Annotated in this window: 50 protein-coding genes (2 of these 50 cut by a window edge); 23 read left to right on the forward strand and 27 right to left on the reverse strand. The window is 28.3% G+C overall.

Annotated elements, in window-relative coordinates; all coding sequences use genetic code 11:
• The 13 genes from AWN65_RS06160 to AWN65_RS06220 form a co-directional block, all read right to left on the reverse strand.
• Positions 1-675 carry the 5' portion of a peptidase domain-containing ABC transporter gene (locus AWN65_RS06160; protein ID WP_060382363.1) on the reverse strand. 1,542 nt of this gene lie to the left of the window's left edge, so the window shows 675 of its 2,217 coding nt (coding positions 1-675); its start codon is at positions 673-675; its stop codon lies beyond the left edge, outside the window.
• The gene (locus AWN65_RS06165) at positions 662-1,981 is read right to left on the reverse strand and encodes a radical SAM/SPASM domain-containing protein (protein WP_060382364.1); all 1,320 of its coding nucleotides are present in this window, start codon (positions 1,979-1,981) and stop codon (positions 662-664) included. Before AWN65_RS06165 ends, AWN65_RS06160 begins: the two co-directional genes overlap by 14 nt.
• Positions 1,982-2,084: 103 nt before the next feature.
• The gene (locus tag AWN65_RS06170) at positions 2,085-2,324 is read right to left on the reverse strand and encodes a hypothetical protein (RefSeq protein WP_060382365.1); all 240 of its coding nucleotides are present in this window, start codon (positions 2,322-2,324) and stop codon (positions 2,085-2,087) included.
• A 201-nt stretch (positions 2,325-2,525) separates the two neighbouring features.
• Positions 2,526-2,750: a hypothetical protein gene (locus tag AWN65_RS06175; RefSeq protein WP_060382366.1), complete on the reverse strand. Its 225-nt coding sequence runs from the start codon at positions 2,748-2,750 to the stop codon at positions 2,526-2,528.
• 134 nt (positions 2,751-2,884) lie between these two features.
• A complete protein-coding gene (locus AWN65_RS06180; RefSeq protein ID WP_081078400.1) occupies positions 2,885-5,296 on the reverse strand; it encodes an outer membrane beta-barrel family protein in 2,412 nt (803 codons plus the stop codon).
• 569 nt (positions 5,297-5,865) lie between these two features.
• Entirely contained in the window at positions 5,866-8,055 is a 2,190-nt protein-coding gene (locus AWN65_RS06185; RefSeq protein ID WP_060382368.1) for a glutamine synthetase III family protein, read from the reverse strand.
• 391 nt (positions 8,056-8,446) lie between these two features.
• Positions 8,447-9,166: a hypothetical protein gene (locus AWN65_RS06190; RefSeq protein ID WP_060382369.1), complete on the reverse strand. Its 720-nt coding sequence runs from the start codon at positions 9,164-9,166 to the stop codon at positions 8,447-8,449.
• 7 nt (positions 9,167-9,173) lie between these two features.
• Positions 9,174-10,493 carry an aldehyde dehydrogenase gene (locus AWN65_RS06195; RefSeq protein WP_060382370.1) on the reverse strand — a complete coding sequence of 440 codons (1,320 nt, stop codon included), beginning with the start codon at positions 10,491-10,493 and terminating at the stop codon, positions 9,174-9,176.
• Positions 10,494-10,502: 9 nt separating this feature from the next.
• On the reverse strand, positions 10,503-11,195 hold the full coding sequence (locus tag AWN65_RS06200; protein WP_060382371.1) for an RluA family pseudouridine synthase: 693 nt from the start codon (positions 11,193-11,195) through the stop codon (positions 10,503-10,505).
• Between the two features lie 95 nt (positions 11,196-11,290).
• On the reverse strand, positions 11,291-12,109 hold the full coding sequence (gene panB, locus AWN65_RS06205; protein ID WP_060382372.1) for a 3-methyl-2-oxobutanoate hydroxymethyltransferase: 819 nt from the start codon (positions 12,107-12,109) through the stop codon (positions 11,291-11,293).
• A 134-nt stretch (positions 12,110-12,243) separates the two neighbouring features.
• On the reverse strand, positions 12,244-12,654 hold the full coding sequence (mscL, locus tag AWN65_RS06210) for a large-conductance mechanosensitive channel protein MscL (RefSeq protein WP_060382373.1): 411 nt from the start codon (positions 12,652-12,654) through the stop codon (positions 12,244-12,246).
• A 65-nt stretch (positions 12,655-12,719) separates the two neighbouring features.
• A complete protein-coding gene (locus AWN65_RS06215) occupies positions 12,720-15,164 on the reverse strand; it encodes a bifunctional UDP-N-acetylmuramoyl-tripeptide:D-alanyl-D-alanine ligase/alanine racemase (protein WP_060382374.1) in 2,445 nt (814 codons plus the stop codon).
• A 5-nt stretch (positions 15,165-15,169) separates the two neighbouring features.
• Positions 15,170-15,790, reverse strand: coding sequence for a thymidine kinase (locus tag AWN65_RS06220; protein ID WP_060382375.1), 621 nt, complete (start codon positions 15,788-15,790; stop codon positions 15,170-15,172).
• Between the two features lie 144 nt (positions 15,791-15,934).
• On the opposite strand from AWN65_RS06220, the gene AWN65_RS06225 reads away from it, so the two are divergent.
• The 3 genes from AWN65_RS06225 (at position 15,935) to AWN65_RS06235 (ending at position 18,504) form a co-directional block, all read left to right on the forward strand.
• Positions 15,935-16,786 (forward strand): hypothetical protein, encoded by an 852-nt coding sequence (locus AWN65_RS06225; protein WP_060382376.1) that lies wholly within the window; start codon positions 15,935-15,937, stop codon positions 16,784-16,786.
• A gap of 257 nt (positions 16,787-17,043) precedes the next feature.
• A complete protein-coding gene (gene rsmI / locus AWN65_RS06230) occupies positions 17,044-17,718 on the forward strand; it encodes a 16S rRNA (cytidine(1402)-2'-O)-methyltransferase (protein ID WP_060382377.1) in 675 nt (224 codons plus the stop codon).
• Positions 17,719-18,051: 333 nt separating this feature from the next.
• Positions 18,052-18,504 (forward strand): DUF2750 domain-containing protein, encoded by a 453-nt coding sequence (locus AWN65_RS06235; RefSeq protein WP_060382378.1) that lies wholly within the window; start codon positions 18,052-18,054, stop codon positions 18,502-18,504.
• 326 nt (positions 18,505-18,830) lie between these two features.
• Here AWN65_RS06235 and AWN65_RS06240 read toward each other — a convergent pair whose 3' ends face one another.
• From AWN65_RS06240 to rpsF, 8 genes are all read right to left on the reverse strand, one after another.
• Positions 18,831-19,292: a hypothetical protein gene (locus AWN65_RS06240; RefSeq protein ID WP_060382379.1), complete on the reverse strand. Its 462-nt coding sequence runs from the start codon at positions 19,290-19,292 to the stop codon at positions 18,831-18,833.
• Between the two features lie 203 nt (positions 19,293-19,495).
• A complete protein-coding gene (locus AWN65_RS06245) occupies positions 19,496-20,509 on the reverse strand; it encodes an IS256 family transposase, variant Zn-binding type (RefSeq protein ID WP_456236273.1) in 1,014 nt (337 codons plus the stop codon).
• A 43-nt stretch (positions 20,510-20,552) separates the two neighbouring features.
• Positions 20,553-20,819, reverse strand: a complete 267-nt coding sequence (locus AWN65_RS06250; RefSeq protein WP_060382380.1) for a hypothetical protein — start codon at positions 20,817-20,819, stop codon at positions 20,553-20,555.
• Positions 20,813-22,810: an NAD-dependent DNA ligase LigA gene (gene ligA / locus AWN65_RS06255; protein ID WP_060382381.1), complete on the reverse strand. Its 1,998-nt coding sequence runs from the start codon at positions 22,808-22,810 to the stop codon at positions 20,813-20,815. The genes AWN65_RS06250 and ligA overlap by 7 nt, the downstream gene beginning before the upstream one ends.
• A 63-nt stretch (positions 22,811-22,873) precedes the next feature.
• Positions 22,874-23,344, reverse strand: a complete 471-nt coding sequence (locus AWN65_RS06260; protein ID WP_060383845.1) for a DUF6495 family protein — start codon at positions 23,342-23,344, stop codon at positions 22,874-22,876.
• An 80-nt stretch (positions 23,345-23,424) separates the two neighbouring features.
• Positions 23,425-23,868 (reverse strand): 50S ribosomal protein L9, encoded by a 444-nt coding sequence (gene rplI, locus AWN65_RS06265; RefSeq protein ID WP_060382382.1) that lies wholly within the window; start codon positions 23,866-23,868, stop codon positions 23,425-23,427.
• Positions 23,869-23,935: 67 nt separating this feature from the next.
• On the reverse strand, positions 23,936-24,232 hold the full coding sequence (rpsR, locus tag AWN65_RS06270; protein ID WP_014164395.1) for a 30S ribosomal protein S18: 297 nt from the start codon (positions 24,230-24,232) through the stop codon (positions 23,936-23,938).
• 5 nt (positions 24,233-24,237) lie between these two features.
• The gene (gene rpsF, locus AWN65_RS06275; RefSeq protein ID WP_060382383.1) at positions 24,238-24,579 is read right to left on the reverse strand and encodes a 30S ribosomal protein S6; all 342 of its coding nucleotides are present in this window, start codon (positions 24,577-24,579) and stop codon (positions 24,238-24,240) included.
• 172 nt (positions 24,580-24,751) lie between these two features.
• On the opposite strand from rpsF, the gene AWN65_RS06280 reads away from it, so the two are divergent.
• The gene (locus AWN65_RS06280) at positions 24,752-25,447 is read left to right on the forward strand and encodes a LytR/AlgR family response regulator transcription factor (protein ID WP_060382384.1); all 696 of its coding nucleotides are present in this window, start codon (positions 24,752-24,754) and stop codon (positions 25,445-25,447) included.
• On the opposite strand, the gene priA is transcribed toward AWN65_RS06280, so the two are convergent.
• From priA to nadC, 4 genes are all read right to left on the reverse strand, one after another.
• Positions 25,444-27,891, reverse strand: a complete 2,448-nt coding sequence (priA, locus tag AWN65_RS06285) for a replication restart helicase PriA (RefSeq protein WP_060382385.1) — start codon at positions 27,889-27,891, stop codon at positions 25,444-25,446. The two genes, AWN65_RS06280 and priA, sit on opposite strands and share 4 nt — an antisense overlap.
• A gap of 3 nt (positions 27,892-27,894) precedes the next feature.
• The gene (locus tag AWN65_RS06290; protein WP_060383846.1) at positions 27,895-28,314 is read right to left on the reverse strand and encodes a DUF2147 domain-containing protein; all 420 of its coding nucleotides are present in this window, start codon (positions 28,312-28,314) and stop codon (positions 27,895-27,897) included.
• A gap of 1 nt (position 28,315) precedes the next feature.
• A complete protein-coding gene (locus AWN65_RS06295) occupies positions 28,316-29,242 on the reverse strand; it encodes a YihY/virulence factor BrkB family protein (RefSeq protein WP_060382386.1) in 927 nt (308 codons plus the stop codon).
• A 66-nt stretch (positions 29,243-29,308) separates the two neighbouring features.
• Positions 29,309-30,166 carry a carboxylating nicotinate-nucleotide diphosphorylase gene (gene nadC / locus AWN65_RS06300; protein WP_060382387.1) on the reverse strand — a complete coding sequence of 286 codons (858 nt, stop codon included), beginning with the start codon at positions 30,164-30,166 and terminating at the stop codon, positions 29,309-29,311.
• 313 nt (positions 30,167-30,479) lie between these two features.
• On the opposite strand from nadC, the gene AWN65_RS06305 reads away from it, so the two are divergent.
• The 4 genes from AWN65_RS06305 to AWN65_RS06320 all read left to right on the forward strand — a co-directional run bounded on the left by AWN65_RS06305 (position 30,480) and on the right by AWN65_RS06320 (position 38,764).
• Positions 30,480-32,759 (forward strand): T9SS type B sorting domain-containing protein, encoded by a 2,280-nt coding sequence (locus AWN65_RS06305; protein ID WP_060382388.1) that lies wholly within the window; start codon positions 30,480-30,482, stop codon positions 32,757-32,759.
• A gap of 34 nt (positions 32,760-32,793) precedes the next feature.
• A complete protein-coding gene (locus tag AWN65_RS06310; RefSeq protein ID WP_060382389.1) occupies positions 32,794-37,245 on the forward strand; it encodes a T9SS type B sorting domain-containing protein in 4,452 nt (1,483 codons plus the stop codon).
• Positions 37,246-37,613: 368 nt separating this feature from the next.
• Complete coding sequence (locus tag AWN65_RS06315; protein WP_060382390.1) at positions 37,614-38,108, forward strand: RNA polymerase sigma factor; 495 nt, start codon at positions 37,614-37,616, stop codon at positions 38,106-38,108.
• Between the two features lie 14 nt (positions 38,109-38,122).
• Positions 38,123-38,764 (forward strand): hypothetical protein, encoded by a 642-nt coding sequence (locus tag AWN65_RS06320; protein ID WP_060382391.1) that lies wholly within the window; start codon positions 38,123-38,125, stop codon positions 38,762-38,764.
• Between the two features lie 131 nt (positions 38,765-38,895).
• On the opposite strand, the gene AWN65_RS06325 is transcribed toward AWN65_RS06320, so the two are convergent.
• Positions 38,896-39,885, reverse strand: coding sequence for an aspartate-semialdehyde dehydrogenase (locus AWN65_RS06325; protein WP_060382392.1), 990 nt, complete (start codon positions 39,883-39,885; stop codon positions 38,896-38,898).
• Positions 39,886-40,146: 261 nt separating this feature from the next.
• Here AWN65_RS06325 and yaaA point away from each other — a divergent pair, with 261 nt between their 5' ends.
• Complete coding sequence (gene yaaA / locus AWN65_RS06330) at positions 40,147-40,905, forward strand: peroxide stress protein YaaA (RefSeq protein WP_060382393.1); 759 nt, start codon at positions 40,147-40,149, stop codon at positions 40,903-40,905.
• Positions 40,906-41,093: 188 nt separating this feature from the next.
• Here yaaA and AWN65_RS06335 read toward each other — a convergent pair whose 3' ends face one another.
• A complete protein-coding gene (locus AWN65_RS06335) occupies positions 41,094-43,184 on the reverse strand; it encodes an LTA synthase family protein (RefSeq protein ID WP_060382394.1) in 2,091 nt (696 codons plus the stop codon).
• A gap of 59 nt (positions 43,185-43,243) precedes the next feature.
• Here AWN65_RS06335 and AWN65_RS06340 point away from each other — a divergent pair, with 59 nt between their 5' ends.
• The 14 genes from AWN65_RS06340 to AWN65_RS06405 form a co-directional block, all read left to right on the forward strand.
• A complete protein-coding gene (locus AWN65_RS06340; RefSeq protein WP_060382395.1) occupies positions 43,244-43,687 on the forward strand; it encodes a hypothetical protein in 444 nt (147 codons plus the stop codon).
• Positions 43,688-44,053: 366 nt separating this feature from the next.
• Positions 44,054-45,031 carry a catalase family protein gene (locus AWN65_RS06345; protein WP_088466838.1) on the forward strand — a complete coding sequence of 326 codons (978 nt, stop codon included), beginning with the start codon at positions 44,054-44,056 and terminating at the stop codon, positions 45,029-45,031.
• Between the two features lie 14 nt (positions 45,032-45,045).
• Positions 45,046-45,456: a DoxX family protein gene (locus AWN65_RS06350; RefSeq protein ID WP_063743843.1), complete on the forward strand. Its 411-nt coding sequence runs from the start codon at positions 45,046-45,048 to the stop codon at positions 45,454-45,456.
• An 11-nt stretch (positions 45,457-45,467) separates the two neighbouring features.
• The gene (locus tag AWN65_RS06355) at positions 45,468-45,797 is read left to right on the forward strand and encodes a DUF2834 domain-containing protein (RefSeq protein WP_060382397.1); all 330 of its coding nucleotides are present in this window, start codon (positions 45,468-45,470) and stop codon (positions 45,795-45,797) included.
• Between the two features lie 176 nt (positions 45,798-45,973).
• Complete coding sequence (locus AWN65_RS06360; RefSeq protein WP_060382398.1) at positions 45,974-46,621, forward strand: NAD-dependent epimerase/dehydratase family protein; 648 nt, start codon at positions 45,974-45,976, stop codon at positions 46,619-46,621.
• A gap of 191 nt (positions 46,622-46,812) precedes the next feature.
• The gene (locus AWN65_RS06365; protein WP_060382399.1) at positions 46,813-47,781 is read left to right on the forward strand and encodes a glycosyltransferase family 2 protein; all 969 of its coding nucleotides are present in this window, start codon (positions 46,813-46,815) and stop codon (positions 47,779-47,781) included.
• Positions 47,782-48,006: 225 nt separating this feature from the next.
• Positions 48,007-49,968 carry a glycosyltransferase gene (locus AWN65_RS06370; protein ID WP_060382400.1) on the forward strand — a complete coding sequence of 654 codons (1,962 nt, stop codon included), beginning with the start codon at positions 48,007-48,009 and terminating at the stop codon, positions 49,966-49,968.
• Positions 49,965-51,038, forward strand: coding sequence for a DegT/DnrJ/EryC1/StrS family aminotransferase (locus tag AWN65_RS06375; protein ID WP_060382401.1), 1,074 nt, complete (start codon positions 49,965-49,967; stop codon positions 51,036-51,038). The genes AWN65_RS06370 and AWN65_RS06375 overlap by 4 nt, the downstream gene beginning before the upstream one ends.
• Positions 51,032-51,679, forward strand: coding sequence for an acetyltransferase (locus tag AWN65_RS06380; RefSeq protein WP_060382402.1), 648 nt, complete (start codon positions 51,032-51,034; stop codon positions 51,677-51,679). Before AWN65_RS06375 ends, AWN65_RS06380 begins: the two co-directional genes overlap by 7 nt.
• Positions 51,680-51,682: 3 nt before the next feature.
• Positions 51,683-52,249, forward strand: a complete 567-nt coding sequence (locus AWN65_RS06385) for an L-threonylcarbamoyladenylate synthase (RefSeq protein WP_060382403.1) — start codon at positions 51,683-51,685, stop codon at positions 52,247-52,249.
• 68 nt (positions 52,250-52,317) lie between these two features.
• The gene (locus AWN65_RS06390; RefSeq protein WP_060382404.1) at positions 52,318-53,736 is read left to right on the forward strand and encodes a CCA tRNA nucleotidyltransferase; all 1,419 of its coding nucleotides are present in this window, start codon (positions 52,318-52,320) and stop codon (positions 53,734-53,736) included.
• A 77-nt stretch (positions 53,737-53,813) separates the two neighbouring features.
• The gene (locus AWN65_RS06395; RefSeq protein WP_060382405.1) at positions 53,814-54,833 is read left to right on the forward strand and encodes a COX15/CtaA family protein; all 1,020 of its coding nucleotides are present in this window, start codon (positions 53,814-53,816) and stop codon (positions 54,831-54,833) included.
• 328 nt (positions 54,834-55,161) lie between these two features.
• Complete coding sequence (locus AWN65_RS06400) at positions 55,162-55,845, forward strand: cell division ATP-binding protein FtsE (RefSeq protein ID WP_060382406.1); 684 nt, start codon at positions 55,162-55,164, stop codon at positions 55,843-55,845.
• Position 55,846: 1 nt separating this feature from the next.
• Positions 55,847-57,671, forward strand: partial view of an SPOR domain-containing protein gene (locus tag AWN65_RS06405; protein ID WP_060382407.1) — the 5' portion only. 2 nt of this gene lie beyond the right edge of the window; the window shows 1,825 of its 1,827 coding nt (coding positions 1-1,825); the start codon lies at positions 55,847-55,849; the stop codon is cut by the window's right edge — 1 of its three bases falls inside, at position 57,671.

A 57,671-nucleotide genomic window follows, 5' to 3' on the forward strand; every position in this document is an offset into this window, starting at 1 on the left:
TTGTGCTGCTAAAAAATAATAAACTATATGAATATTTTTTAATATTATCCCTGAATCAATAATCTTTTGAAAAGTAAATGGAATATAAAAAGAAGTTACCAAACTAATGATTAGTAATATAATTGAACTCAGGTATTTCCATTTATTAATTTTTAAAAATGAAAAAGCGGTGATAAATGAGGGCGATTTTAGTATTGCTTTTTTACTTTCTTCTTGCCATTTAAAGTTTTTAAACTCTTCTGTTTCTTGAAATACAATCCCTACTCCCTTTTCATTATTTCCTTGCCATTCTTTTATAAAGATGTCCTTTTCTAAAATAATTTTACCATAAGCTGGATCAAGTATATGGTATTTATTTTTTTTGTTTTTATATGTAATTTTTTCGAGTACTACAAAATGGTCTTGTTTCCAAAATAAAATTGAAGGTAAAGGAATTTCTTCTAGTTGCTCTTGCGTTAATTTTAAGGGAGTGGTTTGCAATCCTATTTTTGATGCTACTTTTGTAATATCTTGAATAGAAACTCCTATTCGAGTAAAATCAAATTGTTTCTTTACCTGTGATAATGCAATTTTTTTACCATAATAACTGATAATCATAGCTAAACATGCCGCACCACAATCTGTACTTTCAAGTTGATTGTAAAAAGTTACTTTTGATTTATTATAATGCAACATTTTCTTTTAATATTTCCTCTATTTTGGTTAAAACAACTTTATCTTTTTCAGATTCATCTCCATGAAAAACACAATATTCTTTTCCTTCATTTTCTATAGCGTGCTGTGTACATCCTCCATTGCATAAAGGCATAATTTTACAATTAAGACAGGGTTTGTTTTTAAATTTGGATGTCATTCTTCTATCTAAATAGCCATTTTCCCATACAAGTTCTCCTTCTTGTGAGATATATCCTGCTCTATTTTCAGAAAGAAAATCTCTTGCGGTACATTTGAATAAATCTCCATTATAATTTATAGTTGCACTATTTCTTTTATCTGCATAACAAGATGCTTTTACATTATCTGGAGAATAGATAACATTTGTTCTAAAACCTTTAGACTCGATAATAGAGACGTTGTTCATTAAAACTTTATTACTATCATCAAGCTGATCATTTTGCCATACACGATGAAAATCTATCAATAATTTTTTATTTCTGATTTCTTTTGGAATTTCTTCAAAATCATCAATAATTTTAAAACAATTGTGAATATTTTTATCAGTGTAATTGATTCGAAGAGTAATATTAAATCGTTCGTTTAGAAGTAATTTTTTCACATTTGCTATAATTTCATCATAGCTTCCTTTCTTTTTGTTTACAAATCTAACTTCATCATGTTCTTCTTTATAACCATCTAGAGTAATTTGTAAACTCGCGTACATATCGTATTTTTTAAAATAGTCAATAAAATAATCATTGACTAAATATCCATTCGTGGTAAAACTAACGGAATATTTTTTATTGTAATGGTTACTTTCTTCCCTTACATGATCTATCAGCGGAATCACATTCATTTTGAAATACAACAAGGGTTCTCCTCCAAAAAATGATAAGGAAAAGTATTTCATTTCGTTTTTTGAAATAGTTTTTGTTACAAATTTTTTCACTGAATCTAAAACTGAATATTCTAATTTAGAATCTTTAATATGGGTTTCATAACAATACCAACATTTGAAATTACAGTTCATTGTAGGATTAACGGTAAGCAAAAAAGTAGAATTATTTTCGTCTATTTTTTCACTAATTTTTTTTAATTTATCCGTTTCGTCTACATTGTCATCTATAACAAAATTATTTTCGGACAAATAATCAAAAAAAGTAGGATGTATTTCTTTTAAGTTATTAATACCTTCTATAATAGAGGCTTCTAAAATTTCTTTTAACTCTCTTTCTATAAAAAGAAATTTTTGTTCTAATGAATTGTACAACGCATATTTTCCTTTGTAAGGTAATATCGTATTAAAGCGACTATATTTTTTCATATTTTATGTTAGCCTATTATTTAGTTTATAAAAATTAAAAACAATACACACTTTGTCTTTATATCATGAAGGATATAAAAAGATGATTATAGATAAATTTTATCTATTTCTTTGTACTACAACCTGGTACACAGTTACCTACGCAATTCCCGTTTTTACCTTTTTCTTTCGTTATTTTTTGTTTTTTACAAGTAGCTGCTGCACAGTTTCCTCCATGACAATTATTAGTAAGGTTTGAATCTTGGTAATCAAAATTATCAACTGTACTAAAGATCGAAGAAAATCCTCCTATAAGTTTTTGTTTATCAACCTCATCTAGTTTTTCAAAATTTAAAAGTTTCATAGATTATTCCGTTTCTTATAAGGAAGTTATCCGAAAAGTATAAATCAATATGTAATTTATTATTCAATAGAATGAAAATTTCATTTTTCTATTTTTATCTTTATTTATAAACAAGATTATAGAGTCTAGTATATTTAATTACATTGGATGTTATAACTTTCCGGATACTTCTTTTTTAATTATTCTAACTCAATTTTATTACTAAACTTCTGCTGTACTAATATCTGATCCGCAGCCTGCAACACAATTACCACTTTGACAATTGTTTGTTTGACCGCATTTATAGTAGTTATCACCTTCTTTTAGTAAACCGCCTACTGCATTAATTGTTAAAGCAGTAGAAAAACCTCCTTTTAATGTTTCTCCATTAATTTCAAGAGCCTCAAATTTTGATAGATCAAATTTTTCTGTTTTGTTTGTTTTCATTTTTACTAGAATAAAAATTATTGTATTGTTTCTGCTTATTATTTCACCGAGCAGTCAGTTAATTTGCGCAAATGGTTATTTATAAATTCTATTTTCTGTATTGTACACTACAAATTATAGAAATTTAAAATATTTTAATTTGTTCTGTTTTTTTCTTCTTCGTTGCTTACTTTTCGATTTTTATTACTTATTTTATTATTACCCCATTTGTATATTAATTGTAAGTTTATATAACGAGAATCATAATATCCTTTATATTTAGTATCGATCATATTGCGAGTACTTAACGTGTTAAAATCGTTTGTTTTTAAAAGATTTTCAATTGTTATAATTGCTTGCATTTTTTTTTCAAAAAACGAAGCTCTTCCATAAAGACTTATCAATGTTCTTTCATAGTTATAAACTAGATCACCTGATCTATTAGGGAAGATATAGCTAACATCAAAACCTGCTGAAAGGGTTTTATCTTTTTTTAAAATAAAATTATTACTTGTATTTATTTGCGCGCCCAAACCTTCATTGGTTTTAGGTGTCAGAGGATAAATTCTAGAATCGGAGTGTTGAAAATAAATATATAAGGTATTTTGATTTTCCCACCATTTTTTCTTCGTATAATTTAGCATTTGATTTAATCCGATGCTATAATTGTCAAAATAGTTAAGTTGTGTTATTCTTTGATAGTATTCATTATCATTAAGCATTACTACTTGTCCGAAATTATTTGTTTCTTTTAAAAAAAACAAACTAGAACCTATATTGTCTTTATAATTAAAATTAAACTCGAGATTATTTGATATGCAGGGTTTTAAATTTGGATTTCCTTCTGAATATGAAAAATTTGAAGTGTACCATCTAAATGGATTTAGATTAGAAAAACTAGGTCTATAAATTCTTTTGGAATAGCTTAATGAAATTGTTTTATTATCATTTATTTTGTACATACAATATATCGTAGGGAAAAACTGAGTATAATTTTTAGTTGTTATTTGATTTAAAGTGAGTGAATTTCCTTCTGTTTGTGTACTTTCAAGACGCATTCCTAATTGAGTTTGCCATTTTTCATTACCAAAAGTTTTATTTCCACTTATGTAAATGGCTTGTGTATTTTCTTTAAACTGAAATTTATTACTTTGATTAGAATCTTTTAAAGGTTGGCCTGTAGTGTTATCAAATAAATCTATATCATTATTGGTTTTTGAATATGATAATCGTATGCCGTAATTCAAATGAATCCATTTTAATGGATGTTGTATATCTACCTGAGTTGAAATATTTTTAATATTTTGACTTGTTTGGTTTAGAGTATTTTGAAATTTTGAGGACAAACCTGATTGTGGTAGCGCAAAAGTTGTAGTGTTAAAATTACGATTAACAGCAGATGTATAACTCAAATAATCTAGATCAATACTTATTTTTTTACCTATTGTATCTAAATCTATATTTGAATGAAGATTAATTGTATTTAGTTCTTTTTTTCGCGTACTTTCTCCAATTGAATTAATATTAGCGGTTTGTTGTTGTCTTATATTATCTACAAGAGTTACTTCATTTGAATCATTTATATTGGGTTTACTGATATTGCCTACATATTGTATTCCTAAATTCCATTTTTTATTTACCTGATAGTCATATCCTAGACGATTACTCCAGATATTGGTATAATACTTTCCTATTCCTCTGTTTTCCCATTGTTGATTAGGATAATAAATAATCGAATTTTCAGTTCCTTTATAACTACCATTTGTATAAAGTGTGCTTATAACATAACTATTTTTGTCTTTTTTATAAGTAAATGTTCCTCCTAGTCCTCCTGTAAAATAGGTATTTTGTTTTAAATTGGTTCTAATACTTGTATTCCATGTATCATTTTTGGCTTTTTTAAGAATAATATTAAGTAAACCGCTATTTCCTTCAGCACTATATTTTGCTGGTGGTGTTGTAATAACTTCTATTGATTTTATATTATCGGCTGCTATTGTTTTAAGATAATTTGTTAAATCGTCACCAGATAATGACATCAATCTACCATCTATCATGAGTCCCATTCCGCTTTTTCCTATCATGGTTATTAGATCATTTTGAATTCTTATTCCTGGTGTTACTTTTAAAGCATCTAAGGCATCTCCACTTGAAGCTCTAGTAGAATTTTGTACGTTAAAAATTACTCTATCTACTTTACGTTCTATTATTTTCTTTTGAGATATTATGGTTATTTCTTCTATTTTATTTATCTTTTCGGGATGTAAAATTCCTAGATTTGTATTTTCTTTTATTTCAACATTTTTTTCTATAAGAATTGTTCCTAATTGCTTTATTTGTATAATATAATTTGCTCTTTTTGGAACCTTTATTTCAAAATATCCTTGCTCGTTTGTTAGTTGACTAGAAATGGCTTCATTTTCTAATGTTGACATAATTACTTCTGCCATTACTATGGGTACATTACTCTGTTTCATTAGTTTTCCTGTAATTGTAAATTGTGCTTTAATAGTCATTGGAATTCCTAAAATGAATAAATAGAAAATAATTTGTCTTAATTCTTGCATTTTACGTAGTTTGTTTAGTCTTTATTGATCTATCATTACTTTTAGGAAATTTCTTAAAAATCATATTCTTGTTATCTAACCCATCTAGTCTCTATTCTGTATCTTAAAGAAATTTGAACGAGTTAGCGGCGTTGATAATGTAATTTCTTCTATAGGTAAACAGAAATTAAATATCATTTCTTATAATTTTTATTTCCGTATTCATTAGTTTAAAAAACTCTAAAAGAAATAAAAGTTAAAAAAGATAATCTTCTATATTCTGTTTAGAGTTTTCATTTTAAGGATGTCCAATCCTACTACAATTTCAACTCAAATTTTGTTATTGTCATTAAAAAACAAATATTCTTGATTTTACCACAAGTAATCTCTCACACATAAATCACTGTGATTCAATAACTTTAAATAGAATAGTGAAATTTAATTAGTTTAAAAATATTCATAACGAGGTTTTTCCGTATATTTTGTTAAAATTTAACGATATTCATAAAAATATTTAAAAACAAAAAAAGAGAACTTAAAAAAGTCCTCTTTTTTTTAAAAAATATTTATTTTATTTTAAAAAACTACATTTATCTTGTAAATAATAATTCTCTATATTTAGTTAGCGTCCATAATTCGTCATCGACTAGCAATTCTAATTTATCACAATGTTCACGAATAACATCAAAATAAGGTTTAACGTGGTCACAATATGCGTTTGCCATATCTTCAGATGATTCTAAATTATTAGCTTTTTTACGCTCTTCTATCATTTGATCTACATTTTTATTAATTCCTTCAATGTGTGCTGAAATTTCTTTAATTAGACCTATTTGTTCTTTAGCAACATTTTCAAAATCGGAACCAAAAATTTCTTTTAATCCTTTTACATTTTCAATTAAAATATTTTGATAACGAATAGCTGTGGGAATTACGTGGTTACGAGCAATATCGCCAAGAACTCTTCCTTCTATTTGAATTTTTTTAGTGTATTCTTCTAATTCAATTTCATAACGAGCTTCTACTTCTACATGGTTCATTACCCCCATTTCTTCAAACAGGCTAACTGCTTTTTCTGAGACTTTGGCTTTTAGAGCTTTCGGAGTCGTTTTATGATTACTTAGACCTCTTTTTTCGGCTTCCTCTTCCCATGCGTCACTATAACCATCTCCTTCAAATAAGATATTTTTAGTTTGTTTGATATATTCTCTTAATATATTAAAGATGGCTTCATCTTTTTTCAATCCTTTTTCTTCAATTAAAGCATCTACTTCTATTTTGAATACTTTCAATTGTTTGGCTACGATTGTATTTAAGGTGGCCATAGAAGTAGCACAATTGGCTGATGAACCTACTGCACGGAACTCAAACTTGTTACCTGTAAAAGCAAAAGGAGAAGTTCTGTTTCTATCTGTATTATCTAGGAATACATCTGGTAATTTACCTACTACATTTAGTTTTAGATCTGTCTTTTCTTCTGGTGATAATTTTCCGTTTGATACACCTTCTAATTCTTCTAATACTTTTGTTAATTGTTGACCAATAAATACAGAAATAATGGCTGGTGGGGCTTCATTTGCTCCTAGTCTATGATCATTACTTGCCGATGCTATAGAAGCTCTTAATAATTCTTCATAATCATGTACTGCTTTAATTGTATTTATAAAGAAAGTTAAAAACTGTAGATTACTCATAGGTGTTTTCCCTGGTGATAATAAATTAACACCTGTATCTGTTGCTAACGACCAGTTATTATGTTTACCTGAACCATTTACTCCTTTAAAAGGTTTTTCGTGCATTAGCACTTTAAAGCTATGACGTTCTGCTACTTTTTGCATTACATCCATTAATAAAGAGTTATGATCTACAGCTAAATTAGTTTCTTCAAAAATAGGTGCTAACTCGTATTGGTTAGGTGCTACCTCATTATGACGTGTTTTAACAGGAATTCCTAATAGCATACACTCATTTTCTAAATCGCGCATATAGTTTAGCACACGTGTTGGAATAGATCCAAAATAATGATCTTCTAATTGCTGTCCTTTGGCTGAGGTATGACCTAATAGTGTTCTTCCTGTAGCTAAAATATCAGGTCTAGAAGAAGCTAAAGCTGAATCTACCAAGAAATATTCTTGTTCCCAACCTAAAGTAGGTGTAACTTTCTTAACGTTTTTGTCAAAATATTTAGCTACTTCTGTCGCTGCTGTATCAACAGCTTGTAAAGCACGTAACAAAGGTGTTTTATTATCTAATGCTTCTCCTGTGTATGAAATAAAAACGGTAGGAATACATAATGTTGTACCAAAAATAAAAGCAGGTGATGTTGGATCCCAAGCTGTATATCCACGGGCTTCAAATGTATTACGAATTCCTCCATTTGGAAAAGAAGAAGCGTCTGGTTCTTGTTGTACAAGTTGACTTCCTCCAAATTTTTCTACTGGATCTGATCCGTCAAAAGACGTTTCAAAAAAAGCATCATGTTTTTCTGCTGTTGTACCTGTTAAAGGCTGAAACCAATGCGTATAATGAGTTACTCCTTTTGACAAAGCCCATTCTTTCATCCCCATTGCTATATAATCAGCAATTTTTCGATCAATTTTAATTCCGTGTTGAATAGCATTCTGAACAGCCTTATAAGCCTCAGATGTCAAAAATTGACGCATTGCTTTATCATTAAATACATTGGTCCCAAAGATAGATGATTTTCTATCTAGTTCTTCTACTACTACAGTTGGACGACTAGTAGCCTTTTGGAGTGATTGAAAACGAAATGTTGCCATAAAATTATTGTTAAGTAGTTTATACCTTATTAGATTAGTTCAAAAGTATAAAAAAAAATATAAAAAACACCTAGACCCCCTTATTTTTTATAGAAAAAACAAAAAAATAAATATCTAAAAGCAATTAACCCCCTATTTTTTATAAAAAAGTTATCATTACTTAGTATATTCTACAAAAACACCCCTTTATCATCTAATCTTATAATAAAAAATCATAATTATATTTTATACCATTTAAACTTTTAAATTTCCTCATTGATCTTTTTTATATATTTTTTTAGCTTCAAATTAATATTAGATTTTTTTCATAAATAAAAATCTTAATTAAACTAAAAAACCTCCTTTGCTTTTATAAACAATAGGAGGTTTCTTTTTCTTTATTCTTTTTATATTATTTCAATGTATCGTATACTTTATATTGTATAGCAAAATAAAAAGGGAAAGTAAAAAAGATTCCTATACAAAACGCAAAAAATCCCAAATATCCCAAAATAACGGATATGGTAATCAATAAAAATACTTTTCCAAAATTTAAAAAGCAATCTTTAATGCTTTTCTTTATTCCTTCTATAGGTTTTAAATTACTAAAAATAACATTGGGCAATGCTGTAAAAGTAAGAATAGAAGTTGATATTGAAATAAAAAATGAAATGAAGTTTTTTATAGTATGATCTTTAATTAACACTTCTAAAGTTGTATTAAAAAATAGGCCAAATCCACTGACTAATAGGGTAACTAAGAGTATAGAGAAATAATATGGACTGTTTATATAATAATAAAAGGTATTAATACCTACTTTATTATTTTCTTGTGTATCTTTCATCATTTTTAGGATTCCTGCATTAAAAGGAGCGACTAAAGCTATGATCATAGTTAATACTGATAAATATAATAGTTTATCTTTTATGGAAAATTTTTCAGGATTAAAGTGTTTTAAATATTCTAATAAATCATCTCCTTTATATAACGTCTTAAATCCAATATTAAGTAGACTAACTAAGACAATAGTTAGGATAAAAAAAACAAGCCCTACTAGAAGTATATTTTTTTTGTAAAGTTCTATGCTTTGTTTAATAATTTGATATAAATCAATTTTTTTTAAAGTTTTCATTTTTAAATTATAGCCATTTTAAGATTTTTTTCACCATCTGAAATTTTCCTTTGTAAGGAGCGTAACGAAATGGAAGATCAATCCAATTTGATTTTTTTACAATTGATTTTTGATGTGAAAATGTTTCAAAACCTAATTTACCGTGATATGCTCCAATGCCGCTATGACCGACTCCTCCAAAAGGTAAATTTTTATTGGAGAAATGGGATAAAGTATCATTTATACAACCTCCTCCAAAAGATATTTCAGAAAGTAAATCTTTTTCAAAAGATTTATCTTTTGTAAATAAATACAAGGCTAGAGGTTTTTCAAAACGATTAACTATTTTATATAGTTCTTCTTTAGTTGTATATGAAATAATAGGTAGGATAGGACCAAATATTTCTTCTTTCATAACAGAACTCTCTAAATTAGGTTCATCTAATAGAGTTGGTGATACGTATAAATCTGTTTCATTTGTTTGACCTCCAAATAATATAGTTTGGTTTTCTAAGAAACTCTGTTGGCGTTTCCAATTCTTTAGATTAATAATGCGTGCAAAATCTTCTGATTCTTGCATAGAGCTACCTAATGCGTTCTGTATTTCTTGTATTAAATGAGGAATCATTTTTTCTTTTATACTTTTATGAACGATTAAATAATCAGGAGCTATACAAGTTTGTCCTGCATTAAATATTTTTCCCCAAATAATTCTTTTGGCAGCTAATTTTAGATCAGCTGTTTGATCTACAATGCTTGGGCTCTTCCCTCCTAATTCTAAAGTAACTGGTGTAAGATTTTCTGCGGCGGCTTTTGCTACAATTTTTCCTACTGGCACACTTCCTGTAAAGAATATATAATCCCAACGTTTACTTAATAAATCTTGTGCAATCGTATAATCTCCCGTTATTACTACTACTTGATCTATTTCAAACGTTTCTCTTACAATTTTAGATATAATGGAAGAACTATTGGGGGTAAGTTCTGAAGGTTTTAGGGTTACTTTATTTCCAGCCGCTACAGCCGCTATTAGAGGTGAAAATGCTAATTGAATAGGGTAATTCCAAGGACTTATAATAAGAATTTTACCATAAGGTTCGGAATATAAATAATCCGCTGAGGGAAAATTTAACAACGAAGGGAAAACTCTTTTAGGCTTAGCCCATGAATCTAGTTTTTTTATGGTATATCTTAGTTCATTAATAATATATTCCGTTTCTGAAATCATACTTTCAAAACGGGGTTTTTTAAAATCTTTATACAAGGCATCTTGCATATCTGTTTCGTATTTTACTAGGTTATCTAGTAATTTACTCAAAACTTTTTTTCGTTGAGATACAGTATACATAATATTTTTTTATTCTATTGATTTCCAAATAATATCATCGGGTACGGGTGCTGTAACACTAATAATTTCCTTTGAAACAGGGTGTATTAATTGTAATTTACGCGCATGTAAATGAATTCCTCCGTCTTTATTACTTCTATCAAACCCATATTTCAAATCTCCTTTTATAGGACAACCAATAGCACTTAATTGCGAGCGTATTTGATGATGTCTTCCTGTGTGTAAACTTACTTCTAAAACAAAATAATTATTTAACTCTTTTATAATTTTGTAATCTAAAATAGCTTTTTTACTATCTGCCACCTCTTTTAAATGAGCTTTAGATGTATTTTTTTGCGGATTTCTTTTTAAATAATGTATAAGGGTAGCTTCCTTCTGAGAAGGTTTATTTTTGACTATTGCCCAATAGGTTTTTTGAGTTTCTCTGTTTTTAAAAAGATCATTAAGCCTACTTAAAGCTTTTGAAGTTTTAGCGAAAAGTACAATCCCTGTTGTTGGTCTATCTAAACGGTGTACTACTCCTAAAAAAACTTCTCCAGGTTTATTGTATTTCTCTTTTAAATATTCCTTTACTACATCAGATAAGGGTTTATCCCCTGTTTTATCTCCTTGTACTATATCTCCTACTCGTTTATTAACTATGATAATATGATTATCTTCATACAAAACCGCTAGATTATTCTTATTTGAAATTATTTTCATCTTTCAATGAGCAAAAAATTACAGCAAAAACTTTTACTTATTTAAAACCTAAAATAATAGTTTTTGTACAATTTATTATATGTTTTATATTTTTTTTAATATTGTTCATTAGCATTTGGAAAATCTTCCGCTTTAACATCTGCCACATATTGTCCAATAGCTTGCGTCATTTCTTCGTATAAATTCATATATCTACGTAAAAAACGAGGACTAAATTCATGAGTCATTCCGATCATATCATGAAGAACAAGTACCTGTCCATCTACCCCACCACCAGCACCAATTCCTATAACAGGTATTGAAATACTTTCTGCTACTTTTTTAGCTAAATGGGCTGGTATTTTTTCAAGTACTAAAGCAAAACATCCTACTTTTTCTAATAATTTTGCATCTTCGATAAGTTTCTCTGCCTCTGTATCCTCTTTTGCTCTTACTGTATAAGTTCCAAACTTATAAATAGATTGAGGTGTAAGTCCTAAATGCCCCATAACAGGTATTCCTGCTTGCAGTATTTTTCTTATAGAGTCTTTAATTTCTTTTCCTCCTTCTAACTTAACGGCATGTCCTCCACTTTCTTTCATTACACGAATAGCAGATCGCAAAGCTTCCTTAGAATCCGATTGATAAGACCCAAAAGGTAGGTCTACCACTACTAATGCTCTTTGAGCTGCTCGTACAACCGAAGACGCATGATAAATCATTTGATCAAGTGTAATGGGAAGAGTAGTTTCATGACCTGCCATTACATTACTAGCTGAATCTCCTACCAGAATTACATCTACACCCGATGAATCCACAATTTTAGCCATAGTGTAATCGTATGCTGTTAGCATTGAAATTTTTTCACCTTTGGCTTTCATATCAAATAATGACTTTGTAGTTACTCTTTTGTAATCACTTTTAGCTGTTGACATAATTCAATAATATTTTAGAGGGTAAAAGTAATAAAAAGTATAGATGTAACAAATTTGTTATAACACAGAATAATACACATAAAAAAACCTCAATCTTATAGTTGAGGTTTTTTTATATGTGAAAGATTTTTAAATTATTTTTTTAATAAATCTCTTATTTGTACTAATAATTCTTCTTGTGTAGGGCCTGATGGTGCTGCAGGTGCAGGCGCTGGCTTCTTCATTTTGTTCATTGCTTTTATGATTAAAAACATAACAAAAGCTACAATTAAAAAATCAATAACAGCCGTCAAAAATAATCCCCATTCTATTGCTACAGCAGGAGCTGTTTCTTTTCCTGTTGAATCCAATACTGCTTCTTTTAGCACTATTTTTTTATCAGCTAAGTCTATACCTCCCATTAAAAGTCCAACGATTGGAGCAAACATTTTTTCAACAAAAGCCGAAGTAACTTTACCAAAAGCTCCCCCCATAACAAAAGCAATGGCCATATCTACAAGGTTTCCTTTTAGTGCAAATTCTTTAAATTCTGAAATAAATCCCATAATTGTAATTGTTTTTTTAGTTAATCAAAGTTACAAAGCTAAAATATAAATAATTAACTCAAAATCTATTCCCTGTAGAAAATTCTCGACACACGACGCGAAATACCTGTTAATATTTCATACGGAATAGTATCTATAGCCTTTGCAATAACAGTTACAGGCAAATCTTTTCCAAAAATAATTACTTCATTACCTTCTGCACAGGATATATTAGTAACGTCTATCATAAGCATATCCATACATATACTTCCTAAAATGGGTGCTTTTTCTCCATTAACTAAAAGATAACCTAGACCTCTACCCCATTTTCTAGATATCCCATCTGCATAACCAATAGGAATTACAGCCATACGTGTTGGTTTTTCTACAACAAAACGTCTATTATATCCAACTGTATCTCCTATTTTTAGAGTTCGTATCTGTGAAATAACAGATTTTAAGGTTCCGACTGTTTCTAAATATTTCATTTCATTTAAATCATTAGAAACACCATACATCCCTACTCCTAAACGAACCATATCAAACTCGCCTTCAGGATAATTACTAATTCCTGATGAATTACAAATATGACGGATAGGATTATATTCTAATGTGTCTATAATTTGTCTGGAGAGGCGATCAAATAAGTTTATTTGATTCAAACTAAATGTTCTATCTATATCATTATCACTTTCGGCAAAATGAGATAAAATAGTATTAACCTGAATCTTTTTATTTTGTTTTAATATAGATATTAATTCAGGTATCACTTCTTCATCAAACCCCAAACGATTCATCCCTGTATTTATCTTAATATGAATTGGATAATGATTTTGTTTTTTTTCTTCTAAAATTTTCAGAAAAGCTTTTAAACCTCGTAAACTGTAAATTTCAGGTTCTAATCCGTATTGAATAATGGATCTAAAACTAGTCATTTCAGGATTCATAACCATAATGGGTACTTCAATTCCTGCCTTTTTTAACTCAATTCCTTCATCTGCAAAAGCTACCCCTAAATAATCTACTTTATGATGAGCTAGTAATTTTGCTATTTCAAAACTTCCGCTTCCATAGCCAAAAGCTTTTACCATACCCATTATTTTAGTAGTAGGTTTAATTTTAGTTTTGTAATAATTAAAGTTATGACTTAATGAATTTAGATTAATTTCTAAAACGGTTTCGTGTTTTTTCTCTTCTAATAAGGAAACAATTTTTTCAAATTCAAAAACACGAGCTCCTTTAATCAAAATGGTTTCATCTGAAAAATCAAGGCTATCAAAAGCATTTAGAAAAGAAGCTGTTGATTCAAAAGAGATAGCATTCTGAAATTTACTTTTGTATTTTGTAATTGTGCTTCCAATACAAATAGTTTTTGTTATTTTATTAGATATAATTAATTGTGCTATTCTAGAGTAAAGTTCTTCGTTCGTTAATCCTGACTGAAAAATATCGGAAATAATCAAAGTTCTTTTCTGGTTTTGTTTTTGATTTTGTAAAAAATCTAGTGCTATTTTTAACGACTGAAAATCAGAACTATAACTATCATCTATTAAAGTACAATTACAAATACCATTTTTAACCTTCAATCGCATTTCTACAGGATATAATTGGGCTATTCTTTCCTTAATAACTCGTTCATTATATCCTAGATACAACATAATCAAAATACAGTGCATACTATTTTCTAAAGAAGCTTCATCTATAAAAGGAACACTTATCTTAAAATGATGTTTTTTATAAATAACTTTTAAATCGGTATTCTGTTCTATTCCTTTTTTTTCAAAAAAAACATCTGCTTCTTTATTTTCTGTGCTCCATGTAAAAGTTTTGATGGATGGATCTAAAAAAGCTTCAATTGTTTTATTTTTATTCAAAATTAAAACTTCTACTTCTTTAAAAAGCTTTAATTTTTCTTTTATTTTTTCATAAATATCAACAAAACCTTGATCGTGAGCTGATCCTATATTTGTTAAAATTCCAATAGTGGGTTGAATTATTTTTTGCAAATTTTGCATTTCATTTACAGTAGAAATTCCTGCTTCAAAAATACCTAAATTGTGCATTTTATTAATTCCTATTATTGAAAGTGGGACACCAACTTGGGAGTTATAACTTTTTGGACTTCTTATAATTGTATAATCTGGACTTAACAAAAAGTTCAACCATTCTTTTACGATTGTTTTACCGTTACTACCTGTAATTCCTATTATAGGAAATGAAAATAAATTTCTATAATAGGTAGCTAATAATTGCAAAGCTTCTAAAGTATTGGTTACTTTTAAAAAATTGGCTTTACCCAACCATTTTTCATTAATAGTCTGTACTACAAATGATTTTACACCTTGTTCTATTAGAGTTTCTACATACTGATGTGCATCATGATGAGGACCAATAAGAGCGAAAAAAAGTGTTGAATTTGCATTTTGATGTGATCGACTATCTACTGAAACTGTATCAATTACAATAGAACTATCAACTTCTATAAATTCACAAGATAATGCTGTTGCAATTTGTTTAAGTATCAGTGCCATTATTTTTATTCTTCTTTCTTTATAATTTGTTCGTCTATTACATCTATATCATTACGCATAGCGTTAAAGTAGGCGGCTCTGCTTAAAGGCTCATATTCTTCTGTTTCTCCTAAAAGGACCAAACTATCATTAGCCGTTTTTCTATGACTATAATGTGCCAAATTTCCTGTTTTAGTACACACTGCATGTACTTTAGTAACGTATTCCGCAGTCGCCATTAGAGCAGGCATAGGACCAAAAGGCTTTCCTTTAAAATCCATATCTAATCCTGCTACAATCACTCTAACTCCTGCATTTGCCAAGTCATTGCAAACAGAAACTATTTCTTCATCAAAAAATTGGGCTTCGTCAATTCCTACTACATCACAACCTTGTGCTAAAATACGAATATTAGCTGCAGCTGGAACAGGTGTAGAACGAATTTCATTTTTATTATGAGAAACAACCATCTCTTCATGATAACGTGTATCAATACTAGGCTTAAATATCTCTACTTTTTGCTTAGCAAACTGAGCCCTTCTTAATCTACGGATTAATTCTTCCGTTTTTCCTGAAAACATTGAACCACAGATTACTTCAATCCATCCAAATTGTTCTTTTGGGTTTACTGTATTTTCTAAAAACATTTTTTAATTTTATAATGATAAAAATGAATAGTTTTTATTACTTTGTAACTCGCAAAATTATTAAAAAAGACTGGTTGTTTTACAGCTCAACTGATAAAGTTATCAATAAATTTTAATTCTTTCATCACCAAAAATTTAAACGCAATGAAAAAGAAATTGGAAGCCGAATTGATTAGTATTGCCCATAAAGTTTTACAATTAAAACACAAAGAAGATGTACGAGAATTACATCGTGAGGCACAACGATTGTATGAAAAACTTTCTGTTTTATTATTTGTTGAAGAAAATTTTAGTGACGTACAACCCACTATTGGAAAAAAACAAATAGAAGAAAAATTAGAACACGCTTTTGATTATAATGAGAAGATAATAATAGCTCAATTAGAAGAAGAATTGGATGAATCCATTCTGCCTATTGAAAACACAGAAGCTGAAAATAAGGAAATTACACCAATTGTAGAAACTATCTTAGCTGTAGAAAATTTTGAAGAAGAGATAACCGAAAAAGAAAACACCTCTCAAATTATAGAAAACAAAGAAGATAATAGCAAATCCGAGAACATTTCAATGGATGCTTTTTTCAATCAAATACATTCTAAAACCGTTTCTGAAAAAATAAATACAGAAACAGAAGAAAAAATTACTCCCAACGAAATCCATACATCAGCTGTAAAAGAGATTTTCCCTGAATTCATGTCTAATTTTAATGAAATTACTTTTGAGCGCGTAATAGAGAAACCCGTAAGTAATTTAAATGATAAAATTTCTAGATCCGTTGGATTATCTTTAAACGATCGCATGGCATTTGAAAAAAATTTATTTGATGGAAGTACCGAAGATTTAAATCGTGTCTTATCACAATTAGAAACTTTTAAAAGCTACCAAGAAGCCAAAGATTTTATAGAAGAAATGGTAAAACCTGATTATAACAACTGGTTAGGTCGCGAAGATTATGAAGAACGTTTTATGGAATATATTATAAGTAAATTTGCATAATTTTTATCTCATTTTCTAGTTTAAGGATATACGAAGCTGTCCAAAAAATAATAAATCAACATGCAGTTTATCACTCCTACGCAAGGAGAAGTCTCATAATCAAGATTATACGACTCCTCCCTTTTGTTGAAATGACAAGATTGCGAACTTTTAGGACAGCCACCTTGTTTCTTTTCACAAACTCGTTTAATCATTTATTTTTAAACTTTTTGTTTTTTAAATAATTAAATTATTACTCCCCTTTTACAATCAAACAAATGAGTAAATTATACATAGTCCCGACCCCTATTGGCAATTTAGAAGATATGACTTTTAGAGCCATTAAAATTCTAAAAGAAGTAGATTGTATTTTGGCGGAAGACACCCGTACTAGTGGCAAATTACTTAAACACTTTGAAATTGCTACTCACATGCAAAGCCATCACATGCACAACGAACACAAAACCGTTGATCAAATAATACAGCGTTTGCAAACAGGACAAAATATAGCCTTAATTAGCGATGCAGGTACCCCTGCTATTTCCGACCCTGGTTTTTTGTTAACAAGAGCTTGTCTAGAAAACGGTATAGAAGTTGAATGCTTACCAGGCGCAACTGCTTTTGTTCCAGCATTAGTAAACAGTGGTTTGCCTAATGATAAATTTGTTTTTGAAGGCTTCTTACCCGATAAAAAAGGAAGACAAACCCGCTTCTTACAGTTAGCTGAAGAAAACAGAACGATGATTTTATATGTTTCGCCCCATAAACTAATCAAAACATTAACTGAATTTGTTCAATACTTTGGTTCCGATCGCTTAGTAAGCGTATCCCGTGAACTCTCTAAACTCCATGAAGAAACAGTACGAGGTACAGCAGAAGAAGTACTAAAACATTTTGAAACAAAACCTCCAAAGGGAGAAATTGTGGTTTGTGTAGCTGGAAAATCTAAATAAAATATTTTTTTAGTTTTTAACAAAACTCACTTAAACAACTAGTATTTTAATACAAATTACATATTGTAATCCAAAAACAAATATTAAAGTTATTATTACACCTATTTTATAAGATAACAACAAACACTCAAACCATTTCTTCAATCATGATTTACTATTGGAAAATAACATTATCATTTTTAACAATAAAGGATTAAATTAAAAAACAAAAATCAATAAAATACATGATTTTCATTTTTTTTTATTTAATTCAAATTTTTCATTTCTTTTTAGCTATTTTCAAATAAAGTTCATTAATTCTTGCAAAACAATATAAAAAAACATTTCCATTTTATGAAAGACGACATTCAGATTATACAACGCCACCAAGAGTTTATTAAAACGATTTGTCAAACCGAAAAAATATACACCTTAGAAAAAGAAGAACTTTATTCTTTATCTTATACAAATAATTATCAAGATGAAGAAGGAAATCCTATTCAATTACTTTGTGTTTGGAGTCAAAAAAAATATGCTCAAACTTGTCAAAATGACGAATGGACAAATTACCAAATAGAAGAAATAGATTTAGTTGATTTCATAGAAAATTGGTGTATTGGACTTGATTCTAATGCAATGGTGGCTGGTATAGAATTTGATCAAAACTTATATGGATACGAAGCCGATCCTCTAGAATTAATATTAGAAATTATTGACTATTTAAAGATTATAAAAAAAGATTTAAAGTTATCTCATTATAAAAATTTAAATGATTTATCTCAAAAAATTAAAGAGGTACTTGATTAAATTATTTTAAAAAATAAGTATAACAAATTAATTTATATAAAAATATCTAAATTAGCACTAATGATTCTCTAAGAAATAAATATTAAATTGACAAATAACAACTAGTAGCCCCCTCTAGGCTTCCTTATAGAATATTTAAAAAAAATAAATCTCATTAAAGTAGGACTCTCACTCTAAAAAACGAGGTAAAACAAACAATAAAAGACTCATTTTTTATTTTATTGTAAAAGTTAGCAACTAATGTTTAGTTACTAACTTTTACAGAATCTCTGTAATACAAGGTAAAATTCAACAAAAATAAAGGCTATTTTATTAACTTTTAAATCTTATCTAATAATCTTATTACTTTCTATTTCTCTAAAAAAATAAGGTCTTACATTTATAAAATATTCAATAATAAAGAAATAGGAAATAACTCTAAATATGAATTTTAAACATTCAAAAACTATAGTACAATTCATTTTTATCATAACTACATATACTATATCAGCCATAGCTGAAAAAACAATGGCTATCAAGATATTATTAAAACAAAGATTGTTTATTACCAAATAATTATAAGTACAAATTGAAATTAAAGAGGTTAATACAGTACCATAGACAACAATAGCCGCAGAATATTTCATATCTTCAAAAGCTAAACCATTTAGTAATAAATAAGTTAAAAGCATTAAAAAAATAGTACCTAATAATGAAAAACTAAATGCTTTCTGATAAAACCCTATTCTTTTTGTTTCCTTAATTACTAAAAATAATAATAGTAAATAGGGACATAAATCCAATCCCATATTTAAAAACTGGTAATGTGGTCAAAAATGGTTGGTAATTTTTGATTTTAAATTGCTTATATTACAACATCAAATTGAAGAGGAAGTTGGCTCTGCTGAGGAGCAACCAACCAGCAATAAGTTTGATGATTATACGATAATTAAAGGATAGGTTTTAATCTATCCTTTTTTAATTATCGGTAATCAAATATGGCTGAAAAAACCTATTTTTCAATTTGATTTTTATAGTATAAATACCATCTTAAAAAGTTCTTCCTGTTTTTTATACTTAATCCTCTATGAATATTTAGATTGTCTTTCAAATGTCCAAAAAATGATTCAAGAGCATTAGTTGAATTTGGTATTTTATCATCTTTAAGATAGGTAAACATATGTGGTAATGCTTTTTTAATTACAGTAAATGATCTTCTAACCATTTTATGAGTATACCAATATTTTTTACTTTCGATTTTATATGATCTTTCATTAAGATAGTCTCTATATTTTTCTTCCCAATGTATAAGCTCTATTAACCATAATTGTCTTTTGTATTCAGAATTAATCTGATGGATTTTAATTATAATTTGCTTTAATTCAAAGCCTGATTTGTGTTTTGGATTGGCCGTGAGCCATATTTTACACATTCTTGAAATATGTACTAAACACCTTTGAAAAGCTATGTCAGGGCAAATATTTTGTATCGCTTTTAATACAGATTTATCACCATCAGAAGTAATACATTTTATAGTAATCCCAAGATTTAATAAATTTTGTAAATCTTCTGCAACTTCTTCATAATTTTCGTTATCAGTTATTCTATAAAGTTGAGTAGATTTTAAATGAAAATTTCTATAAACTACTAGACAAATATCATTAGGAAAATAAGTTCCATCAATCATAAGATAAACATCATCAGTGGAGCTAAACTCTAAAACAGGAGCTTTAGATAACATTTTAGAAAAATAACGTTGTAAAGTACTTTTACTGTAACCAGATTCAAGTGAAATTTTATCAAAAATATCTTTACCGATTATCCAGTTTTTAAACCAAATCTCTTTATTAGAATCTGAAACTGATTTATTATTTGAAGTAAATAATTGACCACAATCATTACACTTAAATCGTTGCTTATTTTCTCTTATTCCCCACTTTATCGTATTGAGGCTTTTACAGGTTGGACAACGCTTTTTTTTGAAGTTTTCATGAAATAAAAAAAGTTTATTGAAACTAATTTCAATAAACTTTCGTCAATATCATATTTTATAATGCTTTACAGCATTTTTACCAACCATTTTTGACTATTAAACCTAAAAACTTTATGAACTCAAAATTAAATAGGGTGAGTGCATCAGTACAAAAATAAATTACAAATATAAGTGATACATATATTATATTTTGTTTTTCTTCTATGGCTAAATAACGGGCTATTAAAGCGGGAATGATAATAGGTTTACATATAATTAGTAAAAATTCATTACCTAATAGCATGGCTACAACTGACAAAAAACAAGCTAATAGGTATACGTATAAAGGAGCGTTTTTTAACATAACATTGCATTAAATTCTTCTTCTGATAATATCGTAATTCCAAGTTGTGTTGCTTTTTCTAACTTCGCAGGTCCCATATTTTTTCCTGCCACTACATAATGGGTTTTAGAAGATATACTACTTCCTATTTTTCCTCCATTATTTTCTATTAATTGTTTTAATTCATCTCTTGAAATATTTTCAAAAACTCCTGATACTACAAAATTTTTACCTTTCAATAAATCTGAACTTACTACAGAAGTTGTTTCTTGTAATTCTAACAATATTCCATAATTTCTAAGTCGATTCAAAATATCTAAATTATTTTGATTTTCAAAAAATTCTATTAGACTTTGAGCTATTTTCACACCTATTTCATCAACAGTAACCAACTCTTCTAATGTTGAATTTTGAAGATTTTCAATTGATTTATAATGTTTTGCCAATTTTTTGGCTACGGTTTCTCCTACATATCGAATACCTAATGCGTATAATACACGTTCAAAAGTAATTTCTTTCGATTTTTCTATTCCTATTAATAAATTATCTGCTGATTTGTCTGCCATCCTATCCAAAACAACAATTTGTTCTTTTTTAAGTTCATACAAATCAGCATAATTAGAAACTAATTTATTTTTAAATAGTAAAGCAACGGTTTCTCCCCCTAACCCTTCTATATCCATTGCTTTTCGAGATATATAATGTTGAATTCTACCTATTATTTGAGGTGGGCATCCATAATAATTAGGGCAATAATGCTGTGCTTCTCCTTCTTTTCTAATTAATTCCGTTTGGCACTCTGGACAATGAGTAATATAGTTTGTTTTGATTGAATGAATAGAACGTTTGGATTCATCTACTCCTATAATTTTAGGAATAATTTCGCCTCCTTTTTCTACAAAAACTTCGTCATCAATTCTTATATCTAATTTTTCTATCTGATCGGCATTATGTAAAGAGGCTCTTTTTACTATTGTTCCTGCTAACTGGACAGGCTCTAAATTGGCTACTGGTGTTATAGCACCTGTTCTACCTACTTGATAGGAAATAGAATTTAGCTTAGTTACCACCTGTTCTGCCTTAAATTTATAAGCTATTGCCCAACGTGGTGATTTAGCTGTATAACCTAATTCTTCTTGCTGATCTAAGTTATTTACTTTTACAACTACTCCATCCGTTTCATAAGGCATTTCATGACGATGGGCATCCCAATATTCAATAAAATCAAAAACTTCTTGCATAGAATAAGCTAATTTTGATTGTATAGGTACTTTAAAACCCCAATTTCTCGCTTTTTCTAAGCCTTCAAATTGAGTTGTGATAGGTAAATTAGTTCCTATTAATGAATATAACAAACAATCCAAAGGTCTTTTAGCAACTTCTGAACTATCTTGTAATTTTAAACTCCCTGAAGCAGTATTTCTTGGGTTTGAATAAGGTGACTCTCCTATTTCTATTAATTCTTGATTCATTTTTTCAAATCCAGCAAAGGGCAAAATAATTTCACCTCTAATTTCAAATTTCTCAGGAAAATCCCCCTTAAGTGTTAGAGGAACTGCTTTAATTGTTTTTACATTCTGTGTTACATCATCTCCCTGAAAACCATCACCACGAGTTGCTGCACGTAATAATTTTCCATTTTCATAGGTAATACTTATAGAAGCACCATCGTACTTAAGTTCACAGGTGTATTCAACTGGTCTATTTCCTAGTATTTTTTGAATTCGAATCTCCCAATCTAACAAATCTTCTTTTGAATAAGAATTATCTAAGGAGTACATTCTATATTCGTGTTGTATTGTTTGGAAATTTTTAGTTACAGCCCCTCCTACACGCTGCGTGGGAGAACTAAGATCATTATATTCTGGATGTTTTTCCTCTAGCTCTTGAAGTTCTTTTAATTTTATATCAAACTCATAATCTGATATAGTAGGAGTATCTAAAACATAGTAATTATAATTATGTTGATTTAGTTCGTTTCTAAGGGCTTGAATTTTCAAAAAAATATCCATAAAAAGGGCTATTAAAGTAATAAAATACTAAAATAGCCATTTAATTATAGTTAAGCAAAAAAATTACTCAATGACCCCATTTATCTGCATATAAAGCTGTCCATCACTTAAGATTGCTCCTTCTTTTATAAGTTCAAATAGTTCATCATTGCGTTCTTTTTTATATTCTTTTTTTCCTCGTAGGAGTTCCACATTTTCTGTAAACAAATGGTCTCCTAACCATTTTAAACCATCATTAGTCAAAAAATCTACTTCAGCATTTAGTGCTTTGATAACAATAGTTTGCATAAAATATTCTTGACAATGAAACAAAAAAATATGTCTTTTTGAAAAATGCTCTATAAATTTTGCATTTCTTAATACACCTTCCCATATTAGATCTGAAAAGATATCTAATTCTTGTTCGGCTACTTCGGGATTATGTATTTTTAACTGATCCCACTCGGCTTTATCTATTTGCTGAGTAGCCAAAAAATTGGCAAATTCCTGATGTAAGGAATCCAATTGTTCTTTGGTAAGTCTCTTATATCTCAAGTCAATAAATTTTAATTGTTTATGGTAAAAATAAAAAAAAAGTCCCAAAAAGGGACTTTAAAAAAATATCGTTTTTAAAATTAAGCTTGTTCTGCTACAATTTCAAATGGTAAATCAACGATAACTTCACGGTGTAAACGAACAGTAGCACTGTATTTACCAATTCTTTTAATTACACCTGAAGTGATAAATTTTTTCTCAATAGCGTGACCATTTTTTTCTAAAACTTGAGCTAAATCAGCATTTGTTACAGATCCAAATAGTTTTTCACCACCTGCTTTAGCTATAATCTTGATCTCTAAAGTTTTTATTGCTTCTGCTTTAGCTTTAGCATCTGCTACAATTTTAGCTTCTTTATGTGCTTTTTGTTTTAAATTTTCAGCTAAAACTTTTTTTGCTGATGAAGTAGCTAATAAAGCAAATCCTTGAGGAATTAAAAAGTTACGACCATAACCAGGTTTAACTGTTACGATATCATCTTTAAAACCTAAATTTTGAACGTCTTTTTTTAAGATAAGTTCCATGTTGTTGTCCTTTTTATTTTAGAAGTTAGGTTCCTACTCAGGAAACCAACAACCTATTTGTTAATTATTATTTTAATAAATCCGCTACGTATGGCATTAAAGCTAAGTGGCGTGCTCTTTTTACTGCTACTGAAACTTTTCTTTGGTATTTTAAAGAAGTTCCTGTTAAACGGCGAGGAAGGATTTTTCCTTGCTCATTTACGAATTTTAATAAGAAATCAGCATCTTTATAATCTACATACTTGATTCCTGATTTTTTGAAACGACAATATTTTTTTTGTTTGTTCGTGTCAATATTTAAAGGCGTTAAATATCTGATATCTCCGTCTTTTTTTCCTTTTGCAGATTGTTCAATTGTAGACATATCAATTAAGCTTTTTTAGTTTTTAACTTCTCTCTTCTTCTCTCAGCCCAAGCTACAGCGTGTTTATCTAAACTTACTGTTAAGAAACGCATAACACGCTCATCACGTCTGTACTCAATTTCTAAACCAGCTAAAACTTCGCTAGAAGCTTCAAATTGGATTAATTGGTAAAATCCAGATTTTTTGTTTTGGATTTCGTACGCTAATTTTTTCAATCCCCAATCCTCTTTAGCAACAATCTTAGCTCCTTTTGAAGTTAAAAAATCTTCAAATTTGCTTACTGTTTCCTTTACCTGAGTTTCAGATAAAACGGGATTCAAGATGAAAACAGTTTCATAATGATTCATAGTAATAAAATTTATTTGTTATAAAATTGGGTGCAAAAGTAATAATATTATTTAAAATAGCAAACATTTAATTACTCTTTTCGACGAAACAACTGATTTTCATGAAAATAATTGGACAGTTTAAAAAAATGAACTATTTTTAACCTGTCCAATCTATTTTAAACTGTTTCCCATGAAGTTAAATTGTATTGTGGTAGATGATAGTTCTATCCAAAGAATTTTAGTAACTAAACTTGTAGAAGCGCATCAAAACTTAAATTTAATAGGTGAATTCTCAAATGCTGTTGAAACAAAAAGTTGTTTAGCCATAAATGAAGTAGATTTATTATTTTTAGATATAGAAATGCCTATCATTAATGGGTTTAATCTTTTAGACGGCTTAAAAGAAAAACCCCAGATAATTTTTATTACAGCCAAAGCTGAATATGCTTTAAAAGCCTTTGACTATGAAGCTACTGATTATTTACAGAAACCACTTACCAAAGAGCGTTTTAATATTGCTGTTAAAAGAGCAATAGATCTGCACATGCTCAGAAAAGATCACAATACTGAAGAAGAAGGCGAACATATTTATATCAAAAGTAATTTAAAAAAATTAAAAGTATACACTTCTAAAATAAAGTGGATTGAAGCTTTCGGAGATTATGTAAAAATAGTTACTGAAGAAGATAGCCATCTTGTTTTATCTACCATGAAATCCTTTGAAAAAGATCTTTCAAAAGAAAAATTTGTTCGTGTACATAAGTCTTTTATCATTAACATTGATAAAATAGAGAAATTTAATAGCAAATTTGCTGAAATTGGTGTGGCAAAAATACCTTTAAGTCGCAATAAAAAAGAGGAGCTAATGCGTGTATTAGAAGCTTAATTTACATCTACATTAACTCCTACTCTTATAGATTTATAAATAGGTACTGCTTCAAAACTATTCAGTATTTTCTGGATAGTTTTTTTTGTATTACCTAAATGCTTGTCCTTTGGTATTTTTATTAAAATAGTTCGAATATATTCATTCCTAATTTTACTAATTGGTGGTTCTTCTGGGCCTAATACAGGCATTTCTAAATTTTGTTTTAGCACTTGATAGAACCACATAGAACCTTCTTTTAACTTTTCAAATTCTTTATGTTTTAAAGTAAACTTTATTAATTTATAAAAAGGAGGATATTTATATATATGTCTTTCATACAACTGTTCTTTGTACATACCTAAATAGTTATGATCTGTAACTTGCTGTATTATATTGTGCATAGGATTATAACTTTGTATAACTACTTTCCCTTTTTTATCACTTCTTCCTGCTCTACCCGCTACTTGTGTCATCATTTGATAGCTTCTTTCAAAGGCTCTAAAATCAGGAAAATAGAGCATATTATCAGCATTTAAGATCCCAACCAGTGAAACATTATCGAAATCTAATCCTTTTGCTAACATTTGAGTTCCTACTAGAATATCTATCTCTTTATTTTTAAAATCATCGATCAAACGTTCAAATGAGTATTTCCCTCTAGTTGTATCCTGATCCATTCGTTTTATATTTTTAGTAGGGAATAAACTTACTAACTCCATTTCTATTTGTTCTGTTCCAAAACCTTTAGAGGTAAGATCAATACTTGAGCAAGCATGACAATTTGTAGGTTTTGCTATATTATAACCACAATAATGACAACGTAATTGATTTTTAAATTTATGATACGTTAAGCTTACATCACAATTTGAACATTGCGGAATATGTCCACAGGTCATACACTCTAAAATAGGAGAATATCCTCTTCTGTTCTGAAAAAGAATAATTTGTTCTCCATTATATAGTGCTTCTTGTATTTTGTCAATCAATATTTGACTAAAATGCCCCGTCATTCTTTTTCGAAAATAATTATCTTTTAAATCAACTAAAATAATTTCAGGTAAAACTGCATTTCCAAATCGTTCGAAAAGTTCTACTATACCATACTTATTTTTTTGAACATTATAATAACTTTCTAAACTAGGCGTAGCGGATCCTAGAAGAACTTTTGCTTTTAATTGATGAGCTAAAACTATAGAAGCATCTCTGGCATGGTAACGCGGTGCTGGATCTACTTGTTTAAAAGTTTGTTCGTGTTCCTCATCTACAATGATTAATCCTAATTTTTGAAAAGGCAAAAAAAGTGCTGACCTAGCACCTATTACTACCTTTGCTTTTTCTGAACCTATCAAGACCTCATTCCATACTTCTACTCTTTCATTATTTGAGTATTTAGAGTGGTAAACAGCTATTTTATTTCCAAAATGTTTACTTAACCTACTTACTAATTGGGTTGTTAATGCTATTTCGGGTAACAAGTATAAAACTTGTTTTTCTTGTTTTAAATACTGTTCTATGATTTTAATATAAACTTCTGTTTTTCCTGATGCTGTTACACCATGTAATAAACAAACTTCTTTCCTTTCTAAAGTTTCTAAAATTTGTTTGTACGCTTTTTGTTGTGCATCGCTCAAAACTATTTGATTTTGTTGTACATCTTCAAAAAATATACGATCCTGTTGTAACAAATATTCTTCAAAAATTTGTTTGTCTACTAAAACTTTTAGAGTATTTGCTTTTATTCCTGAAAATGTGAGCAAATTTTTAACTGATATTGTTTTTTTTTGAGTAGCGATGAGTTGAAAATAATTTAAAACTAATTCTTTTTGTTTTTGCGCATTTTTGAGGAGTAACAACAATTCTTCTAACTGATCTGGTTTATTAAATTTTTCTGCTAAACGAATATACTTGACTAATTTAGGTTTATATTCCTCAATCATTTCTTCTTGAAGAATTAAAATATCTTTATCTAATAAAGATTGAATAACTGGAAAAACTTTCTTTTTATTGAGGATGGCTGTTACTTCTGATACTTTTAAAGAAGTTTGACTAGAAAGTGCTTCTACAATCAGAAATTCGTCATCTGATAAATCAGTTGTATCTAAAACTTGTTTTTTTGCAGAAATTATGGTTTCACTTTCTAATATTAATGCAGATGGTAATGCTGTTTTATATACTTCTCCTAAAGAACACATATAGTAGTTGGCTATCCATTTCCAGAACTCAATTTGAATAGTTGTTAAAATAGGGATCTGATCTATAATCTGATGTATTTCTTTAGCTTCATATAAAGTAGGAGCTGTATGATGCTTACTAATGGTAAGTCCTGTATAGAATTTCGTTTTACCAAAAGGAACTGCAACACGCATTCCTATTTGTATAAAATAAAATTCCGCTTCCGAAACTTCATAAGTAAAAGTTTGTGGAAGCGAAATAGGGATGACAACTTCTATAAAATAGCGCATGAATTAACTTCTTATCCAAGTTTGTGAACGTCCGATAAGAGAAATTCCCATATAACCTCTTACGGTTAAACGATCTTTCCCATTTAATTTTATAAAACATTTGTATATATTTCCCGTTTCAGGATCCGTAATGTTTCCTCCATTATATTCATCGCCATCTTTTTCGAGACCTTTTATAATTAATAAGCCTAAAATAGGTTTATTTTTATCAGAACCTTCGCATTTTTCACATTTTCTATCACGTTTTGCTGGATCTAAAATCTCAACTATTTTACCAACTACTTTACCATTTGATTCAAAAATTTCAACCACTGATTTGGCTTTTCCAGTTTTATCGTCAATAGTTTTCCATTTTCCAAAAACAGATTGGGCATTCATTTGTAAACAACCTAAAAATAAGGTTAAAAGTGCAATTTTTTTCATTTTATTTAATTTTTTTAAGTTTTCGTATGGAAGCATCTAATTCAAAACCTAGTAATAATACCATACAATTGATCCAAAGATAAAAAAGGAATACTAAAAGTGTACCTATTGAACCATAAAGTTCATTATATTTTGAAAATTTAACAACCCAAATACCAAAAAAGTAAGAAGATACTACAATTAATCCTGTGGTAAAAACGGTACCAATTGTAATGAGTCGCTTTTTTTTAGATTGTTTAATGCCGTATTTAAATAAAATAGCGGTTGCTAAAAGAATCATAATAACTACAAAAGTATATCTTCCTAGTTCTATTAATGATATTTTATCAGAAACTCTGGAACTCAATACATCTTGTATTATGGTTTTTTGAATGATTATTTCTAAAAAAATAATAGCTGATATTGTGATTATTAAAATGGTAGTGAGCATTAGCGAAATAAGTAGAGCTACAAAGTATTGTCTAAAATAAGGTCTCTTTACACTAATATGTAAGGAGGTTTCAAAACCACTCATAACAGCATTTACTCCATTAGTCATTAAAAAAACTGATAAAAATACCCCCCATGACAATAGTCCTGTTTGACTATTATTAAGAATATCTTTTATAATATTTTCAATAGCATCAAACGTTGTAGGAGGTACATTATCTCTTACAAATAGTAAAAAATCATTCTGAAAACCTTTGATAGGAATGTACGGGATTAAATTTAAAATAAATAGAGCAAAAGGAAATAATGCCATAAAAAAACTAAAGGCAATGGCAGCTGCTCTATAACTAATTCCTCCTTGAAGAACGCCTACTAAATAAAATTCTATTAATTCATAAAACGATAATCCATTTAGCCATGGTAATTTTACATTATCTAAAACAATTATTAATTGTTTTATTAATGGTATTTTCAGAAGTATTTCTTTTGTATTTTCCATTTTTTATTTTTCAGAGAAGTTACTCATTTACCAGAAATTAGCTTATTTTCAAATTATCAAACAAAATCAGACTGCTTTTAGAGACAAGTCCATATTATAAACAGAGTGTGTCAAGGCACCCGAAGAAATATAATCTACACCACAATTAGCATATTCTCGTATGGTTTTTTCATTAATATTACCTGAAGATTCTGTTAAACATTTATTTCCGATCATCTGAACAGCAGTACGAGTGTCTTCAAAATTAAAATTATCAATTAAGATGCGGTACACTCCTTCTGTTTGTAAAATTTCTTCGATTTCGGTCAGATTGCGAGCCTCTACAATAATCTTTAAATCTAAATTATGATCTGATAAGTATTTTTTAGTTTTAGTTATTGCTGAAGTAATACCTCCCGCAAAATCAATATGGTTGTCTTTTAGCATAATCATATCATAAAGAGCAAAACGATGATTTTCACCTCCTCCTATTTTTACGGCCCATTTTTCACAAGCTCTAAAACCTGGAGTAGTTTTTCTGGTGTCTAAAACTTTTGTTTGAGTTCCTTCTAATAACTGTACATAATAATTTGTTTTTGTAGCTATTGCACTCATACGCTGCATAGAGTTAAGGACTAATCGTTCTGCTTTTAAGATAGATTGCGAACTCCCTGAAACATATAAAACAACATCCCCAAATTGAACTGGAGTTCCGTCTTGAATTAAAACTTCTACCTCTAAATCTTGATCTACGTAATTAAAAATCATTTTGGCAAACTCTACTCCTGCAATAATGCCTTTATCTTTTACCAACAACTTTGCTTTACCAACTTCGGAAACAGGAATACACGCCAAAGAACTATAATCACCCGGTCCTATATCTTCCTTTACTCCTTTAGCTATTATATCTATAAGTTCCTCTTGAAACTGTTTTTCTGAAATCATATTAATCTGCATTAAAGAGGCTAAAAATAATCTAATTTTAGCAAAAAATAAATTAAAAATTCATCTTTCCTTTCTAAATCAAAACAACGCATCTATCCAAATCATTTATTTTCAAACAGTTAATTTAAGTTTTATTTTTTTACTTTTTCTCAAAACATTTTATTTAAAGTTCTTATTTGGTATTCAACAAAAGTTTTCAAATTGGTATTATTTTTCAAAATCATTAATTAAGCTATTGATCGCTATGAATTTCTTTTTATTTATAAAAATTTCTATTTATAGATTTTTACAAAGTTTAAAGTATATTAGCTTCATGAAAAAATATCTTTTAAAAATTCTTCTATTTTTTGTAATATTAAATTCTCATTCACAATACATAAATGTAAATGATCAGTATACTGCTAATGATTTAGTGACTATTTTTTTAGGGGGCGTAACTTGTGGTAATGTATCTAATGTTTCCATACATGGTGGCGAAAATTATGGAAATCCAAGTATTGGTTATTTTGATAATAATAACAGTTCTTTTCCTTTACAAAATGGTATTATTTTGAGTACAGGAAAAGTTGTAAATACTGTAGGTCCTAATGTAGGTAACTTATCTGATGGGGCTATACTTTGGCAAGGAGACAATGATTTAATGCAAGCACTGGGTATAAGTAACACATACAATGCTTCTGTATTAGAGTTTGATTATATTCCTTTTACCAACAAAATTTCTTTTGATTATATTTTTGCTTCAGAACAATATCTTGCAAACCCATCTCCTAATCAATGTGGTTATACGGATGGATTTGCCTTTTTAATAAAACCTAATAACAGTAATCAAAGTTATCAAAATATTGCTTTAGTACCTGGGACAAATACCCCTGTAACAGTGCAAAATATTAGAGGTTCTGGAACAATTTGCCCTAAAAGTAATGAAGAATATTTCGACAGGTTTAATGGATTTGATTCCCCTATTGCGTTTAATGGTCAAACTAAAGTTTTAAAAGCTCAATCTAATGTTATAGCGGGCAACTCTTATCATATTAAACTAGTAATTGCTGATCAAGGCAATGAAAAATATGATTCGGCTATTTTTTTGGGAGGAGGTACTTTTCAAAGCGAAACTTTTTTAGGAAATAATCATACTATAACTTCTCAAAATCCTTATTGCGCAGGAGAAATGGTAGAATTAGACGCATTGCAATATGGAACTAACAATACTTATACTTGGTATAAAAATAATATAAATACTGGAATCCATACTCCCAAATACCTAATTACAGATAATGCGAATACTAATGAAGTTGAATATCGAGTTGAAGTACTTATTAATGGAACTTGTGTTTCTAAAGGAAATGTTACTGTGCAATTTATAAATATTCCTTCTTTAACACCTCAAAATTTAATAGAATGTGATTTTGATAAAGATGGTAAAGGATATTATGATTTAACAAAATTGCATCAAGTATTAACTCTTAACAATCCTAATTATAAAGTTGTTTTTTCTGAAAATTCAAATGGAACACCTATCAATGATCCAACACGTTATCTGTCTTCTCCCAAAACTATTTTTGCTAAAGTAAGTAATGGCTATTGTTCAAATGAAACAACTGTAAATCTTCAGCTTTCCACCATTAGCCCTATTAATAAAAGTTATACTAAATGTGATCATGACGAAAAAATAGATGGTTTTACTAATTTTATTCTAGATCAAGAGCTAATTGATAACATTATTTTACCTCTTACGAACTATACAAAAATAAGTTTTTACAAAAGCGCAAGTGATGCTGAAAAAAAACTTTTACCTCTGACGAATACTTTTAATAATACAATAAAAAATGAACAAAAAATTTATGCTCGAATAGATCAAAATAATTCATGTCACAACATTATTGAAATAACTTTAAAAGTAAATTATATCAATCCAGATATTGTAAAAGATAGTCATCTTATAATTTGTAAAGGAGAAGCATTAACAATTGAAGCCCCTAAAAATTTCACACATTACCTTTGGAATACACTAGAAAACACCAATAGCATTATAATACATCAAAAAGGGATCTACACAGTTGAAATAATAGATTCTCAAGGGTGCAAAGCTTTAAAAAAATACTTTGTTCAAGAGTCAGCACCTGCTACTAATATAAATACAGTAATCACTGAATTTTCTAACACCAATTCATTAGAAATTTTTTATACTTCTAATGGTGGTGATTATGAATTTTCTATAGACGGAGTTAAATATCAAAACTCTAATTTATTTACTAATCTTGAACAAGGAGAATATCATATTTCAATTAGGGATAAAAATGGATGTGAACCAACACCTTATCAAACAGTTTATTTGTTAGATTATCCTAAATCTTTTACTCCTAATTATGATGGATACAACGATACATGGTATATAAAAGATTCTAATTTTAGAAATACTATTGAAAAAATAGAAATTTTTGATCGTTATGGTAAACTATTAAAACAATTAAATTCTAACCAATCATGGGATGGGACTTATTTAGGAAATAATTTACCAGCAGACGATTATTGGTTTAGTATTAAGTTTTATAACAATAAAACTATTAAAAATCATTTTAGCCTTAAACGATAAATAATTAGCTTTGTGGGTTTTTTATTCAATCTCAATGAAGGCAAAATTTTTAATATTATTTCAATTACTTACATTTACGGTAGTCGCTCAATTTAGCAAAACGCATTATTTACCCCCTGTTTCTTCTGGCGAGATAACTGCTGGTGAACAATATATGTATATTTCAACACCGAGTACATCACCTGTTAGTTTTAACATTACAGCATTAGGAGGTAACGTTATAACTGGAACTGTTACAAGAAATTCACCTTATATCCATAGAATAGGTTATGGTAATAATACCCAAGCTCATGTAAGTTCTTCTTTTGCGCATACCATTCTTAAAAATAAAGGTTATATAATTGAAGCACAAGACTTAGTGGCTGTTTCTATAAGAATACGATCAGAAAACAGTTATCATGCTAGTTCTATCGTTTCAAAAGGGATTGCTGCATTGGGTAAGGAATTTAGATTAGGTGCATTTTTAAACGATCATGTACCTACTTATGATAACTCTCATTATACATTTGCTTCGATTCTTGCTACTGAAAATAATACTCGAATTAAATTTAGCAACATAAAACCTAATACAAGATTAATTAATAATAACGAAGGAAACACTCCCAGTGACATAATTTTAAATAATGGTGAAAGTTTTGTTATTGCCCTAAAAGGATCTAGTTTTCAACCTCGCAATGCTCTTATAGGTGCATTAATATCAGCCGATAAACCCATTACAGTCAATAGTGGCTCATTTGCGGGTTCTAACGGAGATTCTCAAAACTTAGATATGGGCTTTGACCAAATTGTATCAGCTGAAACAATTAATAAAATTGCACCTGAAATTATTAATGGAACAACACCTAATCCTACAGAATATATATTTATAAAAAGTGACGGATGGGATCTTGCCGAAAGGATATTATTAATTGCACATAAAGATGATACTCAAATTTATTTAAATGGTAGCAATACTGCTGATTATATTTTAAATTCAGGAGAATATGTAACAATAGATGGTTCTCAATTTTCATTAAATAATAATCTATATGTAAAATCCACCAAAAACCTTTTCGCTTATCAATCTGTAGGCTCTCTAAAAGAATATAATGATAATAGTAGTAAAGATTTTGCTAATCAAGAAATGTTCTTTGTTCCCCCATTAAGTTGTCAAACCCCAGATAATATAAATAATATTCCATTTATTGATAACCTTGGCAATTATCAGTTTAATGGTCGGATTACAATAGTAACCAAAGCAGGTGCAATTTTAACCTTTAATATAAATGGTATTGATTATGACCTAAAAAATCTCCCTAGTAAGGAAATATCAGGTCCTAATCCTGTTAATGGTAATACAAATTATGTTACCTACACAATAAAAAACTTAACAGGCAATCTAGCTGTTTTTTCAACAGACGAGTTATATATAGCTGCTTATGGTAATAATGGAGCCGCTACATTTGGAGGATATTATTCTGGTTTTACCTTCAAACCCGAAATTGCTTTAGAAAAAGTATCTTTATCCGCTGATAATTGTATTCCAAATATTAAACTAGCAATAAGCACTGCCTCTTCGTTTGATACTTTCCAATGGTATGATCAAGACGGGCCTATTTTAGGCGCTAACACAAATACTTATATACCAACTAAACCTGGATATTATAAAGTAAAAGCAAGTATCTCTACTTGTGGTATTTTTTCTCCATTAGAATCTGATAATATTCCTGTTAGTAATTGTCCTGATAACAATAATGGTTTAATTAACGACAACATTGATATTGATTTAGATAATGATGGTATTTTAAATTGTACAGAATCTTACGGAAATCAAGCTATCAACACAAACCTTAACACTGGTGTTATTCCTTTTAGTTCAACAAATTACATTACTCAAACAATTATTGATGGCAATAGAACCACTACACCATTAATAGGTAATGCAAATGGCACTATCATAACTGAAGTTCAAAAAGGAAAACAAAATAGTGTAACGTATCAAATACAATTTGATCAACCTACGAGTATTGAATTAAAATACCCCAACAATATTCAAGTGAACGAATCTCTAAATGGAGATACAGAATATATAATCAACAGTGATATTAACAGAACTTTAACTGTTTTAAATCCAGATAATCAAATTTTAATTGATACCAACTTTGATGGAATTTTTGAAAATGGCGTAAAACAATTTTCTTCTTTTGAAATTCGTTTTAGACGCAATAGTACTACACCTTTACAATCAGGCTCAGGAACTTTTAAAATAGCAGGAAAAAATATTAATATATTAAAAATCAAACATAAAAATTTATCTGATTCAGTTTCAGCCAAATCCAGTTTAAATTTAGAGGCCTCTTGTGTTTCCAAAGATTCTGATGGTGACACAATTCCTGATAAAGAAGATATAGATAGTGATAATGATGGTATAAATGATCGTATAGAAGCGCAAAATAATACCCCAATAGCTATATCTAATACGGATACTAACCATAATGGATTAGACAATGCTTTTGAACCTGGATTAATACCAGTTGATAACGATAAAGATGGTGTTCCTGATTATCTTGATTTAGATTCGGATAACGATGGAATCTTAGATTCCGAAGAAAAAGAAATAGATTTTGATAACGATGGAATGAGTAACTATCGTGACTTAGACGCTGATAATGATTTATGTTTTGATGTAAAAGAGGCTGGATTTATTGATGCTAATACAGATGGCATATTAGGTAATATCACTCCTCCACAAGTAGATAACAAAGGAAAAGTTATAGGCTTTATAGGATATACAAAACCCAATACGATTTACTTACAATCTGCTCCTATAAGTATAACAGATCAGCCAAAACCAGGTAAAGGATGTCTTTTAGAAAAAACTAAGATTTCTTTAACATCAAACGCTGATACTTTTCAATGGCAAATCTCTACCGATAATGGTGTTAATTGGAATAATTTATCAAATACAAGTAATTATTCTGGGGTTAATACTCCTGAACTAGAAATAAAAAATTTATCTAACGCAATGACAAATCATTTATTTAGAGTTAAATTAAATCGTTTAGGCAATGCGTGTGATTCTTTTTCTAATAATATAGGATTAATCATATATCCTCTTCCAATATTAAAAAGCAATCAAAGATTAATTCAATGTACTAACTCAACAAATGGTCTTGCTCTATTTAATTTAGATAAAGTTCAAAGTTTAATTTCTGATAATTATGCTAATGAAACTTTTAGTTACTTCCATACACAAGCAGGCGCAATTACAAACAACGCAAATGACCAAATAAAAAATCACGAAACTTACACAAATCAAGCACAATCATTAGAAATTATTTGGGCTAGAGTACTCAATTCCAACAATTGTTTTAGTGTAATTCCTTTTGAAATTTATGTATCAACAGCACAAGCCTCTTTTCTTATACCTGAAGATATCATCATAACTTGTGATGATTATGTAGATGCAAATCATGATGATTATGACGGAATAACAACATTTGATTTATCTAAAAATTATAATGGTATAATATCACAATTTAATAATCCTGATATAGAAGTATATTTTTACAGAAATGAAAATGACTATTATCAACAATTTTCAAATGGTAAATCATTAGCTATTGATAAAAATAATTTTACTAACTTTAGAAATACAAATAAAGGAGGCGATAAAATATGGGTTCGAGTAGAAAATAAAATAACAAAAGCTTGTTTAGGAATACCTCTACAATTCGAATTAAAAGTAGAAGCTAAACCAAATATTGACACTAACATTTCAGGCTTATCAAACACCTATATATGTACTGACGACCCTGATTTTAATATTACTTTACAATCTGGACTTCCAATAGGAAGTGATCATCAAAATTTTTCTTACGAATGGTCAAAAGATGGCGTTACAATTCCTTTTAATACAGAATCTATTTCTGTAAATCAAATAGGTACTTATAAAGTAAAAGTCATTAATAAAACACCATCTGCTTGTTTTAGAGAAAGAACTATCAATGTAACAGAATCTAATACAGCTATACTTAACAATAATCTTATTATTCAAGATTTAGTTGATAATAACTCTGTTAGTATAAATGTGTCTGGTAATGGCAAATATGTTTTTGCATTAGATCATATAAATGCTCCTACTCAAAAAATAGGTTATTTTGACAATTTAATACCTGGCGTACACAAAATATATGTTATTGATTTAAATGGTTGCAAAACATTAGAAGTTTCATTTTCTATTTTAGGTTTTCCTGCCTTTTTTACTCCAAATGGTGATGGATACAATGATTACTGGAATGTAATAGGAGCTGATTCTATATTTAATTCTGATGCCAAAATTTTAATCTTTGACCGTTTTGGAAAATTATTAAAAGAAATTTCTCCTTCACAGTCTGGATGGGATGGCACTTATTTAGGCAAACCTCTTCCAGCAGATGACTATTGGTTTACAACTCAATTAAAAGACGGTAGAATTAGTAAAGGTCATTTTTCTATTAAAAGATAAATAAACATTGAAAATAACAATCTTTCTAACCCTCATAAGTAAAAAATTTGTGAGGGTTTTATTTTATATCACAATATTTATGTACACTTATATAAATCGTATATCCTAAAATTCTACAATAAAAAATTTCCGTCTATCATCATTTTTCTCCTTTTTCTTCCTCACCACAAAATCCAATGTATAATCTGAGTTAAAACAAACTCAATATTAATTCCAATTTTATATATTAATAAAAAAATGACTTTACAATGGTAATCATTAAACCCCAAAACACATAAATTAATCAAATACAATCAGTTACAAAATAATCAAAAAAAACATACTCTAAAACTGTAACAATTCATAAAAACTACCAACTAATGGGGAGTATGAATACTGAATTAGAAAAATCATTTGTGAATCAACTAAAAAATAACCAAAATTTGGTTCACAAAATTTGTAGACTTTATACCCAAAATGAAGAAGAACACAACGATTTATTTCAAGAAATTACAATCCAATTATGGAAAGCTTATCCTCAGTTTAGAGGCGATTCTAAATTTTCAACTTGGGCTTATCGAGTAGCTCTTAATACCGCTATTACTTTATATAGAAAATCTTCTAAATCAATTCATACAATTGAATTTGAAACAAGTAGGCATTTTGTATTACAAGAAGAATATAATTACCAAGAAGAAGAAAATCTAAAATTACTCTACAAGGCTGTATATCAACTTAGTGATATAGAAAAAGCACTTGTATTCATGTATTTAGAGGACAAAGACTATAATGAAATTTCTGAAACGCTAGGTATAAGCGAAGTAAATGCAAGAGTAAAAATGAATCGTATCAAAACAAAGTTAAAACAAATAATTAATCCGTAACGATAGAAGGAAAAATGGAAGAATTGGATTTATTAAAGAAAAATTGGAATAATACTAATAATTTTCCAAAAATGACCGAAGAAAATATTTATGCTATGTTACATAAAAATTCATCATCAGCAGTCAAATGGATTTTTATTATCAGTGTTATTGAGTTTTTATTAGGTATTATATTAAGTTTTTCATTTTCTTTAAATAAAAACAGTAAAGAAGATCTTTTTTTAGAAAAAATACATCTACCTGAAATTTATTTAAATATTATCACTGGTATTTCTTATGTGATTATACTGTATTTCATCTATAATTTTTATATATCATATAAAAAAATAGAAGTACTCAACTCTACAAAACAATTAATGAAAAATATTTTTATTGTTAGACAAATTGTTAAAAGATATATTGTTTTTAACCTCAGTCTTTTTGCTATAATACATTCTTATCTATTTGGGTATGGTGTATATATAGGTATATCAGATGAATTCAAATATTCGGAAAATCAAGTAAGTGAATATACTATTTTAATAATTTCTATTTTGATATCTATTTTATTAACGGGCTTAATGATTGCGATCTTTTTATTAATCTATAATTTCTTATACGGCAGATTATTGCGTAAACTAAAGAGAAATTACCTTGAATTAGAAAAGATAAGCTAACAAAGTTTTATGGAATTAATTTCCAAAAAGATAGTTTAAATTTAGTTTATGACTTCCTTATTTTAAATATCTAGGAAGCTTAATTTTTAGAGACCTCCTAGATATATTTATTTAAAAATAGCAACAAAATATTATACTAATTTATTAGTTACTAAATATTCTGCTATTTGCACTGCATTAGTAGCTGCACCTTTTCTTAAATTATCAGCTACAATCCATAAATTAAGGGTATTGGGCTGACTTTCATCACGACGAATTCTTCCTACAAAAACATCATTTTTACCTTCTGCATACAAAGGCATTGGAAACGTAAAAGTATCTATATTATCTTGTACAGTTACCCCTGACATTTCGTGTAGAATAGCGCGAACCTCTGAAACTTCAAAATCTTTTTTAAATTCAACGTTTACAGCTTCACTATGTCCTCCTACTACAGGAACCCTTACAGCAGTAGCTGTAACAGCAATTGTTTTGTCTTCTAGTATCTTTTGAGTTTCACGAACTAATTTCATTTCTTCTTTCGTATAACCATTTTCCTCGAAAACATCACATTGTGGGATTAGATTACGATGAATTGGATATTTGTAAGCCATTTCTTCTTTTATTCCAGCATATTCATTTTCTAATTGTCTTACCGCTTTAACCCCCGTCCCTGTAATAGACTGATAAGTAGAAACAATAACACGTTTTATATCATATTTTTTATGTAAAGGAGACAGTACCATTACCATTTGAATAGTCGAACAATTAGGATTAGCAATAATCTTATCTTCCTTGGTAAGAATAGCTGCATTAATTTCAGGAACTATTAACTTTTTTGTAGGATCCATACGCCAAGCAGATGAATTATCAATAACTGTTGTTCCAACCGCTGCAAACTGAGGTGCCCATTCTTTAGAAGTTTCTCCACCTGCAGAAAAAATAGCAATTTCGGGTTTCATTTCAACCGCTGTTTGCATACCTACTACTTTATACAATTTTCCCTTAAATTCTATATCTTTTCCAATTGATTTTTCAGAAGCCACAGGAATTAATTCTGTGATTGGAAAATTACGTTCTGCTAAAACTTGTAGCATTACCTCTCCTACCATACCGGTAGCACCTACAACAGCTATTTTCATTGTCTTGTGTATGTTTAATTTTTGCAGAACAAATGTACATAATATTTATTTTCAAACTATTTAGAACTCTTATTTTATAAGAAATTCTTAACATTAAAAAAGATAAATAGCATATTCTTGCATTTACATTTTTTTCAAATTTTAAAAATAAAAATACCTGATTAAATCTACTATAAAAAAATAGAAAAAAACAATTATAAGAATTGCTTATTGAATATATTTCGAAGTATTTTTGTAATCAAGGCATTAAATAAAAACATAATGAAAATTATTATATCTCCTGCAAAATCTTTAGATTTTGAAAAAAAATTACCTATTGATCAATTTACACAACCCTCTTTTTTAAATAAGTCAGAAGAAATAATTAAAGTATTAAAACAATTAACACCAAATGATTTATCTAATCTAATGAAAATATCACCTGCACTAGGAGAATTAAATTGGCAAAGAAATCAAGAATTTAAAATTCCCTTTACGCCTAAAAATGCTCGTCCCGCAGTGTATGCTTTTAACGGAGATGTCTACCAAGGATTAGATGCCTATAGTATATCAGAACAAAAAATAGATCAATTACAAAGTAAACTCCGTATACTTTCGGGACAATACGGCTTATTAAAACCATTAGATCTCATTCAACCTTATCGTTTAGAAATGGGAACAAAGTTAGCTATAGGTAATAAAAAAAATCTTTATGAATATTGGAAAGAAACCTTAACAGATAGTTTAAATCAGGAATTAGAAAATAACGATATTTTGATTAATCTTGCTAGTCACGAGTATTCTTCTGTCATTAATTTTAAAAAAATAAAAGTTCCTGTTATTGCACCTGAATTCAAAGATTATAAAAATGGTCAATTAAAAATAATCTCTTTTTTTGCCAAAAAAGCTAGAGGACTTATGGTTCGTTATATTATTGAAAACAATATTGAAACATTAGAAGATTTAAAAAGTTTTAATTACGAAAGATATTCATTTGACGCATCTCTCTCTACACATACTAAATTAGTATTTACAAGATAAACTAATAAAATGAATCTTTATATATAAAAAGAGGCTGTCCAAAAAATAATAAATCAACATGCAGTTTGTCACTCTGACATAAGGAGGATCTCATAATCAACATTATGTAATTTCTCCTTTTGGTCGAAATGAAAGATTGCAAATTTTTTGGACAGTTTCTTTTCTTTTATATTTTTTAACTATTGAATTTAATTCTTTTCATATTGCTTTGATTTTAGTATTTGAGAAACGGTTTGATAATTACTAATCGTTTCTTTTACCAATTGATTATCTATATCATTTTTAGTTATTTCATCATACATGATTTGAAATTCTTTTGATAAAACAGAAGGTTGTAAAACCAAATCAAATTGCTTCACTTTTTGCTTTGGTGAAATAATTGTAAGTATATTGTTTTTAATATACCCCAGATCTTGATATGTTGCTATAAATGCCCTTGGTTTGTAATCTATTGAATAAACATCTTGTCCATAAAATTTACTCGTATAACGAAAACCTAGCCTTCCAAATAAAGTAGGCATAATATCTATTTGAGACATTAATATTGGATTTATAGCTCCTTTTTTCATGGGTTCAAAAATCATAGCAGGTATACGATATTTATCCATAGGCAATTCTGTTTTTCCTGCACTTGATGCACAATGATCCGCAATGATTACGAAAATAGTATTCTTATACCAAGTTTGTTTTTTTGCCATATTAAAAAATTGACGCAAGGCATAATCAGTATATTTTACACCTCCTTCACGTGATTTTGCGTCATTAGGAATGTCTATTTTATTAGCAGGATAAGTAAAAGGTCTATGATTACTTACAGTCATCCAATGATTAAAAAAAGGTTTCCCTGTTTTAGCTTCTGCATTCATTACTTGAATAGCTTTTTTAGCCATATCTTCATCACAAACTCCCCAAACATTGGAAAAAGTTATTTCATTAGGTTTAAACGTTTTTTTATCTACTATTTCATATCCATTTCCTCCAAAAAAATCTTCCATATTATCAAAATAAGCATCTCCCCCATAAAGATATTTTACCGTATATCCTTTTTGTTTAAAGATACTTCCTGTAGAAAACTTATTCTTGTTGTCTTTTCTCTTTACTATACTTTCACCTGGTGATGGAGGAAGACATAATGTAACTGCCTCTAAGCCTCTTATTGTTCTATTTCCAACCGCATATAAATTGGTAAACTGTGTACTTTGAGTAGCCAAACTATCTAAAAAAGGAGTTACGTTAAGCTGATTTCCATAACATTTCATAAAATCAGCACTCAAACTTTCAATAGTTATTAAAACCACATTCTTCTTAGTTTCTGGTAATCTAGAAACAATTAATCTTTCAGATGTTTTATTTTCTAAATTACCTAATTGTTCTTTCAATAAAGTAAATGCTTCTTCTTCTGGAATAGTTTTATAAAATTTTTGATAATCTAATTCACTATTCATAAATGCTAAGTAAAAACGATAAAGACCACTTGCCTGCAACTCGTTAGCAAAAACATTTGAAGAAGTTTCTTGTTTAGCTAGAATAGGAATTAAAAAAAAACTTACTATTATTAAACCAATATAAGCAATAGTTGATTTTACTTTATCCTGAAAAGAAGGCAGATTTTTTAAAAACACCTCTGAGGTTTTTACTATTTTATAAGTAAAAAATGCCGTAATTAATCCAACTCCTGTAAATAAAGGAATTATAGGATACGATTCCATTATATTCTTGATTACTTCGTTTGTATAAACTAAGTAATCAACTGCAATAAAATTATAACGTACACCAAATTCATTCCAAAAGAAAAATTCGCTCACCGTATTTTGTACTATAATTAGCACCACTAAAAATACCGTTATTGAAAATAAAATAGTTCGAATTTGTTTTCTATAAGTAGGCATAAAAAGCATTAATCCAAAAAACAAAGTCTTAAGAGCTACAAAACTTATACCTATTTCGGGTAAAACACCCCCATATTCATTTAAAATCGTATTACCAAAACTTACATATAATAAAAGAGTGCAAAAGGAAACAAAAATAATATAGCCCCAAGGCTTTTCATATTTAGTATTCGATAAAAATAATAAATAGAGCCATAATAAACCAGAAGCCATAATAAAAACAAAAAAATCAGAAATAAATCCTGTTAGAAAAATCTTACCTAATTCTTTCCAACTAAAACTAGTAGTGGTAATAGGATGAAATAAGAGCACAATTCTTAAAATAAAGTTACTAAGTAAAAATAGACTCAACAACTGTTTGTAGGGCGATTTTTTTTCAAAAAAATTCATTGCATTTTAAATTTTAGCAAAATTAACTATTAAATTTGGCATACTATAAAATTTATACGATGAATTCTGTACATTTACATTTATTAGTTAACCATTTCCCAATCATTGGAGTATTCTTTGGTATCGCTATTTTAGTTTATGGAATTTTTAGAAAAAACGCTTTAGTTTTAAATATAGCTTATACTATTTTTATTTTTTCTATGATAATGGGCAAAATCTCAATGATAACAGGAGATAAAGCAGAACATTTTTTAGAGAAAACAAATAATTTCCCCCACGTTTTAATAGAATTTCATGAAGAAAAAGCAGAAATTTTTATGAAAACAGTATACCTTTTAGGTTCTATTTCTATAATAGGAATAATTACTAATAAAAAAAAACACCCTAAAGCTCAATTCTTAGCTTTTTTAATATTACTCATAGCAGGTACAAGTATATTTTTTTCACAACCAGTAGGTACTTCTGGAGGCAGGATTCATCATAATGAAATTCGTAAAAATTAAAATATAGTTTTAAAAATAATACAACTTCCTCTCCCCTATTTTCTTATCATTTATTTTTTTACATCATCTTATTTGATATAAAACCACTTTCCTTTTTTTACACCTTATCAAATCCTAAAGAGCTGATTTTTTATTTATTATGGTTTTCATTAATTCTAAAATATTTAAAATAAGAATTGAATAAAATCTGATCAAAATCATAAACTAAAGAATAAATCATATTCAAAATTCCAAACACTATTATCTAATAAATTTTAAAATAATCTTTATTTTAAATAAAAAATAAATGAACGTTCATTTATTTTTTGTAATTTTGTCTTCTTGAATTTAAGCAAATATGATCATCAAAGTAAACTAAATCCAAATATGACAGAACAAGAATTAATATTAGATATTCAATCTATTCTTCAAGAAAAAATGAAAAAAGATTATGTCGAGGGAAAAACAAAAAGAGACGCACATCCTAGATGTTTAGCCTTATTAAAAGCTAATTTTAAAATAATGAAAAATTTACCTAATAATTTGCAAATAGGAATTTTTCAACCTGGAAAGATTTATAAATCTTTTATTAGAATATCAAATGCAAGTGGAAAAGTACAATCAGATAAAGTAAAAGATTTCAGAGGTTTTGCTATTAAACTCATTGAAGTAGAAGGAAAACGTTTTGACTCAACAGAAAGCCATACACAAGATTTTTTGATGATATCTCTTCCTACAATGCCCCTTGGTACCGTAAAACTTTTTAGAGATGCCGTATATTATGCAGTAAAATGGAATCCTTTTATTTTAGCAATGAAAATGATGTTCACTGGCAATGGAAAAGCCCTAAAAGAACTTAATAATGCCAAAAAAAATGAACCTAGCCCTTTGGATTTAACATACTGGAGTACAACACCTTATATGTATGGAAATCAACAAATAAAATTCAAAATTGTACCTACCTCTGCTACAAAAAGTGAATTACCTCAAGTTATTACTGATAACTATCTAACCGAAAATATGGTAAATCATTTACAAAAAGACATTGCTAAATTTGATTTTTACATTCAGCCTTTTACTGACGAAAAAAATACACCAATAGAAAACGCAGGAATTGAGTGGAATAGTTCTTTTATAAAAGTTGCAGAAATAGAAATTCCAATTCAAAATTTTAACACAGAAGAGCATTTTGATTTTGCTGAACAATTATCTTTTTCTCCTTCTAATTCATTAGAAGAACATAAACCAATTGGAGGAATAAACCGTGCGAGAATAGAAATTTATAATGCGTTATCTAAGTTTCGCCATCAACGTAATAATAAACCAATAATAGAACCTACTTTAAATGATTTTAACACCAAATAATAATCACTCAAACAATGAATAATTTTAAATCAATCAGTTTTATAGTATTGCGTTATTTACTAGCAATATTTATGACAAATGCTGGTATTCAGCATTTTACAAAACCTAATTTTTACGTTCCTTTTGTTCCTGATTTTTTACCTTTCAAAAATTTTATAATATCAGGATCAGGAATTTTAGAAATAGGTTTAGGAGTATTATTAGTATTCAAAAATAATCTAGCAAAATATGCTGGATTAGGAATATTCTTCTTAATGCTACTATTTTTACCTATACACATAAAAGATGTATTGGTAGAAAATCCTTCTATAGGATCTCATAAACTAGCTATCATCCGTTTACCTATCCAATTTATTTTTTTAGCTTGGTCATGGTTTATTTGGAAATATTTAGACAAACAAAAAGAAACTTTTAAAAACAATTAATAATATAGAACATGAAACGAAAACATATTTATCTTTTATTGAGTATTTTAGGAATTTGTTATACTTGGTTTTTCAATATTCAATATTTCCAAACAGCAATAGATCCTTCTCTTCTAAATTTTTTCAAAGATGCCAAATGTAGTCTTCCTGCTCAATCATTAGAGGCTGATTTAAAAGTTGTTGTCCTTACCTTTTTTATTTTCTATATTCCTGATGCTATACGATTGAAGATTAAATATTGGTGGACTTTAATCCCTCTTACATTTTTAATTGCCGTAGCTTTTACTTTTCCTTTTTATCTATTTCTAAGAGAATTAAAACTTGAAAAAGAAAAAATTTAATTATAAGAAAATCGTTTTTTATAAATAAATCTAAGTAAAAACACTTGTTGCACAACTATAAAATTATGTCATAATACAATTTTTCAAAGTTGTGCAACTATCATAACAACAATTCTATCATTACATTATCTATCAATCGTCATTGTTTAAAAAACAAGAAAATACAATATAACAAAATGAAAAAAACAGCCATTATACTTGGAGCAACAGGACTTACAGGAAGCTATTTGTTAGATTTGTTATTAATGAGTGAAGAATATGAAAAAGTTAAAATATTTACCCGAAAAACAACAGGTAAAAAACATCCAAAACTAGAAGAATTTATAGGTGATATACTTTCTTTGGAAAATTTTTCTAAAGATTTCAAAGCAGATGAGGTTTTCTGTTGCATTGGTACCACAAAAGCTCAAACACCTAATAAAGATCAATATTACGCTATTGATTATGGTATTCCTGTTAGCGCAGCTAAATTGTGTGAACAAAATCAGATTTCTACTCTTAGTGTAATTTCTGCTATTGGCTCAAATCCAAAATCTTCTGTTTTTTATAGCCAGACTAAAGGCAAAATGGAAGAAAGTGTTTTAAAACATAATATTCCTAACATACTTGTTTACAGACCTTCTTTAATTTACGGAGAAAGAAAAGACAAACGTCTTGCTGAAAACATAGCCACTATATTAATCAACGGATTACAGTTTCTTCTTATAGGTAAAATGAAAAAATACCGTGCTATCACAGGTAAAGAGTTAGCTAACACTTTGTTTTTAGGCGTAAAAAAAACAGGACATCAAATTATTGAAAGAAACACTTTTCATATAATTTGAAAGTAAAAAATGGTATCTCTATATAATACTAAACAAACTTTTTAAAACATTTTAATCCTTATCAAGAAGTATTTTATTTCATAATTTTCAAGTTTACTGAATCATTTTTAGATATAAAATTATTATCAACAGCAACTCTCACTCAAAAATATCTTATTTTTACTACCTTTGATAATTAATTTAAATGTACGATGAAAGTTTCCGTAGCTCTATGTACTTATAATGGTGAAAAATTCCTAAATGAGCAAATTAACTCAATACTCAAACAAACAAAAGAAGTTAATGAAATAATCATTTGTGACGACTGCTCTACTGATCAGACCATGGACATTTTAAAAGAATACCAATTAAAATATCCTAATATTTTTAAAATTTTTAAAAACGAAACAAATCTTCGTAGCGTAAAAAATTTTGAAAAAGCAATCCAACTTTGTTCAGGAGATCTAATTTTTCTATCAGATCAAGACGACATTTGGTCTCCCAATAAAGTTTATGACTATATCCTTTTTTTTCAAAAAAATCCTAAAATAAGTGTTATAGCATCTAATGGTTATTGTATTGATGAAAATTCAAAATCTCATAAAAAATATGCTGTATGGGACATACCTCGATTCCTTGAAAATAAAGGTATTGAATTTAATTTTCACAGATTAATAAGTCTCTCGGGCAACATTGCCACAGGGGCTTCAATGGCTTTTAAAAAGGAAATAATACCCGATATAATTCCTTTTCCTACTATTCAAAACTTTCATCATGACGAATGGATCGCTATTATTTCCAGTTCAAAAAATCAATTCGCTTTTTTACACGACAAATATTTTTATTATAGAATCCATTCAAATCAACAAGTTGGCGGTGTCTTTTATAAAAAAAATAAGTCTCAAAAAACAATTCTTATTGATCTTTTTAATATAGACAATCCAGCAAGTAATTTTACAGGTTATAAAAGAAGGATTAAGAAAATAATTTCAAATTTCGAGCGTAATAGTTTACTGGAACAATCAAATCCTAAATATTCCTTTTTATTTGAGAAAAACAAAAAGGAATTAATCAATCTTTATCATTACAATAAGACTTTAATGAAGAATAAATTTCCTTTAAGATTTTTTTTATTGAAAATATCTGATAAAATTCTAAATAAAAGAAAATTTGACTACTAACGAAAGTCATTCTCTAAAAACTATTCAATACTAACAACCAACTAATTTTAATATCAGCATTTATTAGCTAAAAGGTACAATTTTAGAATTAATATTTATTTTGTTATTCTTTATTACTTTTTCAGATTCTATTAAATAAAAGCCATTTTTTTTAGATAGTAGATAAGAAATATTTAACAAGATGAATTATAATCAAAAATATAATTTTATTAAAACATATAAAAAATGATAAAAGTAAGTGTTTGTATGATTACCTATAATCATGAAAAATACATAAAACAAGCCATTGAAAGTATTTTAATGCAAAAAACTAACTTTGATTTTGAATTGATTATTTCAAATGATAATTCTAATGATACTACTCATAAAATTATTTTAGATCTTTTAGAAGAACATATTGACTCAAAAAAAATAAAATATTTACACAATAAAAAGAATCTAGGAATGATGCCTAATTTCATTCAAGCTATTCAAAATTGTAAAGGTGAATATATAGCACTTTGTGAAGGTGATGATTATTGGACTGATCCTGAAAAATTACAAAAACAAGTAGATTTTTTAGATACCAACAAAAATTTCGCAATATGTTTTCACCCTGTCAATATTGATTATCAAAATGAAATAATTGAAGATAATATTACAAAAAAAGTAAAAAATCACACTTCCATTTATGACTTAGCTTCTGGTAATTATATTCATACTTGCTCCGTATTATATAGAAATAATCTCTATAATAGTTTCCCTGAATATTTTTACTCTACACCTATTGGCGATTATTTTTTACATCTTTTGAATGCTCAATACGGGGATATTTATCGTTTAGAAGAAACAATGGGAAATTATAGAATCCATGATACTTCTTATTGGTCATCTAAGAAACAAAATGAAAGAGAAGCAATTTGGATTGAATTTTTGAAGAACATTAAACCTTCGTTTCCAAAAAAAATTCAAAAAATAATAGATAAACAAATAAAAACACATCAACCTAAAAAAGTAAGTTGGTTTAAAAAAACAAGAAGAGCTTTTAAAGATATTTTTTTTCAAAAAATTCAACTATCAAATTTGAAAAAAAAATATAATTTAATAATAGTAGATGACATTCTTCCATCTACCCTTTCACCATGGAGAAATTTAGAATATAATGAGCTAATTAAAAATTTTGATAATTCTATTATATATACAGATACCAGTACTTATGTTTCGTACTCACAAGGTAAAACCTTTAATGAAAATCTAAATTCGTTAGAAAAGCTATACCCTTTTGTTAAAAATAAAATAAAAAAGTTAAAGCGAACCTCAAATATGAATTGCAACCTTTTTTATACCATATTTTACAATAATATAAATAAGCATTTTGATTTTTTAGAAGCAAACAAAATCCCCTTTGCTTTTACCCTATATCCAGGAGGAGGCTTTGTAATAAATAATGAAGAAATTGATGAACGTCTAAAAAAAATATTTAGTTCTAAATTTTTCAAAGGTGTCATAGTAAATCAATACATAACAAAGGAATATCTCTTAAAAAAACGATTAATAGATCCTGAGAAAATAAAACTTATTTTTGGAGTTCCAATTTCAATTGAAAAAACCTCTACAAAAATTGAAAAACCAACAGAAAAGATAAATATTTTATTTTTTGCCAATAAGTATACAAAAAATGGAGAGGATAAAGGTTTCGATGATTTTCAATTAATAGCTAAAGAACTTATTTCTAAATCTACTAATTATAATTTCATCGTCATTGGCAACTTTAATTACAATGATTTAAAAATAAATGATCTACAAAATTATTTCGATTTTAAAGGTATTCTTGACGAAAAACTATTTAATGAAGAATTAAAAAAAACACATATAATAATTTCTCCTAATAAACCTTTTAAAATTGCAAAAGGAAGTTTTGATGGTTTTCCACTGGCAACATGTATAAGTGCATCTATTTATGAAAATGTATTAATACTTTCTGATTACTTCAATGAAGCTGAAAAAATAAATCTAATAGATGGGGTTGATTTTATAAAATTTGACTCTAATATAAATAAGGTAGTAAATGAAATAGAGTCATTAAAAACAGATCCTGAAAAAATGAATACTATAGCCCTTAATGGGAAAAATAAATTATTAAATTTGTATGATTTTAATAATCAAATCATACCTAGAATTAATTTTATAAAAAACATATTAAATTGATAAACGTCACTAAAACTTTTTTGCCTAATCAAGAAGAATATATCAACTATCTAAATCGTGCTTGGGAAAAAGTATGGTTAACTAATAGAGGAGAACTAACCATTGAATTAGAAAACAAGTTAAAGCATCATTTAGGAGTCAATAATATAATAATTACCAACAATGGAACCATCCCTCTTCAGATTGCTTTAAAAATTCTTGGAAATAATAGTGAAATTATTACTACCCCTTTTTCGTATGTAGCTACAACTTCTTCAATTATTTGGGAAAATTGCACTCCTGTTTTTGTTGATATACATCCAGAGTATTTGACAATTGATGAGAGCAAAATAGAAAACGCAATCACTCCGAAAACTACTGCTATTTTAGCTACTCATGTTTTTGGAAATCCATGTGAAGTAAAAAAAATAGATGAAATTGCAAAGAAACATGATCTTCATGTAATCTACGATGCAGCTCATGCCTTTGGTGTGAAATATGAAAATCAATCCATTTTTAATTTTGGAGACGTAAGTACCTGTAGTTTTCATGCAACAAAAATATTTCATACAGGAGAAGGAGGTGCCATGTTTTGTAATAATCATGAACTAAATCACAAACTTTTTTATAGTCATAATTTCGGTCATAATGGACCACTTGATTTCCATGGACTGGGTATAAATGCTAAAATTTCAGAATTGCAATCAGCTATGGGATTAGCCGTTTTTGATCATATTGATGAAATTTTTGAAGAACGCAAAAAAATAGTCGAATATTATGATATAAATTTGAATTTAAATAAACTACAAAGACTAAAAATTCGTAAAAACACTATTTGGAACTATAGCTATTACCCTATCATTTTTGATACAGAAAATACACTCCTTAAAGTTCAAAAAGAACTAAATAAAAAAAATATAATCCCTCGAAGGTATTTTTATCCATCATTAAACAAAATAAATTATATTAATGGTATAGAAATGCCTGTTTCAGAATCTATTGCCTCTAGAATTTTATGTCTTCCTTTATATGTAGGTCTAAAAGAAAATGAATTAAAATTAATTATATCAATAATCAATTCATTATGTTAATAGTAGGTGCCAAAGGTTTTGCAAAAGAAGTATTAGAAATCCTTCATCAAAACAATAGTCTTGAAAATGTTGTTTTTTTTGACAATGTAAATCCTGATATAGAAGGAAAGCTATACGGAATTTATCCAATTCTAAAAACTTTTGATGAAGCAAAAGATTTTTTTGAAACACAAACAAATAAATTTACAATTGGAATAGGAAATCCAATATTAAGAAAAAATCTCTATAAAAAATTTACTGAATTAGGTGGAGAATTTACTTCTACAATAAGCTCCTATTCACAAATTGGAAATTATGATGTTTCTATTGGAATAGGTAGCAACGTTTTAACCAATTCCATTTTTTCAAACTCTTCAAAAATAGGCAAAGGGTGTATTGTGTATTATGGAGTTACTATTACACATGATTGTGAAATAGGTAATTTTGTGGAACTTTCCCCTAACTCAACAATTTTAGGTAATGTTAAAATTGGAGACTATTCACAAATTGGGTCTAATGCTACTCTTTTACCCAAAATAACAATTGGGAAAAATGTTATAGTAGCTGCTGGATCAGTAGTCACTAAAGATATTCCTGATAATTGTATGGTTGCCGGCATACCAGCTGTTATAAAAAAAGAGATTCTCCCTTTAGATTTTTAAATTATGGACATCAACACCGAAATACACAACGCCTTTGAAGTTATTAAAGATGGAGGCATCATCCTATACCCTACCGATACCGTTTGGGGAATAGGCTGCGATGCTACCAATCCAGATGCTATTAAAAAAATTTATGCTCTAAAACAACGTGAAGAAAGTAAAAGCATGATTGTTTTAGTTAATGGCGAGCGTATGATTTACAATATTTTCAACAACTTACCCGAAGTGGCGTGGCAAATTTTAGATGTTTCTGAAAAACCTACTACTTTGGTATTAGACAATCCACGAAACGTAGCTCCTAATATTATTGCTGATGATAAAACTCTTGGAATGCGTGTGGTTACTGAACCTTTTTGTTTTAAGTTGATGGAACGCATGAAAAAACCGCTAGTTTCTACCTCTGCCAATATTTCAGGACAACCCACTCCTATTTCTTTTAAAGAAATTAGCCCCGAAATTATTAAAGGTGTAGACTATGTAGTAAATTTGCATCAAGAAAAGATTTGTAATAAACCTTCTACCATTATAAAAATAACAAATGATAGTCAGGTAAAAATTATTCGCAAGTAATTTTAACTCCAAATCTAAAGTCTAAAGAAATAAAAATTTCTTTAAACTACATCCTTAAATTAATGTTAATGAATTACAAAGAACATTTAGATCATAAAATTTTTGAAATTGTATCACAAGCCGCTCAATTACTGAACTTAGAATGTTATGTAATTGGCGGTTTTGTACGTGATATAATTTTAAAACGTAATCATAAAAAAGATATTGATATAGTAACCGTTGGAAGTGGAATAGAACTTGCATTAAAAGTTTCAGAACTCATCCCTAATAACCCTAAAGTTCAAGTTTTTAAAAATTATGGTACCGCCATGCTTCGATATGAAGACATGGATATTGAATTTGTTGGTGCTAGAAAAGAAAGTTATAATTTTGACAGCCGAAAACCTGTTGTAGAAAATGGAAGCTTAAAAGATGACCAAGAGCGAAGAGACTTCACAATCAACGCATTAGCTTTTTCATTAAACACTCCTAACTTTGGAGATTTAGTAGATCCTTTTAATGGTGTTATAGACTTAGAAAAAAAAATCATCCGTACACCTCTCGATCCAGATATAACATATAGTGATGATCCTTTACGTATGATGCGAGCTATTCGTTTCGCTTCACAATTAAATTTTTATATTGAATCCGAGTCAATTGATTCAATAAAAAGAAACAAAGATCGAATCCATATCATCTCTGGAGAAAGAATTGTAGATGAATTAAACAAAATTCTACTCTCCGCAAAGCCATCAATCGGATTTTTATTATTATATCAAACAGGTTTATTAGATATTATTTTACCAGAATTAACGGCCTTAAATAATGTAGAAGAAATTGAAGGACATACCCATAAAAATAATTTTTATCATTCTTTAGAAGTAGTAGACAATATTTGTTCAAATACTGATGATTTATGGTTAAGGTGGTCTGCTCTACTACATGATATAGGAAAAGCACCCACTAAAAAATTCCATAAACGACAAGGTTGGACTTTTCATGGACACGAATTTTTAGGAGGAAAAATGGTAAAAAATATTTTTATCCGATTACACATGCCTCTGAATCATAAAATGAAATTTGTTCAAAAAATGGTTCAGATGAGTTCCCGTCCAATCATCTTAGCCCAAGATATAGTTACTGATAGTGCTGTTAGAAGACTCGTTTTTGACGCAGGTCAAGATGTAGAAAGTCTAATGACCTTATGCGAAGCCGATATTACAACTAAGAATGCAAAAAAATTTCAAAAATATCACAACAATTTCAAAATCGTCCGTGAAAAAATTATTGAAGTAGAAGAACGTGATCGCGTAAGAATTTTTCAACCTCCCATCACAGGAGAAGAAATCATGGAAATTTTTGATTTAAAACCTTCTAAAGAAATCGGTATTTTAAAAGAAGCTGTAAAAGAAGCCATTTTAGAAGGAGAAATTCCTAATGAATACGAATCTGCCTTAGCTTTTGTTTTACAAAAAGCCAAGACAATGGGATTAAAAAGAGTAAACTAAATTATGCAAAATCATACATGATTTAAATCATACGTTTTAATATTTTTTTTTAATGATTTTGTATTAAAAAAACAAAAATGAAATTTATAAAAATAGCAAAAACAGCACTTATTTTAGTCTATTTAGTTGTAATAGCTGGTGCATTAGTTAGAATGACAGGTTCTGGTATGGGATGTCCAGATTGGCCAAAATGTTTTGGTTATTATATCCCTCCAACTAATATACAAGAATTAACTTGGACAGAAAACAGATTGTTCAAAAAAGGACAAGTTATCATTAAAAACGAACAACTATTAGTAGCCAAAGAAGATTGTGTAACTGGCAAAAAATTTGATGCTACACAATGGAATAAATATACTAAACACGATTATGCAGAGTTCAACCCAACCCATACTTGGGTTGAATACATCAACAGACTCTTTGGTGCCTTATCTGGTTTTGCTTGTTTAGCTATGTCATTCTACTCTCTTGGCTATTGGAAAAAAAATAAGTTAATACCTATTTTATCATGGCTTGTTGTTTTTATGATGGGGTTTCAAGCGTGGCTTGGAGCAACTGTGGTTTATTCTGTATTAAACCCTGTAAAAATAACCCTTCACATGATAATGGCTTTAGTTATTATAGCCTTCATTATTTATATCATCTTTTTAGCAGATCTAAAATCTAACTCAAAAATACCAGATAATACCTTCCGAAATTTACTATGGGCAACTATTACTATGACATTAATACAAGTTGTTTTAGGAACACAAGTTAGGCAATTCATAGATGAACAAGTAAAATCAGGAATAGAAAATCCAACATTATGGTTGTCCAATCCTCAAATATCGTTTTATATACACAGAAGCTTTTCTATTTTAGTGCTAGCAACTAACCTATTTTTATATTTTAGAAATAAAAAACTAAATCTTGGTTTTAAGGAAATGAATTGGGTCTTATTATTGTTAGTCCTTGAAATTCTTTCGGGGATTTTTATATACTATCTAAATTTTCCTTTTGGTTCACAAACTATACACCTTGTATTAGCATCTATTCTTTTTGGAATTCAATTTTATATACTACTCCAATTTAAACAAAAAAACAATATCTCTTTCTAAATTTATATGTAGAGGCTGTCCAAAAAGTAATAAATCAACATGCAATTTGTCACTCCGTAATGAGGAATCTCATAATCAACATTATGTAATTTCTCCCTTTGGTCGAAATGAAAGATTGCGAACTTTTTGAACAGTCTCTTTTTATTTTTCTTACCTCCTTTATAATAAAAATACAAAATCTAAACCTAATAAAAACTAGAGAAATACTCTTCCTATCCAAGATGTTTATACTTCCTCAAAAAATCACACATAAAAACAACATATTCTAAAAAATTATTTTGAATACGACACTTAACTTATTATTTTTACCAGACTAAACATATATACCATGTCACACACTATATTATCACTCCAAAATGTAACTATTTATCAAGAAGGAAATAAGATTTTATCAGACGTTAATTTAAATATTAGTCCAGGTGAGTTTATTTACATTATTGGTAAAACAGGTTCTGGAAAAAGTAGTTTAATGAAAACACTTTATGCTGATTTACCTCTTACACAAGGCGAAGGCACTATAGTAGACTATGATCTTCATGGTCTTGTAGATAATGATATTCCCTTTTTAAGAAGAAAAATAGGTATTGTTTTTCAAGATTTTAAATTACTACCCGACAGGAGTATAAATGCTAATTTACATTTTGTTTTAAAAGCTACAGGTTGGACAAATGAATTAGATATGCAAACTAAAATTGATGAAGTTTTAGAAAAAGTAGGCCTTTTAAATTTAGCCAACAAAATGCCTCATCAATTATCTGGAGGAGAACAACAACGCGTAGCCATTGCTCGTGCCCTATTAAATGACCCTGATTTAATCTTAGCAGATGAACCAACAGGCAATCTTGATCCACAAACTAGTATGGAAGTAATGGAAGTTCTTCGTAAAATTAATCAAAATGGAAAAACAATTTTAATGGCCACACACGATTATGCCCTCTTAATGAAATATCCTTCTAAAACATTAAAATGTGAAGAAGGTGCTATTTTTGAAGTGGTACAAAAAACGGCTTAAAATGATTAAAAAGCCTTTCCTGTTATTATATATTTTATTTTCTTGTATATCAAATGCACAAGAAGAAAAAAATTTCAATATTCGTTATCAAAATTATTTAAAAGGTGATATTCATTTTATTGCCAACAGTATTATTGGAAAAAAATCAGGAAAAAATGCAAATGAACCCTATAATAAAACCAATTCTAATGCCAAACTAAATGACCAAGTTGATATGGTTTATATAGATATAGACCAAGATCCTGAAACTTTTTCATCTAGTTCAGCAATATTAGAGCCTATTCATCCGAATGACAAAGTTATTTTTGCTGGATTATACTGGTGTGCTACATTTCCTGATAGAAACAATGCTATACAACCTATCAACAAAATATCTATCAAAACACCACAATCTGAAAACTATCTTACAATAGAAGGAAGTATTCTGTACGATTCAAAAGAACATAATAAACACACTACAAATACACCATACCTATGCTTTTCAGATATAACAAATCAAATTAAAAAAAATCCTTGGGGTACTTATACCGTAGCTAATATTCAAGCCAGTCAAGAAAAAATTGAAGGAGGCAGTGCCGCAGGTTGGGTACTTTATGTTATTTATGAATCTGACTCAAAACCTTACCACATAATCAGTCTATATGATGGCTTTTCTTATATCTATAATAAACCCGTTGAAATTAACTTTAAGGAATTCATTACACCAAAAACAGGTAAAATTACTCCAAAACTTACAGTAGCTGCTTTAGAAGGTGATTTAAACATTGAAGGAGACAATCTAAGAATCAATACTCCTAATACTAAAAAGTGGTTTTATATTAGTAATTCTTTAAGAGATGGTCAAAACATCTTCAATAGTAAAATTACCCATTATAACGCTGATTTTACCAAAAGAACACCTGCCTCATTAAATACCTTGGGTTATGACGTTTTTCTAGATAAAATTCAAACAAAAGAACTTTCTTTTAGTGATATTGACCAAGTTAATTTAAAAATAAGTTCTTTAGGTGATAAATTTTATGTAACTAATATTGGATTTAGCATAGAAATAGACGAAGACTTTGCGAGAAAAAAAATAGACTCAACTTCATCAAACACTCATCCAATTACACAAAACAATCTACAAATATCTAAACAAAAAAAGATTCTAAATCCAATAGATACAGATACTACACACAAAACTATAATAAAACTTCCCTCTACAAAAAATAATAGAAACCCCAAAGAAATAAAAACCTATTTATTTAATTCCACAGTAGCCCCTGAAGGCTATTATATAATTGCTAACGCCTATCAAAACATTCATTACGCTCATGATTTTGCAAATAAAATAAATAGCAAAACAATACAGCCTTTTATTTTTAAAAATCCTGACAATCAGTTATACTACTTAAGTCTAAAACATTACAAATCACAAACAGCAGCAGAAAAAGCCTATTACAACAACATCAATAATACATATTTTCAAGAATATTGGATTGCTAAAATCCAACACCCTAATACACCTTTACAAACTTCCTACAAAAATAAAACTAGAATTGAAAAAGAAATTTCAACCATAAAAATTAACAAATCCAATACCACATTAAAGCAAGGATATTATTTAGTTTCTAATGTATTTGAAATTCCTACAAATGCAACAAAGTATGTAACCTTTTTAAAAAAACAAGGACTTAAAGCATCCTTTTTTATTAATCCAATAAATAACTATTATTATACTTATCTAGAATATTATACTGATTTAGAGAAAATAAAAGCTGATTATTCATCTAATTATAACAACCTCTTTTTTGATGAATATTGGATTATGCAAGTTACATTAGAAT

Source organism: Flavobacterium covae, assembly GCF_001534645.1.
In the GTDB taxonomy this organism is placed as follows: Bacteria; Bacteroidota; Bacteroidia; order Flavobacteriales; family Flavobacteriaceae; genus Flavobacterium; species Flavobacterium covae.

Bases quoted from the DNA above. Each gene is read 5' to 3' on its own strand.
- AWN65_RS06195 (WP_060382370.1), bottom strand. From the start codon at position 10,493: ATGTATACTGTATCTCAACGAAAAAAAGTTTTGAGTAAATTACTAGAT.
- AWN65_RS06350 (WP_063743843.1), top strand. From the start codon at position 45,046: ATGAATAATTTTAAATCAATCAGTTTTATAGTATTGCGTTATTTACTA.
- AWN65_RS06235 (WP_060382378.1), top strand. From the start codon at position 18,052: ATGAAAGACGACATTCAGATTATACAACGCCACCAAGAGTTTATTAAA.
- AWN65_RS06355 (WP_060382397.1), top strand. From the start codon at position 45,468: ATGAAACGAAAACATATTTATCTTTTATTGAGTATTTTAGGAATTTGT.
- AWN65_RS06240 (WP_060382379.1), bottom strand. From the start codon at position 19,292: ATGGGATTGGATTTATGTCCCTATTTACTATTATTATTTTTAGTAATT.
- rpsF (WP_060382383.1), bottom strand. From the start codon at position 24,579: ATGAATCATTATGAAACTGTTTTCATCTTGAATCCCGTTTTATCTGAA.
- AWN65_RS06185 (WP_060382368.1), bottom strand. From the start codon at position 8,055: ATGGCAACATTTCGTTTTCAATCACTCCAAAAGGCTACTAGTCGTCCA.
- AWN65_RS06165 (WP_060382364.1), bottom strand. From the start codon at position 1,981: ATGAAAAAATATAGTCGCTTTAATACGATATTACCTTACAAAGGAAAA.
- rsmI (WP_060382377.1), top strand. From the start codon at position 17,044: ATGAGTAAATTATACATAGTCCCGACCCCTATTGGCAATTTAGAAGAT.
- panB (WP_060382372.1), bottom strand. From the start codon at position 12,109: ATGTCAACAGCTAAAAGTGATTACAAAAGAGTAACTACAAAGTCATTA.
- AWN65_RS06250 (WP_060382380.1), bottom strand. From the start codon at position 20,819: ATGTTAAAAAACGCTCCTTTATACGTATACCTATTAGCTTGTTTTTTG.
- AWN65_RS06290 (WP_060383846.1), bottom strand. From the start codon at position 28,314: ATGAAAAAAATTGCACTTTTAACCTTATTTTTAGGTTGTTTACAAATG.
- AWN65_RS06310 (WP_060382389.1), top strand. From the start codon at position 32,794: ATGAAGGCAAAATTTTTAATATTATTTCAATTACTTACATTTACGGTA.
- AWN65_RS06190 (WP_060382369.1), bottom strand. From the start codon at position 9,166: ATGAAAACTTTAAAAAAAATTGATTTATATCAAATTATTAAACAAAGC.
- AWN65_RS06325 (WP_060382392.1), bottom strand. From the start codon at position 39,885: ATGAAAATAGCTGTTGTAGGTGCTACCGGTATGGTAGGAGAGGTAATG.
- nadC (WP_060382387.1), bottom strand. From the start codon at position 30,166: ATGATTTCAGAAAAACAGTTTCAAGAGGAACTTATAGATATAATAGCT.
- ligA (WP_060382381.1), bottom strand. From the start codon at position 22,810: ATGGATATTTTTTTGAAAATTCAAGCCCTTAGAAACGAACTAAATCAA.
- AWN65_RS06175 (WP_060382366.1), bottom strand. From the start codon at position 2,750: ATGAAAACAAACAAAACAGAAAAATTTGATCTATCAAAATTTGAGGCT.
- AWN65_RS06360 (WP_060382398.1), top strand. From the start codon at position 45,974: ATGAAAAAAACAGCCATTATACTTGGAGCAACAGGACTTACAGGAAGC.
- AWN65_RS06315 (WP_060382390.1), top strand. From the start codon at position 37,614: ATGAATACTGAATTAGAAAAATCATTTGTGAATCAACTAAAAAATAAC.
- AWN65_RS06400 (WP_060382406.1), top strand. From the start codon at position 55,162: ATGTCACACACTATATTATCACTCCAAAATGTAACTATTTATCAAGAA.
- yaaA (WP_060382393.1), top strand. From the start codon at position 40,147: ATGAAAATTATTATATCTCCTGCAAAATCTTTAGATTTTGAAAAAAAA.
- AWN65_RS06170 (WP_060382365.1), bottom strand. From the start codon at position 2,324: ATGAAACTTTTAAATTTTGAAAAACTAGATGAGGTTGATAAACAAAAA.
- rplI (WP_060382382.1), bottom strand. From the start codon at position 23,868: ATGGAACTTATCTTAAAAAAAGACGTTCAAAATTTAGGTTTTAAAGAT.
- AWN65_RS06345 (WP_088466838.1), top strand. From the start codon at position 44,054: ATGACAGAACAAGAATTAATATTAGATATTCAATCTATTCTTCAAGAA.
- mscL (WP_060382373.1), bottom strand. From the start codon at position 12,654: ATGGGATTTATTTCAGAATTTAAAGAATTTGCACTAAAAGGAAACCTT.
- priA (WP_060382385.1), bottom strand. From the start codon at position 27,891: ATGCGCTATTTTATAGAAGTTGTCATCCCTATTTCGCTTCCACAAACT.
- AWN65_RS06220 (WP_060382375.1), bottom strand. From the start codon at position 15,790: ATGTTTTTAGAAAATACAGTAAACCCAAAAGAACAATTTGGATGGATT.
- AWN65_RS06380 (WP_060382402.1), top strand. From the start codon at position 51,032: ATGTTAATAGTAGGTGCCAAAGGTTTTGCAAAAGAAGTATTAGAAATC.
- rpsR (WP_014164395.1), bottom strand. From the start codon at position 24,232: ATGTCTACAATTGAACAATCTGCAAAAGGAAAAAAAGACGGAGATATC.
- AWN65_RS06280 (WP_060382384.1), top strand. From the start codon at position 24,752: ATGAAGTTAAATTGTATTGTGGTAGATGATAGTTCTATCCAAAGAATT.
- AWN65_RS06305 (WP_060382388.1), top strand. From the start codon at position 30,480: ATGAAAAAATATCTTTTAAAAATTCTTCTATTTTTTGTAATATTAAAT.
- AWN65_RS06200 (WP_060382371.1), bottom strand. From the start codon at position 11,195: ATGAAAATAATTTCAAATAAGAATAATCTAGCGGTTTTGTATGAAGAT.
- AWN65_RS06365 (WP_060382399.1), top strand. From the start codon at position 46,813: ATGAAAGTTTCCGTAGCTCTATGTACTTATAATGGTGAAAAATTCCTA.
- AWN65_RS06180 (WP_081078400.1), bottom strand. From the start codon at position 5,296: ATGCAAGAATTAAGACAAATTATTTTCTATTTATTCATTTTAGGAATT.
- AWN65_RS06215 (WP_060382374.1), bottom strand. From the start codon at position 15,164: ATGGCACTGATACTTAAACAAATTGCAACAGCATTATCTTGTGAATTT.
- AWN65_RS06370 (WP_060382400.1), top strand. From the start codon at position 48,007: ATGATAAAAGTAAGTGTTTGTATGATTACCTATAATCATGAAAAATAC.
- AWN65_RS06390 (WP_060382404.1), top strand. From the start codon at position 52,318: ATGAATTACAAAGAACATTTAGATCATAAAATTTTTGAAATTGTATCA.
- AWN65_RS06340 (WP_060382395.1), top strand. From the start codon at position 43,244: ATGAATTCTGTACATTTACATTTATTAGTTAACCATTTCCCAATCATT.
- AWN65_RS06320 (WP_060382391.1), top strand. From the start codon at position 38,123: ATGGAAGAATTGGATTTATTAAAGAAAAATTGGAATAATACTAATAAT.
- AWN65_RS06295 (WP_060382386.1), bottom strand. From the start codon at position 29,242: ATGGAAAATACAAAAGAAATACTTCTGAAAATACCATTAATAAAACAA.
- AWN65_RS06335 (WP_060382394.1), bottom strand. From the start codon at position 43,184: ATGAATTTTTTTGAAAAAAAATCGCCCTACAAACAGTTGTTGAGTCTA.
- AWN65_RS06395 (WP_060382405.1), top strand. From the start codon at position 53,814: ATGAAATTTATAAAAATAGCAAAAACAGCACTTATTTTAGTCTATTTA.
- AWN65_RS06225 (WP_060382376.1), top strand. From the start codon at position 15,935: ATGAAAAAGAAATTGGAAGCCGAATTGATTAGTATTGCCCATAAAGTT.
- AWN65_RS06385 (WP_060382403.1), top strand. From the start codon at position 51,683: ATGGACATCAACACCGAAATACACAACGCCTTTGAAGTTATTAAAGAT.